The sequence below is a fragment of the Streptomyces sp. CHD11 genome (assembly GCF_018638295.1).
Classification (GTDB): domain Bacteria; phylum Actinomycetota; class Actinomycetes; order Streptomycetales; family Streptomycetaceae; genus Streptomyces.
In genome coordinates this window covers 57,070-113,627 of sequence record NZ_JABTTS010000019.1, presented here as the reverse complement: position 1 = coordinate 113,627, position 56,558 = coordinate 57,070, and the positions used below count along the sequence as shown (strand labels likewise).

Below are 56,558 nucleotides of genomic sequence, written 5' to 3'. Positions count from 1 at the left end.
CGCCGACGGACCCTCCAACCGATGCAGGAACCACAACCGCCGCTGCGCGAACGACAACGGCAACAACTCCGGACGCGCCACCCGCTCCAACCCCACCTGCACCCGACCCAACCGCTCCCCCAACACCAGAGCCAACTCCGCCGGCGAAGGCGCCGCGAAGATCTGCTGCAGGAGTGCCTCGACGCCCAGCACCGAGCGGATCCGGCTGGTCAGCCGGGTGGCGAGCAGCGAGTGCCCGCCCAGATCGAAGAAGCTGTCGTCGACACCGACGCGCTCCAGGCCCAGGATGTCGGCGTACAGCTCGCACAGGATCTGCTCCTGCGGCGTCCGCGGCTGCCGGCCGCCGGAGACCGTCACCTCCGGGTCCGGCAGCGCCCGGCGGTCGATCTTTCCGTTCGGGGTGACCGGGATCCGTTCGATCGGGGTGATCGTCGCCGGAACCATGTAGTCCGGCAGCAGTTCCTTCAGCGTCGAGCGCAGTTCGGAGACCAGTTCGCCGGCCGTACGGGCCACGGCGGGAACGTTGGCCTGCTCGACGGCCACGGCCGGGCGGTACACGTCGGCCAGCGGCTCCGCCTCCGCGGCGTCCGTCAGCACGACGTCGTACGTGCTCCAGTGATGCGACGACCAGGTCGGCACCGCCCGCATGCCGCGCGCCGCCGCCCACTGCCGTACCGCCTCGGGCTCGAGCTCGGGCCCCGCCGACGTCGGCACCGCGTCCGCGCCGTCCAGCGCCCGTGTCGCGGCCACGCCACCGGCCAGCCAGGGATTCGGGATCCGCGTCAGCCGCGCCGGACCGGTCAGCTCGTCCAGATCGGTGATGTCCCGGCCCCACACGAGTACGGGCAGTGCCGCGAGCCTCCGCGCCGGTGCGGTGTGCAGGACGACCTCGTAGCGGTAGCCGGTCAGTTCGTCCGACGTCCGGCCGGCCTTGAGCGACACCTCGACACCGGAGACGGCCGGATGCTCGAAGGAGGTGAAGAACTCCGGAGCCAGCAGCAGCTCCTTCTCCACCGCCATCGCGTGCTCCACCGCCGCTCGCAGCCCCTGGGTGCCGCGGAAGTCGTGCACCGCCGTGTGGAACACGCGGAGCAGGCCGTGGTGCCGGACGTCGCCGATGATCACCCGGCCGCCGTCGGCGAGCAGGTCCATGACCTGTGTCAGCACGTCGCGCAGATAGTCGGCGCTCGGGAAGTACTGCACCACCGAGTTGATGACGACGGTGTCGAAACGACGGCGGGGCAGGCCGGAGACGTCGTGCGCCGGTCTGCAGGACAACCGCACGTGGTTCCAGCCGCGTGCGCGGGCGAAGTTCTCGAGCCGGTCGACCGAGACCTGCGAGAGGTCGGTCCCCCAGTACTCGTCGACCACGTCCGCCAGCGGGGTCATCAGCAGACCGGAACCCGCGCCGATCTCCAGGACCCGGCCGGAACCGAACCGCAGCACCGCGTCCACCGCGGCCCGCTGCCATTCCCGCATCTCCCCGACCGGGATCGGGCCACCGGTGAACGAGCTGTTCCACCCCACGAAGTCATTGCCCGCGTCACCGGAGAAGCCGGTGTAGACCTGGTCGTAGAGGTCGTTCCACTCGGACAGTTGATCCTCGAAGCCCGCGGTCGCCGCCTCCGCAGCCAGCACGGTGTACGCCGCCAGGGAAACGGATCCCGAACGGTCACGGCGCGGCACCACCACGGCCCGCTCGACCGACGGCTGGTTCGCGAGGACGCGCTCGACCTCGGCGGGTTCGACGCGGAAGCCCCGGACCTTCACCTGCTCGTCGGAGCGTCCCAGGTATTCCAGGTCTCCGTCCGTGTTCCACCGGACGACGTCGCCGGTCCGGTACATCCTCGATCCGGGGGCACCGAACGGGTTCGCGACGAACCGCGACGCCGTCAGGCCGCTCCGGCCGAGATAGCCCCTGGCCAGGCCCGCACCGCCGATGTACAGCTCGCCCGGCACGCCGGGAGCGGCCGGCCGGAGCGTCTCGTCCAGGACGTACAGCCCGGAGTCGAACACCGGCCTGCCGATCGGTGCGCGCGCCTCGGCCAGCGGGTACGTGTGCGAGGCGGCGATCGTGCACTCGGTCGGGCCGTACGCGTTCACGACATCCCGGCCCGGCAGCCACAGCCGGACCAGCTCGGGCGGGCAGGCCTCCGCGCCGACGCTGAGCATGCGGAACTCGGGCAGCCGGCCGGCCGTTTCCGGCGCCAGGGTGCTCAGCGCGGACGGCGGGACGTGTGCGTGGGTGATGCGGTGCTCGGTCAGTGCCCGGGCGAGTTCCTCGCCGGCCAGGCGGTGCTGGCCGGCGATGACCAGCCGGGCCCCGGAGCTGAACGCCCACACCATCTCCAGCACCGAGGCGTCCACGCTCGGCGACGACAGTTGCAGCACGCGGCTGTCCTCGTCCGCCGCGCACCGCTGCCGCAGGGTCTCGGCGAAGGCGGCGAGGCCGCGGTGGGTCACCACGACGCCCTTGGGCTGTCCGGTCGAACCGGACGTGTAGATGACGTACGCCGGGTTGTCGACGTTCGCCGGCCGGACGCGGTCACGGTCGGTGGGGTTGTCCTCCCGGCCCGTCGGCCGGCAGGCGGTGCCGTCCTCGTCGACCGTGACCAGCTCGCAGGTCAGGTCGGAGGGCAGGTTCTCGACGCCTTCGCGGGTGGTCAGCACCAGCCGGAGGGCCGAGTCGGTGATCACGTGCCGGTTGCGGCGGGCCGGGAAGACGAGGTCCACCGGCACGTACGCCGCGCCGGCCTTGAGCACCCCGAGCAGCGCCGCCACCAGGCCGGCGGACCGCGGCATCGCGATGCCGACCAGGTCCTCCGGGCCGATGCCCCGGTCGATGAGCCGGCCGGCGACATGGTTGGCGCGGCGGTTCAGCTCACGGTAGGTCCATACGTTTCCGCCGTCGCTCACGGCGACCGCGTCCGGCGTGGCCGCCGCCTGCCGCTCGAACAGATCACCGAAGGTCACCGGCACAACGTCCTGGTCGTACCGGCTCCACCCGGCCAGCCGGGACTCGTCGTCGGGGGTGGTGACGTCCAGGGTGTCGATCCGGCGGCCCGGGTCGGCGACGATCTGGCGGATCAACTGGGTCCAGCGCTCGACGACGGCCTGTACCGTCTGCCGGTCGTACAGGTCGGCGGCGTACTCCGCCGTGCCGCTGATGCCGGCCGGGGTGCCCTCGGGCGTCGCGCTCTCGGTGACGCTCAGCGACAGGTCGAAGCGGGCGGTGCCGGTCGGCACCGTCTCGGCGCGTACCCGGAGTCCGGGCAGGTCGAACGGGACGGAGGTGTTGTTCTGCAGGACCAGCGCGACCTGGAACAGCGACTGGCGCCCGGCGGCCCGGTGCGGGTTGAGGCTCTCGACCAGCTGCTCGAACGGAATGTCCTGATGGCTGTACGCCGCGAGGCTGGTGTCGCGCACCTGGTGCAGCAGATCCGCGAACCGCGGGTCGCCGGACGTGTCGGTGCGCAGCGCCAGCATATTGACGAAGAGCCCGACCAGGTCGTCGAGGGCAGGCTCGGACCGGCCCGCGACGCCGGCGCCGATGGCGATGTCGGTGCCCGCGCCGAGCCGGGTGAGCAGCGCCGCCAGGGCCGCCTGCAGAACCATGTAGACGGTGGCGCCGTTGCCGCGGGCGAGCTCCGAGATGCCGGCGTGCAGCTCGGCGTCCATGGTGATCGGGACGACGCCGCCCTGGTAGGTCGCCACAGCCGGCCGAGGCCGGTCGCCGTGCACGGTGATCTCGTCGGGGAGCTCGGCGAGCTGCTCGCGCCAGTACCGCGACTGCTCGTTCAGCAGGGAGGCCGGGTCGTCCTCGTCGCCGAGCACCGCGCGTTGCCAGAGCGTGTAGTCGGCGTACTGGACCGGGAGCGGCGACCACTGCGGGGCGGCCCCGCCGCGCCGCGCGGAGTAGGCGGTGACCAGGTCCCTGGCCAGCGGCGCCCCTGACCAGCCGTCACCGGCGATGTGGTGGATGACGAGCATCAGCACGGACTCGTCCGGGCCGAGGGTGAGCAGCTCGGCCCGGACCGGGAGCTGCCGTGCCAGGTCGAACGCGTGCCGCGCCGACCGGCGCAGTTCCTCGTCCAGGTCCGCCGCGCCGACCCGGCGGACGGGCAGGTCCGGGCGTACCTCGTCGGGGTTCAGGATCCGCTGGTACGGCTGTCCGTCGATCTCGGGGAAGAGGGTGCGCAGCGGTTCGTGGCGGCGGACGACGTCGGCCAGGGCCGCGGCGAGCGCGCCGGTGTCGACCGCGCCGGTCAGGTGCAGGGCGAGCGGCATGTTGTACGTCGCCGACGGCCCTTGGAGCCGGTGCAGGAACCAGAGCCGCTGCTGTGCGAAGGACAGCGGGGTCCGCTCGGGCCGCGGCTGACGGGTCAGTTCCGGGCGGGCCGGGCCGGCCTCCTGCCGCCGCAGGTGCGCGGCAAGGCCCGCCGGGGTCGAATTCTCGAAGAAGTCCCTCATGTCGACGTCGAGGCCGAGGGTGCCGCGGATCCGGCCGATCAGCCGGCCGGCCAGCAGGGAGTGCCCGCCCAGGTCGAAGAAGTCGTCGTCGAAACCTGTCTGCGGCAGTCCGAGGATCTCGGCGAACAGGACCCGGAGCATGTCCTCCAGTGGGCTGCGCGCGGTCCGGTCCAGCCCGGCCGGGGTGTACTCCGGGTCCGGAAGGGCGTCGCGGTCGACCTTGCCGTTCGGGGTCAGCGGCAGGCTGTCGAGCAGCACGACGCTCGCCGGGACCAGGTATGACGGCAGTGTGGCGCGCAGTTGGTCGCGCAGCCGCGCCGCGCTCGTCCCGGCGGAGGCCGGCACCACGTAGGCGACGAGCTGCCGTTCCCCGCGGGCGTCGGGGCGTACGGTGACGGCCGCCTGCACGACGTCGGCCCGCCGCTGCAGCACCGCTTCGAGCTCGCCGGGCTCCACCCGGGCGCCACGGATCTTGACCTGGTCGTCGGCGCGGCGCAGGAACTCCAGCCGGCCGTCGGGCAGTCGCAGGCCGACGTCACCGGTGCGGTACATCCGCGATCCGGGCGGCCCGTAGGGATCGGCGAGGAAGCGGGTGGCGGTCAGGCTGGACCGGCGCAGATATCCCCGTGCCACGTTGGCGCCCGCGACGTACAGCTCGCCCGGCGTCCCCGGGGCGAGGTGCGACAGCTGGTCGTCCAGCACGTAGACGCGGGTCTGCTCGATGGGCGTGCCGATCGGGGCGTGGGTGCCGGTCAGCGGCGCGGTGAGGGTGGCGGCGACGGTGGTCTCGGTCGCGCCGTACCCGTTGATCAGGCGGCGGCCCGCCGACCAGCGGCGCACCAGCTCGGGCGGGCAGGTCTCGCCGCCGATGTGCACGGTGGTCAGGTCGGGCAGCTGGTTCTCGGCGCCCGGCGGAAGCGATGCCAGCACCGGGACCGGGAGCGTGACGCAGGTGATCCGCTGTTTCCGAAGCACCCGGAGCAGGTCGTCGCCGGAGAGCCGCTCGGTCCGGGGGACGACCAGGGTGCCGCCGGTGGCCACCGCGGTGAGCAGCTCCCAGATCGCGACGTCGAAACCGAGCGACGCCAGTTGCAGCACGCGCGGGGTGTCGCCGGGGGCGTACTGACCGGTGATGGCACGGGCGAGGTTGACCGTGCTGCCGTGGCTGACGCCGACGCCCTTCGGGGTGCCGGTGGAGCCGGACGTGTAGATGACGTACGCGAGGTGGTCCGTGGTGAGCGCGCCGATCCGGTCGGCGTCCCCTGGATCGCTGTCGGGCTGCGCGGCCCATGCGGCGGCGACGGACGGGTCGCCGATCTGAACGGCCCCGGGGAAGCTGTCGTCCGCGCCGCCGGTCAGCACCAGGGTCGGCGCGGCGTCGCCGAGCAGGTAACCGAGGTGCTCGGCCGGCAGGACCGGGTCGAGCGGCAGGTAGACGGCGCCCGCCTTCAGCGTGCCGAGCAGCGCGGCGACCTGGTCGATGCCGCGGGCGAGGGAAACGCCCACCGTCTGTTCCGGCCCGACGCCCCGCCCGATCAGCCACCACGCGATGCGGTTGGCGGCGGAGTTCAGTTCCCGGTACGACCACGAGCGGGTGCCGTCGGTGAGCACCGGCGCGTCGGGGTGCGCCTCGGCCATCGACTCGTACAACCGGACGAACGTGGGCCGCGCGCCGGGCAGTTGAGTCGCGGCCGCTACATCGGTAGAGGTCATGCTCTCTTCCATCGGGTCGTCGGGGCGGCGAGACCGTGATCCGTGATCAAGGGCGTCAGGTGCGGTCGAACGGACCGCGGTCGACCTGGAGCGGCGTGGTGTCACGGCCGACGAGGTGCTCCGGGCGCGGGGCACCGACCGGTCGCGGCGCGGCCGACACCGGGTTGTAGGTGAGGATCAGCAGGCGGCGGGCGAACGGGGAGACGTTGGTCCCGGACCCGTGGACGATCTGCGAGCTGAACAGCAGCAGGCCGCCGCGGGCCCCCTTGGGGCTGACCATCTCGTGCCGCTTGACCAGATCGGCGAGTTCGGCCGGGGTCAGGGAGTACGCGTCCGGGTCGATGTGGCCGGTGCCGTGGTCCTGCGTGGACGCTCCGCGCTCCAGCGTGCCGAGCCGGTGCGAGCCGCGCAGGAAGACCACCGGGCCGTTGAACTCGGTGACGTCGTCGAGGAAGAGCGCGACGTTCACCTGCGAGGCGGCCGGCATGTTGTCGGTGTCGCGCCAGACGATGTAGTCCTGATGCCACGCCCACTGCTCGCCGCCGAACGCCTGCTTCGAGTTGATCTTCATCTGGTGTACGTAGAGGTCCTCACCGGCGATCTGCCGGGCCGGGCCGAGCAGCCGCTCGGTGCGCACCAGCCGCTCGAAGAGGGAGTGGCGGGTGTGCGATGCGTAGATCGACCGTAGGGTGACGCCGTCGTTCTCGGTGATCAGACGCGGGCCCGGCACGCGCTGGTCCTCGGCCAGCGCGATGCACATGGTCTCGATCTCATCGCCGGAGAACGCGTTCTCCAACAGCACGAATCCGTCGTTGTGATAGCTCGCGAGCTGTTCCTCGGTGAGTTTCATGGCTCTCTCCGCGTGGACTTGGTCGGCAGGATGTCGTGACCGACGATCACGTCATGTGCGGCGACCCGAGGTGTCGGATCAGTGGTGGCGGAAGGTGATGCGCAGGGACCGTGGACCGGCGACCCCGGGCGTGTCGTAGTAGACGGGTGTGCCCGTCGCCTCGAACCGGCTGAAGCGGTCGAGCATCGTCTCGAGCGCGATGGCCAGCTCGAGGCGGGCCAGGGGCGCACCCAGGCAGTAGTGGATCCCGTGGCCGAACCCCAGGTGCTTGCGGGCGTCACGGTGGATGTCGAACCGGTCGGCGTCGGCGAAGTGCTGCTCGTCGCGGTTGCCGGAGATGAACGACAGCGACACGAACTGGCCCGCCGGCAGCTGCTCGCCGCCGACCGTGACCGCGCGGGTGGTGACCCGCGTGTTGCCGACGATCACCGGGCGGTACCGGAGGGTCTCCTCGATGGCCCCCGGAATCAGCGCCCGGTCGGCGCGCACCTCGGCCGCCGCGTCGGGGTGCTCGTCGAGCGTCAGGACGATGTTCGCCGGCAGCAGCGTGGTCGTCACATGACCGGCGAGCAGGAGGAGGTCGGCGAAGTTCACCACCTCTTCCTCCGTGAGCCGCTCCCCGCCGACCTCGGCCCGGGTCAGCCGGCTGATCAGATCCTCCTGGGGATCCGCCCGCCGCCGCCGGACGTGGATCCTCAGATGGTCCAGCAGCTCCTTCTGGGTGTCCTCGACGCGCTTGCGGACGGCCCCGTCCATCAGGTCGCCCTTGTCGAACGAGAGCAGGCGCTGTGCCCAGCCGCGCAACAGCCCCCATTCCTCCCTCGGCAGACCGAGCAGATCGCCGATCACCAGGACGGGAAGCGGATCGGAGAGGTCGGCGACGACGTCCATCTCGCCGCGGTCGGCGACCGCGGCGATGAGGTCGGCCGCGATGGCGGTGATCCTGGGCCGCAGTTCCGCGACCGCGCGGGCCGTGAACGAGCGACTGACCAGATCCCGCAGCAGCCGATGCCGGGGCGGATCCATCGCCGTCAGGTTGCCCGCGGTGAGGGCGTCGGTGCCCATCTCCCCGGGCAGGTACCGCCACAGCTCCGACGAGAAGGCGGCCGGGCCGGCGGTGGCCCGCGTGATGTCACGGTGCCGGTAGAGCGTCCACACGCGAGTGAGCGGATCCCGGTGAACCGGGTGGTTCAGCCGCATGTCCCGCAACCACCGGTGCAGCGAGCGCCCCCTGTCGAGGGAGTACGCCGGTGCTGTCGCGATGCCGGTTTGCCGAAGATCCATACACGCTCACGCCGCCCCGCCGTCGTGCAGCCGGAAGATTCCTGGCAATCCTTGCGACGGCGGGGCGGTCACCGCACCAGGGGCACACCCCAGAAACACCCCAGGGTTGAGTTCACGCGGACTCCGCGTAGTCCAGGGTTGTGGCGGCGAGCGCGGGTGCGAGCGCGCTGCGGGACTCGATGCCGAGCTTCCGGTATGCCTGGGTCAGATGCCACTCCACGGTCTTCACCGTGACGAACAGCTTCTGCGCTATCTCCTCGTTCTGCATGCCTTCCGCGGCGAGTTCGGCCACTCGCTGCTGCCTGGGGGTCAGCACCGGCCGGGGCCGGCGGCCCGCGGTGTCGGCGTCGATCGAGCGCAGTTCCTCGGTCAGCCGGCGGTTCAGGACGTGCGCGCCATGGGCGGCCGCCGTCTCGGCGGCGAGCCGCAGCTGCTTCCGCGCCGCCCCGGTCCTGCCGACTCGGCGCAGCACGGTGCCGTACGCCATCATCGTCCTCGCCATCTCCAGCCGGCCCGGGAAGTCCTCCATCAGACCGGCCGCCTCCTCCACCAGGGGCAAGCCGGCCGGCCCCGGGGTCAGCAGCCCCACGGTGCGCAGCGCGGTGGCAAGCGGCCCGGGGGCGTCGCGGGAACGGGCCTCGGCGAGCTCCTCGTGGGCGAGGGAGAGCGCTTCCTCGGTACGTCCGAGACGGTGCAGTGCGGTGACCGCCGACGACCAGCAGGCCCACGCGCCCGGGGTCAGGCCCAGGTCGGCGGTGATCCGGCGGCCCCTGAGCAAGTCGTCGAGGCCCTGTTCGAGCTGCCCCCGGGCGAGCCGCAGGCGGCCGCGGGCGCGCAGCAGGGGAAGGACGGCGATCATGTCCGTGCTGTCGGTGTCGATCAGGCCGGGATCCTCGAGTGCCGCGGCGGCCGCGTCCAGGGCGCCCTGCTCGATCAGGCTCTCGGCCCGCACGGCCGCGGCGAACGCCTGGACCATGCGGGGCGGGCGCTGCCCGCCGGTACCGGAGAGGACCAGCAGGGCGAGATCCCCGGCGCCGGTGATGTCCCCCAGCCGGTAGTCCACCGCGGCCCTCAGGCACAGGTCGAGCCCGGCGAGCGTGGTGTCCGTCCGGTTCGCGGTGTCCCGCAGGGTCAGGACCGCCTGCCGGGCCTCGGGCAGTCGGTCGAAGTGCGCGAGTGTCACGGCGGCCACCAGGCCGACAGTCCACCCGATGCTGTCACCGGCCGGGATCCGGGGCCGGTTCAGCAGATCGCCGACGAGCCGTCCGATGTGTTCCCCCGGCGTTCCCTGCCAGATCTGCTCCAGCAGTGCGTCCTCCGCGAGGTGCGGCCGGGCGGGGCTGCGCTGCGCGGACCGGTTGCGGAGTTCCTCCAGCCGCTCCCGGCCGCGGTCCCGGGTGTGCGGGGAGAGCTGCGCGATCCAGATCGCCGTCGCCTCCAGGCGCGGGGTGAGGTCCGGATCGCGCACCTCGGCGATCGCGGTCTCCAGGATCGCGAGCGCCTGGTCGAACTGGCAGTCGAGGGTGAGGGTCCGGGCGGCCTCCAGCGCCATCCCCGCCCGCTCGGCCGGGTTCATCGCGGATCCCGGCGCCGACGGGCTCTTCGACCGTCCTTGGCGTAAGTGTCCCAAGGTCCGCTGCATCCGGGTACGCGACCACAGGCTCGAGCCCTCGTGCGGCTCGATCAGCTCCTTGGCTGCCGGGGGGCCGTCGGCGGGGGGAACGTTGACCAGCTGCTCGGTGACCGCCTCCGACGGCGCACCGGTCTCCGCCAGCGCACGCGCCGCCCGGGCATGCAGGCGACCGCGTACGAAGGCGGGAATCCCGGCATACACCGCCGTGCGCAGCATGGGCTGCGTGAACCGCAGTGCCGGGCTGTCGGTCATCACCTCGGCGTCCACGAGGGCCGTCACCGCGTCGTCGACGTCGGCCTCGGCGCAGTCCGCCGTCTGCGACACGACCAGCGGATCCTCGGCCACGCCCAGTACCGCGACCGCACGGGCGACGGCGAGCGAGGAACCGGGCAGGCTCTGCAGGCGCCGCACCATCTGGCGCAGCACCCGGGCCGGGGGCCGCCAGGACAACGTTTCCCCGGGCGATCCCGAGCGGCCCGTGGCGGCTTCCGCCAGCACCTCGTGCAACAGCAGCGGGTTGCCGCCGGTGGCGTCGAAGCACGCCTTGGCCAGGTCCTCCGAGCCCGCCGTCCCGAGGATCGCGGACACCAGGCGGCGGGTGGCCCGGTCGCTGAGCGGGGCGAGCCGCAGCAGCGTCGTCTCCAGAGAGGCGCTGACTCCGCCCAGCCAGTCGACCGCCGGGCCCCGGTCGGCCGGGTCGAGGGCGACGGCGAGCAGCATCGGGGAGCGCGCCGCGCGGGCACACAGGTAGCTCAGGAACCGCAACGACGGCACGTCCGCCCAGCGGGCGTCGTCCACCACGACGACCAGGCGGCGGTCGCCCGCGAACCTGAGCAGATCTCTGCGCAGCTGGCCGAGCACGGCGGGCGAGGCCGTTGCCTGGGGGCCCAAGCCCTCCGCGGCCCGGACGGGGACGGCGTCCGCCTCGTCGCCCTGGCCCTGTCCGGCCGACTCCAGCAGCTGGGCGACGGTCCCGAACGGCAGGTCGCCCTCGAACTCGTTCCCGCGGGCGTGGAGCACGCAGAACCCGGCTTCGGACGCCCGCTGGAGAAGCAGTTCGAGGAGGCTGGACCTGCCCAGTCCGGCGGATCCATCGATGGCCAGCACACCGCCGTGACCAGCATGGAGCTGCCGAATTCTTCGTTCGATCTGCCGGATCTCCACACCCCTTTCGAGAAGGGGAAAAGGTAGTTTTTCAGACGGAGTAAACGCCATATCGAGAATCCCCCGTAACGCTGTCACGCGACACCCGGAGCGCTCCTTCCGGGCCTCCGATCATACATTCGGGTATAGTGCTCGTCCAGTGATATCCGCCTCCTGGGCGCCGTCGAGGCCGTACGCCGCCCACAGAAATGGACCGGACCTTCATTGAATTCCTCTGCGGATATTGCACAGGTTCGGATTTAGCACAAGGGCGCAAATCGGACAGCGAATGGAAATTCAAGGATGCCCATGAAAAGGGACACTGAGGAAATGGCCGGGAATCGCTCGGCGCAGAATATCCCGCTGATAGCCACCGATCCCCATGCCGCGTACGAGCATCTGCGTGAACAGGCTCCGGCCTGCCCGATCCGGTCGGTCGAGGGCTCACTGATGTGGATCGTCGCGCAGTACGGCGGCGTCCGTTCCGTGCTCGGCGACGCGCGTTTCGCGAACAACCCCGCTTCGGTGCCCGATGGCAAGGCGCCCCTCCTGCAGATCAACGCCATGCGCCGGCTGGGCCTCGACGAAGAGCTGATCCCCTACCTGGCCGACACGCTTCTGGACAGCGACGGCAAGGAGCACAGCCGGCTGCGCCGCCTGGTGACGCCCGCGTTCTCGGCGCGCAAGGTCAAGGCGCTGAGCCCTCGGATCGAACGCCTCACCGACGACCTGCTCGACGCCCTGCCGCGGGTCGCCGACGCCGGTGTGGCCGACCTGCTCGAGCACTTCGCCTATCCGCTGCCGATCACCGTCATCGGCGAGCTGGTCGGGGTGCCGGCCACCGATCTGCCCGCCTGGCTGCGCTGGACCCACGACCTCTCCTTCAACCAGCAGGCCCTGGGCGAGACGCTGCGGCCGCTCATCGACCACACCCACGACCTTGTCCGCCTGCGCCGCGCCGAACCCGGCGAGGACGTGATCAGCGATCTCATCCGGGCCCGGGACGCCGACGGCGACCGGCTCTCCGACCGTGAGCTGGTCACCATGGTGCTCAGCCTGGTCATCGCGGGGCACGACACCACCGCCAACTTCATCGCCAACAGTGTCTGGGCGTTGCTGACCCACCCGGATCAGCTCGCCCTGTTGCGCGACGACCCGGGCCTCATGCCGCAGGCCGTACAGGAGCTGCTGCGCTGGTGCGGGCCGGTTCTGGTGTCCCGGATGCGGTACGCCACAGAAGATGTGGACCTCGGCTGGACCAGTTTCGAGACCGGTGACGCCGTCACGGCGGCGCTCAGCGGCGCCAACCACGATCCGCGCGAGTTCGAGGACCCCGGGAGGCTGGACATCACCCGGCAGCACAGCAGCCGGGGCGAGGTGCACGTGTCCTTCGGCTCCGGCCCGCACTACTGCCTCGGCGCGGCGCTGGCCCGTCAGGAGGCCGAGACGGCACTGAGCCGCCTGCTGGCCCGCCACCCCGACCTGGCTCTGGCCGTGCCCGCGGAGGAACTGCAGTGGCACGCCGTCTCCGGCATGCGCAAGCTGGCCCGGCTTCCGGTGCGGCTCTAGCATCCAGGACCTGTCCGACGGACCGGGCCGGAGGAGGAGCGGCGCCTCTCGGCGCACGCGAGCGGGCGTGGCGCGCCTGGCGGCAAGAGGCGGAGGTGACGCCGACGTCATCCGCTGCGCGGCAGCGGCTGACGTCAGTGTCACCCCACGTCCCGGCTGGTCCGCCGGACGGGCTCCGACTAAGCGCCCTCGTCGTTCCCTGTCTCGGGTGGCTCGGGCTCCAGGCCGCCCGAGACGGGGCGCTGGAGGTCCTTGCCCAGCTGTCGCCACCGTTCGTGCTCGACCTCGTCCACGTGCCGCAGCGCCCAGCCGTCGAGGTCCCGGGCGTAGACCTCCGGGGCGTACGCCGCCTGCGGCACCGCGAGCTGCGGCAGTTCCTCGCCGGGTTCCTGTCTCATCGGCTGCGCGAGCCCGGCGTGCCAGCGCTGCTCGTCGGGCAGCCATCGCTCGGTGACCGATCTCGTCCGGATGCCGACCAGGACGGCGATCTCCGACCAGTCGGCACCCTGCTCGCGGGCGTTCAGCACCGCGGCGGTCACGAGCTTGTCGACCTGCGCACGCACCCGGAGCGCTTCGAGCAGCAGGTCGCCGGGCGGGCGCTGCCCGTCGTCCAGGGTCGGGACGAGCCTCAGGGCGTCGTCGACCACGTCGCGTGCCCGGTCGGAAAGGACGAGCCGGGCCAGGGCGGCCGGGGTGTTCGGGGCATTCGGGCCGGCTTCGTTGGACACGTCGCGATGCTACCGGCCGAGCCGGTCCTGGCCGGTCCGCGCGCAGTCGGCGGCGACCTCCCGGCAGACGTCGGCCGGGCTGTCGTGCAGGAAGAAGTGGTTTCCGGGAAAGACGCGTACCCGGGACTGGGGAGCGAAGGCCCGCCAGCCGTCCAGCACCTCGACCGGCACCGACCCGTCCGACGCCCCGCCGTAGACCGAGACCGGCGACGACAGCGGTCGCGGGAAGGCGGGTTCGTAGCGCTCGATCAGGTCCAGGTCGTTGCGCAGCCGGGTCAGCAGCTGCGGGCCGAACTCCGGATCGCTCAGGATCTCCTCCGGCGTGCCACCGAGCCGCCGTACGTACTGGGTCATGCCTGTGTCGGAGGCGGTGAGCACGCCCGGAGGAAAGCCGCGTGGGTAGCCGGGCGGAGCCGCGGCGCAGAGTACGACCCGCTCCGGGGCCGAGCCGCTGACCTGCTCCTCGATCCGCCGGGCCGTCTCCGCGGCGATCAGCGCGCCGAGGCTGTGTCCCAGCAGCACCCAGGGTTCCGGAAGGTCCCGCAGCTCCGCGGCGAGCGCGTCGGCCCGGGACTCGATGCTGGGCCGCCGGCCGTTCGCGCCGGCCGCGTCCGCCCAGTGCACGGCCCGGACCGCCAGGCCGGCCGCGGCGGCTGCCCGGACCCACCCCCGGAAGGCCACCACGCTGCCGCCGGCGTGCGGTATGCAGATCAGCGTGCGGGTCGTCGTGCCCGGACCGACGGCCCCCAGTGTCACCAGCGACGCCGTCACGAGCGGTCTCCGTACACCTCGTAGAGCTCCGTTCCGCTCAGGCTCGGATCCTGCCGGGTCTCGGGCGACAGGCCCGCCGCGCGGAGCAGGTCGCAGAACTCGGCAAGGCGTTGCTCCTCGTCGTGCACCTCGGCGACGACGGCGTCGATCCGGGACCAGTCGGCCGGGGCGACTCCGCGCAGGACGTCCAGTTCCGCGCGCTCCACGTCGACCTTCAGCAACGCCACCCGCGCGATGCCGTGCTCACGGAGCAGGCCGGAGACCGTCGTGACCGGGACCTCGAGGCTGTGGCCGTCGTGCAGCCCTTCGATGAGCAGGTCGATGGATTCGTCGTCGATTCCGCCGTTGCGCATGAAGGTCCTGGTGAGGGCGTCGTCCGCCTGCCGGTCCGCATACAGGCCGGAGTTGCCCGGCGCGTCCGGATAGTAGGTGAGCCGCTGAGTGCCCGCCGTGGCCGCCACCGCGGTGCGCACGGCCACGCCGCCGGGAACGTACCGGTCGAGATTCGCCCGGAGACAGTCGAACGTGTCGGGCACGGGTTCGGCCGCGATCACCCGTAGGCCCGGGTTCTCGGCGGCGAAGGCGATCGACACGAGTCCGACGTTCGCTCCGATGTCGAGCACCGCGTCGCCCGGCCGCAGCCCGCGCGACGCGCGCCGGTAGAAGCCGTCGCCGCTGATCTCGCGCCACATCAGCGACGCCTCGGCCGGACGGGTGCACCACACGAGACGGCCGTCCGGCAGCCGCAGCCGGCGGCGCTCGGTGGTGGGCAGGCCTGTCATGGTCATCGCTCCGTTCAGGCCGCGGCGAGCCGTACGGGAACCGAGTCGTAACCCCGGATCAGGATCGATCGCGTACGGCGTGGCAGTCCGGTCAGCTCCGCCCCGCTCACGCGCCGGAGCAGTTCCTCGAAGACGACCGTGAGTTCGGACGTGGCCAGCGCGGAGCCGAGGCAGTAGTGCGGGCCGGCCGCGAAGGCGACATGCGGGTTCGGGTGCCGGGTGATGTCGAAACGATCGGGATCGGCGAACACCTCGGGGTCGCGGTTGCCGGCCGCCAGCCACAGGGCGACCGGATCCCCCGGCCTCAGTGCGTACTCCCCGATCTCGGTCGCCACGACCGCCGTCCGCAGCACGTGCATCGCCGGGCTGGTGAACCGCAGGACCTCCTGAACGGCGCCGGGCAGCAGCCCGGGGTCGTCGCGCAGCATCGCCCACTGCCCGGGATTCTGGATCAGGGCCAGCAGACCCCCGATCGTGGCGTGCCGGGTCGTCTCGTTGCCGCCGGAGATGAGGCCGTCGCAGTTGAGGTAGATCTCCTCGTCGGTCAGCCCGGTGCCGTCGATGACGCCGTTCACCAGCGCGGTGACCACGTCCTCCCCCGGCTCGCGGCGACGGCGGCGGACCAGGTCCTCGTAGTACGACAGGATGTCGGCGTGCGCCTCGGCCATCGCGAACTCGTCGGCCTGGTCCGACCCGAACGCCACCATGGTCCGGTCCAGCATGAAGTCCCAGTCCTCCGGCGGAACGCCCAGCATGTCGCAGATGACCGAGAGCGGCAGGCGCGCGGCAACGGTGGTGAAGTCGCACTCTCCCTCCTCGATCGCCCGGTCGACGGCGGCGGCGGCCGTGGCGCGCATGTTCTGCTCGAGGCGGCTCACCATGCGCGGCGTAAACACCGAGTTGACGATGCGCCGGATCCTGCCGTGCCGCGGCGGGTCCGTGATGATCAGCATCTTTCCGGCCGCGGCCGAGGTGGCGGCCGGGTTCTGATCCAGCCGCATCCCCCGCTCGGAGGAGTATTCCCTGGTGTTCTTCAGCACCTGGGAGATCAGCGGATGCGAGAGCACGGCGTGGAACCGCCGTCCCTCGTACGTGCCTTCGTGAACGAGCGCCGCGGAGTGCATCCGCCGCCACAGGTCTTCCGGGTTCCCCTGCTGGTAGAGCTCCGGATCGCAGAGTTCGTTGGCGTAGGTCGTGGAAGCGTGCTGGCCGTGAGGCATACGAATTGATCTCCCGGACCGAAGAGGGTCATCCGATGATGTCTCCGGTACGGCTCCGGCACACCCCCAGGATTCCGCTCCGCGGACGCCCCGAATCCTGGGGTGGGCCCGGGACGACCCCGGGGTCGCGGCAGCCGCCCCTCACGGTCGTACGGCCGCCCGGAATCCGGTCCAGCGCAGGTCGCCCGGCAGGTGGCTCATGTCGTTGAACATCACCAGGGTGGGCGACAGACCGGCCCGGTACTCGATCACCGTGAGCCCCGTGTTCGCGCTGTCCAGGCCGAGCCATCGGGTCGGCGGGGCCTCCAGCGCGTCCCGTACCAGCCAGGCGATCGGGTACGCGTGCGTGACCAGCACCTCGTGCGAGTCAGGCTCGGTGCGCTCGGGGGCCCTGGTGAACCGCGCCACCAGGGCTTCGGCGGCCCGCTTGCCGGACGCGGCCTCGGCCTCCTCGAAGCCGTCGAAGAATCCGGCCCAGGCCTGGGGCATCTCGGCCGCGTTCGGTACGTAGGGCACATGGTCGATGAGTTCGCCGGCCTCGGCCACGGGCACGCCCGGCAGGTGTCTGCCGATCTCACGCGCGCTCGCGGCGGCACGGGGCAGAACCGAGTGCCACACCGCGTTGATCGGCAGCCCTGATAACCGCTCGCCGAGCAGGTCCGCCTGCTTGTATCCCGTGTCGGTGAGCTCGCCGAAAGCGTCCGCCGAGCCATGACGTGCCAGATAGAGATATCGAGTAGCCACGGAACGAACCTACCGGGTCCCCGGTTCCGCGCCGCGGGGAATTCCGAGGGTCGACAGCAGATCCTCGTGAAGCTCCATCCAGACCGCATGGCACGAGGGGACACCGACCCCGGCCACCCACTGCCCCTCTCCCGCACGGGCGCGGGCCAGGGCGGCGGAGAACCGCTCGCCGTAGCCGCCGAACCGGGCGAGCACGTCGGCCAGCCCGCCGACCAGTTGGGTCAACTCGCCGCCGAGCACTTCCAGTTCGTTCAGCACCCGGGCGTCCCACGCCGGGTCGCTGTGGTCGTTGGACGCCAGCCGATCGCTCTCGGTGGGCCGCAACTGCCAGTCGGTGCACGCCCGCACCAACCGTCCGTTCAGGATCTCGAACGCCTTGTGCGCCTGCTCGACGGCGGCCCGGGCGCCGGCTTCCTTCAGTTCCTCCGCCAGTTTCCGGGTGTCCTCGTCACGTCCGCGCTCGGTGAGCGTCCAGCCGCTGGTGCCGCCGAACGCGACGTGTGTCACCCACCCGTAGGCTTCGAAGTCCGGCAGCAGTTCACAGACCGTGTCATGGTCGACGCCGGTGCGCCGGGCAACCGCCGTGTCGTTGGCGACCCCGGTCACCCGTACGGCGTGCAGGACAAGTAGATCCGGTGAGGAAGCGTGCGTCATGGCAGTGAGCATTCAGGCTCGTGCTCGCGACGTCAACGCGGTACTCGCACTCCACGCGGGTTGTCGGAGCGTGTCGTCACGCAACATGTACAGTGCACTGGCTAAGGGGTAGGTCCTTGATTGTCAACCTGGTTGACGCCGAACTCGGGACGTCGGGCGGAAAGGCCGCAGCGCTTGCCCGGCTCCTCGAGGCAGGTCTGCCGGTACCACCGGGGTTCGTGGTGCCGACCGCCGTGTATGAGCGGGCGGCCCACGGCCTCGACTTCTCGGACGCCGGTGCCGTGCGTGATCTGGCCGGCCTCTCCCCGGCGCTGGTCGACGAGATCGCCCGAGCACTCACACGAACCACCGGGGACGGGTACGTCGCCGTGCGCTCGTCGGCGACCAGCGAGGACACCGCCGCCGCCACCGCCGCAGGACAGCACGACACCTTCCTGGGCGTCCGCGGTCCCGATCAGGTCGCCGAGGCGGTACACCGCTGCTGGGCCTCGTTGTGGTCCGGACGTGCCGTGGAATACCGGCGCCGGCAGGAGGGCGCGGAACCGCCCGCGATCGCGGTGCTGGTGCAGAGTTTGGTGGACGCCGACGTCGCGGGGGTGATGTTCACCGGCGCCGACATCCGCCTGGAGGCGTCCTGGGGGCTGGGCGAGAGCGTCGTCAGCGGTCAGGTCACGCCGGACTCCTGGACGTTGTCCGGCGGCGCTGTCACCCGTCGAACGCTCGGCACGAAGAGGACGCGGATCGATCGGGATCACGACCGGGTTGTCACCCGTGAGGTGGAGCCTGCCGACCGGAAGAGGTTCTGTCTGACCGACGAGGAAGTGACCCGGCTCGCGGAGATCGGCCGGAGGACGGCCGATCTGCTGGGCGGGCCGCAGGACATCGAGTGGGCGATCACCGGCTCCCGGATCTGGGTCCTCCAGGCTCGCCCGGTGACCAGCGCCCTCCCAGCCGGGCCGGCGGCCTCGCCGGACACCACCGGGGAGAGCAACGTCCGCACGGGTACGCCCGGAAGTTCCGGCTCCGCCGCTGGACCGGCCCGCGTGGTACGCGGCCCCAGCGATTTCGCCCGCGTGCGGCCCGGCGACGTACTTGTGTGCCGGACCACGGACCCGGCGTGGACCCCGCTGTTCGGTGTCGTCGCCGCGGTCGTCACCGAGACCGGTGGCCTGCTCTCCCACGCCGCGATCGTGGCACGGGAGCAGGGGCTCCCGGCCGTCCTGGCGATTCCGGACGCGACGACGGTCCTGCCCGACGGTGCGATGGTCGAGGTGGACGGAAGCACCGGCCGGGTCGCGTTGCTCGGTCCCCGGTGAGCCGGCCCGGAGAGCCTGCCGCAGACGACGTCCGACTGCCAGGCCGGGCTCGGTCCGGCAGTCGACTCGGCCGGGAAGTCCCGGAAGCCCCTGGCCCGGTGCTGTGCGGACAGGCGGCTGATCACCTCTCCGGTTGCCGTGTTCAGCTATCCGGTTGCCGTGTTCAGCGCGGCGGACAGGTCGAGGGTGCCGTGCCGCACGTGGTCGAAGCCGCGGCGCGCGGGCACTGGGGGCGGGTCTCGGAGCGATCGCCGGGCCCGGCCGGTGCGGCGCGGACCGACTGACGGAACCGGACAACCAGTCGATCACGCACGCCTCGTTCACACCTCGTCCGTGGCTCTCCCCGCATTCGCGCTGTCACGCTGCCCGCAGCCTTCGAAACCGCCGCGGTCGGCCACGGCGTGGCCGGCGCCGCTTCCCTCCGCGCGTGCCGTGATCAGCCCGTCGCGCACCCGGATCGCGACCTCGGTGTGGTCGTCGACCGACTCCCGGCCGATGGCCGCGGAAACCATGCCGGCGTCATCGAACACGATGCGCAGCCGCGGTAGTTCCCCGGCCGCGAACACCCGTCGCAGGCAGCCGACGAGATCGGCGATCCGAAGCCGGGCCAGTCGGCCGATCTCGGCGGGATCGTCCGTCACAACGACGAGTGTCACCTTGTCGCGCATCCGCGCCGAGCGCACGGCCTCCTCAGCGGCGGACAGACGTCTCACGCCCAGTACGACCACGACGCCGTCGTCGTCCAGGTCGACCTGACGGCCAGTGATCTCGTCGCGCAGTCCGCGGGGCGCTGCCCACTGGTCTTCCGCCGACTGTGCCGGGGCGACGAAGGACAGGTGCGGCGGTTCCGAATCGTCGATCGGGGCCATGCCGGCCAGGTGCTCGGCGGCGCGGGCCAGGTCGAACGGATCGCCGACCCCGGGGGCGTTCTCCGCGAGACCGGCCGCGCCGTGGAGCAGGGTCAGCGCCAGCTCGGCCAGTCGCACCGTCCGGGTGCGCACGGCGGTACGCGGCTCGACTGCCGTAGCGAGCAGCAGGGCTTCGAACCGGACGAGTTCGGCCAACGCGGTCCGGGCCGGCTCGGTGTCGAGCACTCCGGACAGCGAGCGCAGCTGAAGATGACCGCTGCCCGGTGTGTCGCCGGCGAAGGGCAGCCGTTCGAGCCACACCCGGGCGAACGCGCCGAGTGCCCTTCCGACGGAGTCGGGCGATGCCAGCGGCGGTTCGGCGCAGGCTCGGGCATGCTCGGCGGCGTCGGCGAGCACGGCGAGGTAGAGCCCGCGCTTGCCGGTGAAGTTGGAGTAGACCGCGCCCCTGGTCAGTTCGGCCCGCTCGGCGATCCGGTCGATCTTGGCCTCGCCATAACCGTGTTCGGCGAACTCCTGCCGGGCCGCGACCAGCACCACCGCACGGGTCCGTTCCTGCTGTTGTGCGCGGGTCAATCTCGCCATCATCTCCCCCTCTGTGCCCCTTCCGCTTCCGCTGTGCCATGATACAGACAGCATCCAGATGATGACGTCATCGGAAAACTGTGAGCATCGGAGATGATCGTGGGTGACCTGGGGTTCGAGGTCGACGGGCTGATCAAGAGGTTCGGCCGGACGACCGCGGTCGACGGAGTGAGCCTCGCGGCTCCGCGCGGACAGGTGCTGGGACTGCTGGGACCCAACGGCGCCGGCAAGACGACCGTCATCCGGGTACTGGCCACCCTGCTGCACCCGGATGAGGGCCGGGTGCGCGTGGCGGGGATCGACGTCCGGCAGGATCCGGCCCGGGTTCGCCGGCGCATCGCGCTGTCGGGGCAGCACACGAGCGTCGACGACGAGTTGTCCGGGCGGTCCAACCTGGTCATGATCGGCCGACTCCTGGACCTCGGGCGGCCTGACGCCCGTCGGCGGGCCGGCGAGTTGCTGTCCCGCTTCGGCCTCGACGATGCGGCCGACCGGCCCGTCGCCACCTATTCAGGCGGGATGCGACGCCGGCTCGACCTCGCCGCCAGCCTGGTGGGACGGCCCGAGGTCGTGTTCCTCGACGAGCCCTCGGTCGGGCTGGACCCCGGAAAACGCGACGAGTTGTGGCAGATGATCCGCGGGCTCGCCCAGGACGGCGTCACGGTCCTGCTCACCACGCAGTACCTCGAAGAGGCCGACGCCCTGGCCGACGCGATCACCGTCATCGACCGTGGACGGGTCATCGCGTCCGGCACACCCGCCGACCTCAAGCGCGAGGTCGGCGGGCACACGATCGTTCTGCGACCGTCCGATCTCGGCGATCTCGACCCCGCCGCCGCGATCGTCGCCCGGGTCGCGGGACGGGAGCCTGACAGGTCACGCCGCCAAGAACTCATCGTGCCGGTCGCCGGCGACGCGGAGTTCTTCGAGATCACCGCCCAGCTCCGGGATCACGGCATCGACGTCAGTGAACTCGCGTTCCGCCTTCCCAGCCTCGACGAGGTCTTCCTGTCCCTGACCGGGGCTCCCACCGCCGACGCCAAGGACGCAGCATGACCACATCCCTCTCCGAGACCGCCCGGCCCTCGCGCTTCGGCATCCTCCGGCACAGTGTGGTCCTCGCCCAGCGCAGCCTCGCCAAGACCAGCCGGAACCCCGGCCCGATCATGAACGGCATCATCACCCCCGCGCTGTTCATGGTCCTGTTCCTCTACCTGTTCGGCCGTCCGGTCGCCGGTACCACCGCCGAGTACCTCCAGTACCTGTTCCCCGGAATCCTCGTCATGGGCGCCGGGCTCGCGGGCATGATCTCCACCGGGTCGGCCATCAATCTCGACCTGAAGAACGGCGTCACCGACCGGTTCCGCAGCCTTCCGATCAGCCGTACGGCGCCGCTGCTCGGCTCGGTGCTGGCCGACATCCTCCGTTATCTGATCGCCGTGGCGGTCCTGTTCGGCATCGGCGCACTGCTCGGGTTCCGCGTCCAGGGCAGCGCCCCCGCCGCACTGGGGGCGGCCGGACTCGCCATCATGTTCGGGTTCTGCCTGAGCTGGCTCACGGTGTTCATCGGTGTCCTCGTCAAGAGCGCCGACGCCGTACTGTCGTTCAGCTTCATCGCCTTCCTGCCGCTCCAGTTGGGCAGCAGCCTGGCCGCCCCGATCGACACCCTGCCCGGATGGCTGCACGCCTGGGCGTCCGTCAACCCCGTCACCCACGTCATGAACGCCTGCCGGGCTCTGCTGAACGGGACACCGGACGACGGAAGCATCGGCCTCACCCTGCTGTGGTCGGCCATCCTGTTCGTCGTTTTCTGCCCACTCGCGGTCCGCGCCTACGGCCGCCAGGAGTGACGACGCCGACCGGCGGCAGCCTCCGTCGGCTTGGATTCCAAGGTCAACGGAAACAAGAAACCCCAGGTCAAGTATCTGACCTGGGGTTCACCATGGAGCCGCCTTCGGGATTCGAACCCGAGACCTACGCATTACGAGGGCCTGCACGATCGTCCCGGGAGGTGCTGGAGTGTGCCACGGGCTCTCGTTTTCGCTGGTCAGAAGCGTGCAGCCGAGACCTGCGTGCCGCCCGATCCATCCTCAGCCACCCCATCCGCTCACGCAGCGCTCACGCAAATCTTTGCGGCGCGCTGCAAGCTGAGGTGCCTGTGGTGGGACGCGTCCGCCCCACCACAGGCACCTCTCATGCGGTGAACGTCACGTGGCTCCAGACATCCGTCTGCTCGAAGGTGACATTGGTACCCAGGGCCTCGAAGTGTTTGCGCCCACATTTGATCTTTCCCAGCTCTTCTGGTCGGAGAAGGCTCTCTTGCTGGGTGCCCTTGGTCTCTATCACCAGGTAAAGGCGCTGCTCGCCGTCGGGAAGGCGTCGCACGATAGCCCAGTCCGGATTGTATGTGCCGAGCGGGGTGGGGACCTTGAACCAAGACGGGAGCTTGGCGTACACCTCGACGTCGCTCGCCGACTCCAGATCCTCGACGAACTTCCTCTCGGTCTCGGAGTCGTAACGAACTTCCTCGTAGACACTCTTCGCAGCAGGGGTCAGGTTCTTGCCGAGATAGCCGTGCAGCTCCTCGGTAAGGAAGAGCTCCTGGGCGTAGACGTCGCTCTCCCCGAGCTTGACGTACTTGATCCCATCGACAAGCGCCGCACGCCGAGCCTCCGTGATCTTCTCAGCGGCGAGGGACACAAACTCCTGCGGGTTGCGCTGGAAATCCCGGAAGCGGCCGCTCTCAGAGAGGATTCGGTGGATGGTGCGTCGGGTCAGCTTGGTCTGCTCAGCCAACTCGCCGAGGATATCCGGTAGCGGGATGTCTCCCTGCTCGACCAGCTGCGGGGCCGAGGTCGACTCAGCACCGGTTTCGATGCCACGCTCGCTTATGGCCAACGTCGTTGACGTCCACACCATGCGGGCAGGAAGAATCTGGCGGGCCTCCTTTAGAGCCCGCGCTGCGTCCGCGATCAGCTTCTCCGCGTCGAAGTCCACCCGGTAGGTGGTCCTTTGCTTGATGCGGTTCCACAGTTCGTGGAACCGCGGGTTCTCGAAGACCTGCTTACGGACCTTGACCGTGCGACGTTCATCCCGGTCGTTAATTGTGATGCCCTTAGCGCGCTGCTGAAGCCGTTCCACCACTGCAGTCTCCAGGCCGACGAACTCTTCAGGCAGCGTGAACGTGTCTTCTGCGAGAGCCTGATGGAGCAGCTGCGCGTCGATCTTGCCGCTGCTCTGGATGTAGCCGGCCTCCTGCAAAGCAGCGAAGAGCCGCTGCGAGCCCTCGCTGCCCAGGCGCTTTCCGTCACCGTCGGGAAGGAGGAGGCTGGAGAACTGGTGCGGCTCAATTCGACCGAAGCTGACCTTGGCGTCCTGCTCGTACTCGGTCTGTAGAGAGGTGGCGAACTGCTCCAGGCTCTCAGTCGCAACGACTGTAAGGGTGTTTACGTCGAAGCCGTGGAGCCGCTGACCCTCCTGATTCACAGCCAGACGTAGACCACGACCGATGGTCTGCCGACGCTGCCGCTCGGTGCCCATCTCACGCAGGCTGCAAATCTGGAAGACGTTCGGGTTGTCCCAGCCCTCGCGAAGTGCCGAGTGGGAAAAGATGAACTTCACCGGCTCGTCAAGGCTGAGCAGGCGCTCCTTGTCCCGCATGATCAGGTCATACGCGCGCTCGGCGTCCGCGCCGTCCTGGGCCGCTCCCTCCTTGATGTCCTTGGGCTTGCCCTTGGCATCGCGAGCGAAATAGCCCTCGTGGACTGCGCTCGGCTCGGAGTCGAGATCCACCCCACCGAAGAGAGTCGAGTAGCGGGGGTTGCGCTGGAGCCGCGCATACTCCTCTTCGAAGATCTTCGCGTACTCGCCCGGGACCGGAGCGCCATCCAAATCCTCGGCGCGGTAGCGATCCACCCGATCGATGAAGAACAGACTCAGCACCTTGATGCCCCGGGAGCAGAGCTCTAGCTCGCGATCAAGGTGTACCCGGATGGTCTTGTTAATTAGATGCCGGGCTCGCTCAAGCACCGGGATATCACCGTAAGCCTCGCCTTCCTTAAGGTACTCATCGATCCCCCCACCATGGATCTGAATGCAACCCGGCTCACTCCTTCCACGGCCCTTGGAGACGTCGCCGATCAACAGTCCCTCGTACGCGCGGTTGCCGGTGATCGACTCAAGGCTGCTCCCGGGGTCAACTTTCTCGGTCTGGCGCACAACACGCCCGGACCTCATCGCGTCGACTTCCACGGTCGCGGTGTAGTCATTCTTCCGCGTGCTGATCTTTTCAAGGCGGATATAGGGCCGGCCGTGTGCGTGCTCCACGGTGCCGCCAGCCACCTCGATCTGTTTCACCAAGCCCGCCTGGTAGGCATCAATGGCATCCAGCTTGTAGACCATGTTGAACACGTCCACGTGCGTCGCCGAGTAGCGCAGGCTAAACAGCGGAGCCATCTCACGCAGAGCCGCGCGGCCCCGGCCTTGAGGTCCGCCGTCAACACTCTGCGGCTCGTCCACGATCAGAATCGGCTGAACCTGTCTGATCAGATCAATCGGGGCTACACCGCCAGTCTGTTCGCTGGGCTGGTAGATCCTCGCGGTCGCTGGCTTGTTGATCGCCGCAGCAGTAACGATCATCAGCTCGATGCCCGAGCTATGGGCGAAGTTCCTTACCTGACCGAGCTGCGCCGAGTCGTAGGTGAAGTAGTGCAGCGGCACACCGTCATAGAGGGCCTTGAAGTGACCCTCCATAATCTGCAGCGACTTATGGACGCCTTCCCTGATCGCGACGGACGGTACGACGACGACGAACTTCGTGAAGCCATATAGTTTGTTGAGTTCATAGACGGTGCGCAAGTACACGTACGTCTTGCCAGTACCGGTCTCCATCTCGATGGTGAAGTTCAGATCGTGCTCGTCCGCCAAGTCGGACAGCGAGGAGAGCGGCAGCCCGTTGCCCTCCTGAATCCTGTTCAGGTTCGCGAGCAACTGCTCCGGCAGGATTCGCAAGCGGTTTCCGATGCCCTCTGCCGTGAATAGGTCGGCGTTGTTACCGCTGACAGTGAACAGGCCCTGCCCACTCTCCTGCCCATGGAAAAGTCCGCACACTGCGTCGACGGCTGCCTCCTGGTGTGGCAACTCAGAATCGAAGTGCAGCTTAAGCTTTGTCACGGCAGCCCCTCCCGATCAAATGCTCTTGACAACGAAGGACGGCACGTGTTGGTCCAGGATCGCGATAAGGTTCGCCTTGGCGACGTCATCGGCGAAAGCCACGTCCTTGAAGAACGCGGTCACGTCTCCGTCGGGCTCCAACTCGTCTCGCCAGTCGACAATCCCCTTAGCAATTTCCTCGGCGTTTCCTTTCGTGATCGAGCCAGCGGAAGGAAGGCAAGCGAACAACAGACCAGCACCCGTAGAATACACACGCTTTCCCGCGAAATCCCGCGCCTCCACCTTCGAGGCCAGATCAAGTCCCTGATTCAGCAAGAGTTCAAAAAGGATATCTTCCTCCTCTCGCCCTTCGCGGACGTTATCGATGAGATCCAGCGCTTGCTGCTCGACGTCTTGTCGCGAAGTATCCCATCGGAGCATACCGCTGTCCGCCAGAGAAAAGATTCGCGTCCCAGAATCACCGAGACCGCCAGAGTCCTTTATTGCACCCCGGCGAATCCGCTCCACCGTTACCGATGAAATGACTTCACGCCGGCCCGACTGACGACAAACCTTCAGGGCTTCCCGCCCTTCAGCGACCTTCGAATCCAGCTTCTCGGGCAGCTGGACAAGAATGAAGCGGCGCCGAACGGCATCGCGAGAATTCAACTCTTGAATTGCCCTGGCAGATGAACCCGATCCCGCAAAGAAATCAAGGAGAATATCGCCATCCTCCTTGAGAATGTGTGGAAAGAAATTCAGGAGAAGGCGCACCGGCTTAGGGTTGCTGAAAACTTTACCGAAGTCCGAGAAGTCGTCTTTCAATTCGTACGCACCCAGACGGCCATCCAGCTCTAGGACGCTACTCAACTTCTCCTGGTACTCGGAGGCGTATACCTTCAGCTCGATGATCTTATCCTCATCCTCACCGAAGAGGATCCGCCCGTCCTCAAGCAGGCGCTGCATCGTTGCCTCCGGGAACCGGTAACCCATAAGTGGCTGCTTGCACGGCTTGCCGGTCTGAGGGTGGAGAACATCGTACCGATACCCCTCCTTGCCTGGGTTGTGGACACTCTGACTTCCGGTATAGACACCCCCCTCATCAATATACTTGTAGCGATCGAGCGGCCACATTTCACCTTTGTTTTCACGGAACCAGCGAGAATACCTCTCACGCATTTCCGTAAGATCGGAAGATTCTTCAATGATTCGCTCTCCGGCCTTCACTACCGCATCGCGGACGTCGGAGATCGAAGACTTCCAGACTTTCTCAAGAGATCCCGAATCACGCGCCACGAACAAAAGATACTCATGCTCAGTTGCGATCCGAGAGGGGTTATTGTCGGTAGCATTTTTCCAGACTACAGTGCCGACCAAATTCTCTTCACCGTAGATCTCTGCGCACATTGCCCGCAGATTTGCGTACTCTCGTTCATCGATCGAAATCACGAGCACGCCATCTTTGTTGAGGAGGTTTCGAGCCAGCATAAGGCGTGGATACATCATGTCCAGCCATGCACTGTGGTAGCGGCCGGAGGTCTCGGAGTTACTACTCAGCCGTCCGCCGTCGCTGCCAGCCTGGCCAGTCTGTTGGAGATAGTTCTGAATGGTGTCTTGGAATTTGTCCGGGTAAATGAAATCCTTACCCGTGTTGTACGGGGGATCGATGTAAATGAGCTTGACCTTGTTGGCATAGCTCTTCTGCATGAGCTTCAGGACTTCGAGATTGTCACCCTCGATCATGACGTTCTGCGTGGTGTCCCAGTCCACCGACTCCTCGGGGCGGGGCATGAGCGTCGCCGTGCTCGGCTTGAGAGCGATACGGCGGGCGTCACGCTTGCCGAACCAAGTCAGCCCGAACTTCTCATCGCTGTCATCGACGGCATCACCAAGCAGCTCGCGTAGCGCGTCGAAGTCGACCTTGCCCTCTGTGAAGGCAGACGGGAAGATCTTCCGGAGCTGTTCGAGGTTCTCCGACACGAGGTCCTTGGAGTGGGTCTCCGGGTCCCCCGGCTCAACCGTGTGCATCGTCACCCTGATCGTCCCCTGCTTCACTACGGCACCGTCCGGCTCACCTGGTGCCCTCTTCTTGACCGTGCTCTTCGTACCTGCTGCGTTACTACGCCAGACGCAACTTATCGTGCGCCGCTGACAAAGCGATCCTCTTCACCTTGATCTGATCCTGTAGCTCGATCCTGCGTGGGATCTGCTTCTCTTTCTTGATCTGGGCGACCAGCTTGTTGATCTCTGCCTCGAGTTGGCTGCTCTCCGTCAGGGCAGTCAGCTGGGTCTGTGACGCCTCCAAGGTGCCCGCGAGCGCAAACTCTCCGATCGCCGCAGCGACACGCAAGGCAACCGTGGAGGCCAGCCAACCCTCGTAGACCGTGCTGAGGTCGCTGCGCGGTTGTCGGTCGAGCGGCAGCGCGCTCAGGAAAGCAACGTCCACCGGCGCGGGGACGTCTCCGACGGAAGCGGTCACAGGCGGACTGTCCAATGTGACCTCACCGTTCCGCGCGTGTGACATGCGCTTGAGGGCAACCGATACACGGGGTCCGGACTCCTGTTCGCTAACGAGCAGGATCGGGTATGGCACAGCTCGATGGAGGAGTTCTTCCAGGCGAGTGAGCTTGATCCCGGTCCGGGTCCGCAGAGTCATGACGTGGAGCTCGGGAATGCGCCGACTGCCATCCGGGGCCGTGTAGGCAGGGATTCCCACGGCATCAGGGCGTATCGCGGCGGCCCAGCGCAGGGTATCGATGCCCTCCTGCAGCAACCGCCGATCAGCGGCGCTGAAGTCGGAGTGCGCCTGCAACTGGGTCTTGGGTACCCGGACGCCCACTGCGCAGTCGGCAGGCAGCCGAAGCGCGTCGACTACGTCGTCCGGAGTCATCGCTGGGCTTCTTGGTCGTCGTGTGTAGCGGATCCGGCAGGATCGACGTCGGCAAGGGGCAAAACGGCAAGGAAGGCAAGTACTTCGAAGTCATTGGTCCCGGCGAAGCCTCCTGCCGCGGCGGCCTGGGTGCCATCCAGGCTGAACAGACTGGCAACCGCGCGCTCTTCCTCCTTGCCAGTGATGGAGCGTACAGCGGCGGCAAGAGCCTTGCGGGCTGCCCCCATGTCGGCGCCGCGCCGGGTGCGGGCGTCGAAGAGTGCGGTGAGCCCTGGGTCAACCTGGCTCTGCTCGGCACTCACCCTGCGCACCCGGTCGAGGATGCGCTTGGTCTGGGTATGGCTGAGCTGCACCACACCCTCCTCGCCGACGTGGATGAGGTAGTGAGGGGCAAGTGGGTCGCCGGCCTGCACTGCCCGATCGGCTGCCTGGCCTTCGGCACGAAGGCAGAAGATCAGTCCGGGTGGGACATCGCCATCGGCGTCCGCGACCGCGTGAACCCCGAGCGGCTCCGCCTCCAGCTCACCGGGGTATCGCTTGGCATAGTCGGCGAGGTCGATGCGCAGATCGGTGAGGGTGAGGTCGGCGATGGACACGCCGGTCGACAGGTCCTCAAGGTCGAGGACAGAGTCCTGGAGCTTGAGGAGTTGTGCGCGCCGGTACTCGAGATCATTCATCGGGTCGCCTGCGCTGGTCTCGATGACATTTTCTTCACCGGTGGCTGAGATGTCGAGGAGCACCATGCGGCCCGTGACTCTCTGCTCGAGGCCGATGTATTCCTCCAGGTCCATCTGCGGCCAGAAGTTGACGAGCTGGATCCGAGCGCTGCGAGAACCGAGACGGTCGATACGGCCGAAGCGCTGGATGATACGCACCGGGTTCCAGTGGATGTCGTAGTTCGCGAGCCAGTCGCAGTCCTGCAGGTTTTGGCCCTCGGAGATGCAGTCCGTGGCAATGAGCAGGTCGAGCTCGCCTTCTCCAGCCAGGTCATCCGGGCGTTGCTTCGAGTGCGGGGAGAATGCAGAGAGGATGCCGGGGAGATCGCGGCGCAGCTTGAGCGTGGTGCGGTTGTTCCCGGATCCCGTCACCAAGCCAACCTCGACGCCGAGTTCGACCTGCGCCCATTCGGCGAGCTCGTCATACAGATATGCGGCGGTGTCCGCGAAAGCAGTGAAGACGATGGCCTTGCGATTGCCGAGATTGATGGGGTTGCGGACCTTTTCCGCGATCAGCTGCTTAAGGTGGCCCAGTTTCGCGTCACGCTCCGGTATCACCTGCTCGGCCCGGTACAGCATCGCGGAGAGGCGCTCATGGTCCTCCAGGAGGTCCTGGCGCCAGCGGATCAGATCCATGTCCGCGATGAGCACCCTGATCTTGCCACCACCGATCGCCAGCTCGTCGGAACGCAGGTCGTCGCGCTCCTCCTCGTCGAGAGAGTCGGGGCGGTAGTAGGTCTCATGGCGGTCGATCGCACCCAGGTGCGCGTCGATGCGCTCCAGCTGCCGGCTCACCGTCAACCGGAAGGAGTGGACGGAACTCTCCAGCCGCTTGAGGATGTTCACCCTCATCAGGTTGACCAGGCTTTGCTCTCGGTCGACCTGCTGGAAGCTACCCTTGCCGCTCTTCAGCCGGGTGGCGTACTTGTCGGCGTACTCGGCCCGCTTGTCCGCTCTCAGGTAGTGCATGGGCGAGTAAGCGGCCAGATTGAGCTTGCGGATCTGGTCGTTGAGTTCTCCGATGGCGCCGAAGTCGCCCTGTGTGTCGATATCCGACTTCACGTTGAGCGGTGCGAGGCGCTCGGGGAAGGATCCAGTCTCGGCAGTGCCGTAGTACTTCTCGATGTGCTTGCGCGAGCGGGCGATGGTCAGCATGTCGAGCAGCGTGAAATAGTCGAAGCCCAGCATGTCCACGAGTAGAGCTGGGGTACGCCCCTCCGGGCCAAGTTCCTGCCACCGATTGAACTGGCGCTGCGCGACGCGGACGGTCTCGGCGATGCTGGCGATACCGTACGGCGCCAAGGCCGTGTCGTCGTTCTCGGTAGCGAAGGCGATCTGGTTGCGCAAGTCAGCAAGCCGGTTATTGACCGGGGTTGCCGAGAGCATCAGGATGCGGGTCTTCACGCCCTCCTGAATGATCTGGCGCATCAGGCGGTCATAGCGAGTCTCGCCGTTCTGCTTCGGAGAGTTGGCGTTGCGGAAGTTGTGCGACTCATCGATGACCACCAGGTCGTAGTTACCCCAGTTGACGTGCGCAAGGTCGATGTCGCCAGATCTGCCGGATTCACGGGACAGATCAGTGTGGTTGAGCACGTCGTAGTTGAAGCGGTCTGCAGCAAGGAGGTTTCGGCGGTCATTCGCCGTGTACATCGTCCAGTTGTCTCGCAGCCGCTTCGGGCAGAGTACGAGCACCCGGTCGTTGCGCAGCTCGTGGTACTTGATCACGGCGAGCGCCTCGAAGGTTTTCCCCAGGCCGACGCTGTCCGCAATGATGCAGCCGCCGTAGCGATTCAGCTTGTCGATCGCACCGATGACGCCGTCCCGCTGGAACTTGTACAGCTTTCCCCACACCACGGTGTCGTGGATGCCGGTCTTCGCATCGATGACCGCGTCCTCGTCCAGCTCCCCGCCAGCAGCGCTAAACAAATGGTGGAGCATGAGGTGGTAAATGCGCTCCGGGTCACGATAGCGTCCGAGAGCACGCATCTGCTCTAGCAGCGGGCCCGCTTCAAGAGAGGCGGGCGTGCTCGCCCACATCGCCTCGAAGAGTGGAGGAGCAAGAGCGGCCGCCTCGCTCTCGTTGTCGGAGCGCAGGATCGACGTGTACGGATTACCAGGAGCCAGGCCGAGGCCGGAACGATCGAAACCGAAAGAGCCCTGGGCCAGCGAAATCACTTCACCCGAGGCCGCTCGGGCAACCAGAACACCCTGGGGAATAGCGTGAAACGCTGCATGTCGCACCTCGGCACGTCGAGCAAGCCACTCGGCGCAGGACGCAGCAAGGTAGCGGCTCGACAGGCGGTTGCGGGCAGCGCGATCATGCTCGCCGCCCAGCAGGTGCAGCTCGGCGCCTACGCCCGGCAGCAGGAGCCGAGCCCGTTCCAGCTTGGCCAGCTCCTCACGGAGCTCTTCGAACGCGTACACGGAGAAGGTCGACGAGGCGAGGTCCATTGCACCGCCCGGTTGCAGACTCGGCCTCACTACATCGATCAACCGGTCGCCGCCGCGGTTGCTCACGACCTTCAATGAACTCCCCCTCCGGGCCATCAGCTCCGACAGACGATTCCGATGACGCAGAGCCTAGTGCAGGCAGCGGACACGGTACCTGCATACGCCGGGTATCAACCTGCGCTGCCGCTGCCTCCGTTATCGACGTAGTCGTTCGGATCTGCAAATGCCGGCGATTGCGCATCTGACTCCCCAATGAGACTCTCAGCCTGGTCCCGTCAGCGACCTGCGCACTGCGTCGACCAGCGCCCCCGCGCGCATGTCATCGGAACCGCTGACGATGTGGTTCATTACATAGCTGAGGGCGATGCCGTGTTCCGGATCGGCGAAGGCGAGGGAGCCACCTCGGCCGTTGTGGCCGAAGGCGCTCGGTCCGCTCATGGGGTTGTCTTCGGTGGGCAGCTGGTAGCCGGACCCGAACCGGCTCGGTGCCACCAGCACCTGATCCATCCCGGCCGCCTGCTCCTTAGCTGCAGACGCGACGGTCTCCGGGTTGAGCAGGCGGACGCCGTCCACCTCGCCGATCAACGCCGCGTACATCCGAGCCAGGGCGCGCGCCGTGCCGATGCCGTTCGAGGCTGGCAGTTCCGCGGCCTGCACCTCGGGTGAGTCGAAGTCGATCGCGGCGGGGTCCGTGACCGCGTACGCCCTGTTGCTGAAGGAGTTCGGGTCGCGCCAGGCGGCGACCTGCTCGCGGAGTTCTTCGGGGACAGACTCCGGGGGCAGGGTGGTGAGGTCTACGTTCGGCTTTCCGTACGCCATGCGGCTCACGCGGTGGCGTTCGTTCGCCGGCAGGCCGATGAAGAAGTCCAGGCCGAGGGGCGCGGCGATCTCGTCGGCGAAGAAGCCGCCGGGAGTGCGGCCGGACACGCGGCGGATCACCTCGCCGACCAGCCAGCCCCAGGTTCGGCCGTGGTAGCCGTGCGCGGTCCCGGGCGCCCACACGGGGCGTTGCGCGGCCAGTGCGGCCGTCATGGGGTGCCAGGACAGGGCCTCGGACAGTGGGACCGGGCTGTCCAACGTGACGAGGCCGGCCTGGTGGGACAGCAGCCAGCGCACCGGGATGTCCCCCTTGCCGTTCGCGGCGAACTCCGGCCAGTACTCGGCCACTGGCGCGTCCAGGTCCAGCAGGCCGCGCTGGGCCAACATGTGCGCGGCGGTCGCGGTCGCCCCCTTGGTGGCCGAGTAGACGAGCTGAAGGGTGTCCCGCTCCCACGGGCGACCCGTGTCACGGTCGGCGATCCCACCCCACAGATCCACCACTGGCCGACCGTCCTTGTACACGCAGACCGCCGCGCCGATGTCTCCGTGCTGGGCGAAGTTTTCCGCGAACGCCTCGCCTACGGGCTCGAACCCGGCCGCGATGTCACCGCCGAATGTCGTCATGCCGCCTATCGTGGCACTCCACTCGCCCATCTCCAGAAACCGGGCTGCTTCCCGTACCCGAGCGCAGGGTGTGTGGATCAGGACGCGGCGGACAGAGCCTGGAGGCGATCGCGGAACTCGCAGACTGCTGGGACGGCCTTGTGCGATTCGAGCCGTTCGGCGAACTCCTTCAGGCGATCCAGTGCCCGTACGGAGCTGACCTTGTCTTCGAGGAGTGAGGCGCCGTGGTTCGCCGCGTCGAGTGCCCCGTCCAGGTCGTGGCCGGCCAGTCGGGCTTCGGCGAGGCGGCTGGACCGGACGGCCCTGTCTCGGGGTGTTGCCTTCTGAACCGAGATCTCCAACAGGCTTGTCGCCGCCTCCACTTGGCCTGCGCGGAGCAGCACTTTGCCCTCGGTCGATTTGAGTTGGGCCTCGCCGAACCAGTCGAGCCAGTCCGGGTCTTCGCCCTCCGTGTGACGGTCCCAGTAGGAGACGGCGCGGTTCAGTGCTGTGCCGGCGCGCTGGTGGTCGCCGTCGCGGGAGAGCGCTTCGGCCTTGTGCAGGTGGAGGAAGGACTGGGTGTAGGGCGACAGGGTACGAGGGGCGTTGTCGATGGCGGTGGAGATGAGGTCGACGCGTTCGGCGGTCCGGCCGGCTTCGGATACGTGGACGCCCATCTCTGCCAGGACGAAGGCGCCGAAGGCGTCGTCGCCGGCGGTGCGGGCACTGCGCAGTGCCCCTACGTAGTACTGCTGTCCTGCGGACCGGAGCCCGGCGTCATAGGCCATCCAGCCGGTCAGATGCGAGACCTGTGCCGCCAGCCCGTAGAGGCGAAGACAGATCTCGTCCGTGTACCGGCCCGCGCTCAGGAGGCCGGTGATCAGGGCGAAGTCGCCGCGTGACTGTTCCAGGAGCCGGGCGCCGCCGAGCTGGTCGTCGAGCGTGCGGAGTGTGGTGATGCGCTGCTCGATCGTCGAGACCATCGTGTCGGTGACGCGATCGCCGTTGAGTGCCGAGGCGAAGGCGGACGGTGCCTCGGCCCAGCTTGCCGCGAGCCCGGTCAGGGCGGCGCCGGTGATGGTGAGGAACCCCCGGCGGTCCAGGCGGCCACTACCCACCAGGTCATCGAGAGTCTCGACAGTGCCGGCCTCGTTCCAGGGAGCGGTGAGCCCGGTCACCTCCCATACGGGCAGCCAGCGCGGCCACTGCTCGGCCTCTACATGCTCGCTCGGGACGCGCAGAAGGTCTGCGAGGACGCGCTGCGCGTCTGCGTCAGGCTCTTGGCCCTGCTCCCATTTCCATACGGTGGTGCGGTTGGTCGCGAGCGGGATTCCGAGCAACTTTCCGTGGGCTTGCATAAGGCGGGCGAACTCCGCCTTGCCCCAGCCGCGGGATTGGCGGACGAAGGTCAGCGGGTGGACGGCTAACGGCTCACCGGGCACGTCATCACTCCCGTCATCGCTCGCGGCGTTGCTCCGAGGCTACTGGTCCTGTGCGCGCAGGGAAGGGCGTCCCCAAGAGGAACCCCCTGGAAACGTTCCGGGCTTGTAGGTCAGGACGTTGACTTGGTGTCAGCCGACAGGGGCAGTGCGCAGGGCGTCACTGCTCGGGCGGTTTCCCAGATCGGCGGCTCCATGTCTGCGCCCCCTATCGGGCATGGAGCCGCTCTCCAGTCCTTCGGAGGCGTTCACCATGCCCACCCTCGTCACTCGATTCGTTCTCTCGGGTATCAAGGAGGAGGTCTCTCCCGCCCGGCGCATGGTCGTGGACAAGGTTCGGGCGTGGGGCGTTCGCCTGGATGACGAGACGACGGACGCGATCCGCCTTGTGGTCTCCGAGCTGGTCACCAACGCCGTGCTCCATGGGGTGGGCCCCGTCACCGTGGAGTTGTGCCATCAGCCGGGCAGCCTGGTCATCGGCGTGCTCGACAGCAGCGAAGCGATGCCGGAGGTCGAACAACCGGCTTTGGGTGCTGAAGGCGGACGCGGACTCGGGCTGGTTGGCTTCTTTGCGGTCCGGTCAGGGTGGGAGCCCGGAGAACACAGCAAGCGAGTCTGGGCGGAATTGGCTCTCCCCAGGGCAGCTCCTGCCGTTCGCGCCGCTGTTCTGCGCCGGTTCTTCCTGGCCAGGCCGGGTCCTCGTGCCCGATCCGGGTCCGAGGCGCACAACTCGACGACGGCCTGATGGGCCGCCACGCGGGAGGGCCAGCTCGTCTGCCGGAGTCCGGTGTGGTGTTCAGGCCGACTCGTAGAGACATCGATCCGTCCACGGGTGAGCCCACAGCTCATGCGCTCTGGGACCGCCACGCGTGGGAGCCGAGCGGTCGGTGCTGGCTCTGGTGCGGACGGCCGGACGTCGAGGTGACGTGGATCGGGCCTGTGTGCTCCAGCGGGATGCACGCGGACCTCTACTCCTGCCGGTCCTGCCTGTACGAGCTGGACCAGCGGGTCCTGGAATCCAACATCCGCCGCGACATAGCTGCTCTGCCCGTCACGCCCTCCACGCCCGGTCCTCCGCGGCGCTGAGGGCGTGGCGTGACCGAACCACCGAAAGCTCCCCGATCACAGACTTCCCGCCGGAACCCCGGCCGGGAGAACCCGAAAAGGAAGGAGCACGAGGTGGTACAGAGCACGACGACAACGCCGCCGGCCCCGAGTGGCCTCCTGGTGGCGGTGGAGGAACTGACCGCCGTCCATGACCGGTACGACAGCCTCCGGTCCGACAACCAGGGCAACTCCGGCGACGCGCCCTGGCCGGGAGGGGACGGAAACCTGACCGACATCGAGTAGCACCAGCGCGGCGGGGACCGACCCGGCCCGCTGTGTCGGTCCCCGCCACGTACGCGTCATCGCACGACTGAAGCCGTACTACTCAAGGAGACTGTGATGGAACACCAGTTGGTCGGCGCCATGGAGCGTGCGCTGGGTTGGACCGGGGTGGAGGAGCTGGGCAAGGGCTTCACTCGCGGCAACCTGGGCGATCCCGCGCTCGTCTCCCGCATCCTGACCCCGAACCGCCTGCTCGACATCGCGATGCGCCGGAGCCTGAACCGTCCGCAGTTCCGGTGCTTCCAGCAGGGTGAGGAAGTCCACCCGGCGATCTACTACACAGACAGCGTCAGCCCGCGGGGACAGAGCATCCCCATGGTCAACATGCGCAGTCTCGGCCGACTGCTCGACGAGGGCGCCACGCTCATCCTCGACCAGCTCAACACCTTCGACCCGACGATGGAGGTCGCCTGCCGCGCACTCCAGTGGTGGTCGCACGAGCGAGTTCAGGTCAACGCGTACCTGACTACGAACGACGCCTCGGGATTCCCGCTGCACTGGGACGACCACGACGTGGTGATCGTCCAGCTCGCCGGCGAGAAGGAGTGGGAAGTTCGCGGCACCTCCCGAACGGCACCCATGTACCGGGACGCCGACCCCAACACCACCCCGACCGACGAGATCGTCTGGTCCGGCGTGATGAGGCCCGGCGACGTCATGCACATCCCCCGCGGCCACTGGCACCAGGCGACCCGGGCGGGCAGCGGCGCCGGCAAGAGCCTCCACGTCACATTCGGCATCACCAAGCGCACCGGCGCGAGCTGGCTGGCATGGCTGGCCGACTGGTGCCGCGAGGAGGAGATCTTCCGCCACGACCTAGATCGCCACGGACTTGGCCTCCCGGACGGAGCCCGCAGCGAGGCCCTGGCCGAAGCCGCCACCCGCCTGGTCGGAGAACGTTCTCCGGCCGACTTCCTGGCAGCGTACGAGCAGGCGGCGGCGCTGCCCCGACACGTGCCGTTCCTCGACGTCCTGGGCTCGCTCGACGCCGTGGTGTGCACCACGCACTTCCCGCCCCGACTCCAGGAGAACGGCGAGACAGTCGACGTCGTGGCCTCGGGCAAAAAGCTCACCCTCGCCACCAAGGCCGTTCCGGCGCTGCGCCTGCTGCTGAGCGGCCGTCCCGTCCCCCTGGACCCGGCGGCGGCCCTCGTAGGAACCGAAGTGGTGGAGGTGGCCGAGATCCTGGTGAAGGAGGAGATGTGCGCGACTCTGACCCCCGAGTTGTCCTCGGGCTACACAGGTCTCGTCACGAACGCTGTCTCCTAACCGGGGCGTTGGACCTCGGCGTCACCGCGATCGACACCAGCGCCAACTACCTCGGCTTCCGCTCCCACGAGGTCCTGGCACGCACTGCCGGTGACCTGCTGCCGAAGTTCACACTCTCCACGAAGGTGGGCTACTTTCCTGGCGCCGGAGGGGTCGAGCACTCGCTTGACCCCGTACGGCTGTACGTCGCTGTGGAACATGCGGTACGGGGTCTCGAGAGGGAACCGGACCTGGTGTTCCTGCACAATCCCGAGCACTCCCTACCGGCGGACAGCACGCGGTCACGGGATCGTCTGGCCAAGGCGTGCGCAGCCCTCTCCCGTGCTGCAAGAAGGGGACTGTGCGGTACCTGGGGCATCGCGACCTGGGACCCAACGTCACTGCCACTCCTGGTCGAGGCGACCATGCCGAAGCCTTCCGTACTCATGGTCCGCGCCGGCCTGCTGGTCGGCTCCAGGACGCTGGATGCCACCGGCGCCCTGACGACGGCCTGGGGCCTGGATCGGGCATCGGTGCGGGGAATGAGCCCCTTCGGCGGCAGCGTCAGGGCCCCGGTCTGGAGCCGGATCGACCCTCGGGTCTTCCTCCGGAACGGCGTCGGGCTCTCCCGCACACAGGCCGCGTTCCGTGTCGCCTACCGGCTGCCCGAAGTCAGCAGTATGGCCGTCGGTACGGACGAACCAGCGCACCTGGGGGAGCTGCTGGGCGCTCTGGCCGCGGAGCCCGACGAGCGGGTGATCGGTGAATACCGGCGCCTTCTCCGCGACCACACCACCACTCAGCCAGTCTGAAGAAGCTCCTGAACGATCTCCTCAGCCATCCGGCGGGCCGGCTCCCGTCGCGGATCCTGTGGGTGCGCGTCCGGTCCGAGGATCTTCGAACACGCGAACAGCGTCATCAGCTTGCCATCCCGGCTCGCGAAGTCCGCGTGCCGCTCCCGCCGCACGCGATCGGCCAGGGCCGGGATGACGAGCGAACTCGCCCACAGCGATGCTGAGTCCAGCCCTCGCGGGGCGTTTCCCCAGTCCTCCCAGTCGAAGAGGCAGAAGACCGGCCCGGTCATGTTGGCCCAGTTCAGGTCCGCGTGCGCCGGCACCCACTGCTCAATGGTGGTGTCGAAGTCTCCGGGTACGGCACCACAAATGGACTCGGTGACGAGGTCTTGGGTGATGGTGTCGGTGTCCGGAGTGGCGACCCGGTTCGTCATCTGTGCTGCTAGCGAGTCCAGTGATGTGTTGAACGCCTGCCACCAGTCGTCGGGCAGCTCGGGGTCCTCCCCCAGTACGGCGGTCCCGATCGGCCTTCCGGGCAGCAGGTCCGTCTCGTCCGCCCGCCACATCACGGAGTCGTCGGGGTCGCGCCAGACGACGCACCCTCGCCACTCAGGCTGAGCGATTCCCTGCAGGCGGGCGGCGCACTCGGTGCCGTTCCATCCCTGATCGCCGATCTTGTCGAGCCGACGCCGCTCGACCCGAACCCAGGTGTCACGGTCCGTCCGAGCCCCCACGGATCTGCGCTTACGCACCACGGGGCTCGGATCGAGGCGTGTCTGCAGCGATCGCTCAACGTACGCAAGCACCTCGTCGACCGACTCGACTCGTAGATCAACAGCGCGACCGGCGGGGACCGAGAGAGTCATGCGAGCGACCGTAGCAGCGAGCCGCCCGGCACACCGGCGTCCTGAGCGGGCCGCGCTGCCCCCGTTGTCAGCCGCCGACGACAACCTGGAGGTGCTGCTTGAGCTCGTCCGCGACCCGCTCGTGGTCTCCGCCGGCCGGGATGCGCCAGTCGGTGTCGATGTCCCGCTCATAGGCGAGCTCGGAGATGAAGCGGATGAGGTCGGGGGCCGGCAGGTACGTACGCATCGCGAAGCCACAGGATGAATGAGGCGGTTTCGTCGACCGTGGTCGAGCTTAGGGCGATCGTGTCGCGAGACTCATTGTCGGCGAATCCGTCGAACTCCTCTCCCTCCGCCGTCATCGCCCAGAAGGACAGGCGAACCGGGTGCCCGTCCTCCTGTCGGTAGCGGACCTCGGGGAAGGCGTCGTCGAGCGCCTGGCCGAAGTCGGCCAGATCCAGATTCCACCCTTGCGGGTTCTTCGCCGGCGCGTAGAGCAGATACGCGGTGTTGTACTCGTCGAAATCCATGGGCGTCTCCCTCTCGGCCACTGGACGTACTGCGATGCTCACTGACAGGCGGCCTGCAGTCCTCGCCGCCCCGCTACCGACGAGGGGACTTGCCTCGGTCCGGAGCCTCAGCACGAGTGCTCGTCTCTATCGGCGACTGTGGTGCCCCCGCCCGGCTCCAGGCGACCGTGGTGCGTCGGCGGGCGGCTTCGGCGACACGATTCGGAGCGGCGTTTCGGCCCGTGTGCTGGATGCGGGCGATGAGGACCCGAGCCGGCTGACGTGCCGTATCCAGTTCTCGCTGTGCAGCAGCTTCCTTAATGAGTTGGTGCGGCTTGTGGCCGAGGGCTTCGGCATCGGCTAGGAGAGCGGCGAGGGCGGGCCAGGTATCGTCCCCGAGAATGCGGTCCGCATGGTCAGGGACGGCCGCTCGAACATCGTGGGCAAGAACCCGACGGTTCTCCTCTCGCGGGCTACGAGCTCCGAGGTTGGCGAGCACCGGAGCAGCCGCCGTGTCCGCCGCAGCTTGGAGGTGGCTCTGAGCCTGGTAGGCGGCCTCCGCCTGCTGGGCGTGTCCCATGGCCTCGTGCCAGCGCTTCGCGATGATCGTGGCCCATACGAGGGCTGCTAGCAGAGCAGCCAATGCGCTGCCGTCTGGGCCTGTGGCCGTGTGCACGATGTCGCGTGCCGCAGAACGCACGGCGTGGGCGACGCGGTCTTCGGCACGGATTTTGGAGCGCTGAGCACGGGCGAACTCTCTGGCACCGGCGCGTAGGTCAGCCCTCAGCGGCATGGGAGCCATTTGCACTGTGGCTTCGAGCAATTCTCCGAGGGCGGCAATGTGCCCCTGGGCTTGCGATTCCGTATCGCCGTCGCCGTCGGTTCGGACGAGACCGACGTGGAGGGTGTCGAGCGCCTCGACGGCCTGCTGCCAGGGGGTGTCAGGGCGGGCGCGTCGGGCGGTGGGGTGTTCTTCCGGGGCGGTGCCCTCCAGGCGGGCCGCCAGCTTGGGCAGTGAGAGATCGGGGGCAATCCGTCCGCCTGGGTGGAAGATCTGCTCTCCGGCCTTGTTCAGGTCACCGGGTCGACCGACCGCGTAGCCGAGCAGATCACCGGTCGGCCCTCGCCTAAGCTTCACGGCCACGCCCTGAGCTTCGAGGTAAGCGAGGAGCTCTTCCGCATCTCGGGCGTGCGGGATGGCGGCCCGGACCGAGTCTTCGAGCCACTGCCGGCTGGTCTGCTCCCAGCCCATGCGCTCGCTCTTGTGCATCTCGCCTTGGCTGGGTCGGCGGCCGGCGGTGCGATCCCCCTTTTTCAGCTGCCGAAGTCCGTAGTCCTTCTCGATCTCTCGGCAGACATCGCCGACACGGACCCCGCTGTCGTGCAGCTTGGGTCGGCGGCCGTCCTCGCGGACGGTGGTGGCGAGGATATGGATGTGGTCGTCAGCGTGGCGTACGGCGACCCAGCGGCAGGCCAGGTCGTCGCCGGGTGGGGCGATGCCGGCGGCTTCGACGACGCGCCGGGCTATCTCGCCCCACTCGACGTCGGAGAGGTAGCGGTCTTCAGGGGCCGCCCGCACGGGGCAGTGCCACACGTGATCGGTAACCTTGCGCCCGAACTCACCGTTCCGCAGGCACACGGGCTCATCGAGGTAGCGGGCGAGTTCGATCAGAGTGGCACTCTCGTCGCGACCGGGGTCGGGCATGCCGAGCATCGCGAAGCCCGCGACGATGTGCGGGTCCAAGTGCTCGTCCTGGCGGCCAGGGCCGTAGAGGTAGGCGAGCAGTCCCCGGGTGTTGGAACCGGCCGGCTTTATAGCGGCGATCATGCGGCTGCTTCCTCCCCTTCCACCGGGCCGGCGGGGTCGCGCAGGGTCTCGGCGATCAGCTCCAGCAGCATCTGGAGTTCAACGAGGTGCTGGCGGATGTCGGGTGGGGTGAGGTCGCTGTTCAAGGCACGAGCGATCTGGTTGATGTTCACGCCGATGCGGTTGAGCTGGCGCAGCACCTGGGCGCGGAAGTGCTGGGTGCGGCGACGGTCCTCGGAGAGGGGCAAGTTTGCGGTGAACCGTCCGCTGATGAAGGCGACGACCACGTCGGCAGCGAAGCCGCCCTCGCCCTTGTAGCCGTGCTCGGCGGTAGCTACCTCAAGTGCGGAGAGCTCGTCGACGGTGAAGCGCAGAGGGCCGATGCGCTGGTCACGTTTGTCACCGGTGAAGCGGCGGATCGTAGGCTGCACGCTCTTCACGACGGGCTCGCCGGCAGCGGTCGTGGCATCGCGAATGGGGCGGAGGATCTCGCGCTGTGCGGTGTGAAGCGTGTCCAGGTCGCGGCCGCCCTCGGCCTCGACCTCACGGTTCGGCGCCCCCTGGTGCCGGGCCGTCTCCGCCGCCCCCGGGGCGGAGACCCCCGAAGACCGACCTTGAGTCGGACTCGGGGTACTACTGGCTCCGCCAGGGGCCGTCCGTCCGAACGCCCGCCGCAGACGTCCCAGCAGCGTTGGGGAGTGCGACGACCCAGGTGTCTCAGCGTCCGTGTCTTCAGGCGGGTGCTCGTCGTGCGTCAAGAAAGCTGCTCCAGGTACGGCCGGCAGGCTGAGCGGGGATGCCTGCCCGGCAAGGTCGTCGTGCTGTCCACAGGGTGTGGAGATTGGCTGGGCGGTTGGCCGTCTGCTCGGGTGACCGGAAGGGTTCCGGTCACCCGAGCAGGCGGCGGTCAGCGCTTGGAGACCTCGATCCCGGCGGCTTCTAGTTCCGGCCGAAGCAGTTCCATCACCTCGGTCTGCCGCTCACTGCCGATCGTCAGGTCCCGGTCCTTCACTGCCGCTCGGAGCAGGCCGCGGGTGAGTTTGCCGTGCTGGTGACCGGCGGCCCGGCCGATATCCGCCAGCTCCGCGATGGTCGCCTTCGCCGGACGGCCACCGCTCGGTTTGCCCTCCGGAACCTGTGCCGCGGGTTCCGTCCGCTCACCGCCGGCGGCTCGTGAACCGGCAGAAGCGGCGTCTGGCAGGTGGCTGTGACTGAAGTCGCCGACCGCTTGCTCCGGCGTCTGTACGGAACCGGTGTTCGGAGAGTCGTCGGACGGTGCGACGAGCTGGTGGATCTGTCGCATGAGGACGCCGAAGGCGACCATCGCGGCGGCCGGAGGGACGGCGGCGACCACGTAGTCGAGGAACGGGACAGTGTGGGCGGTGCCCGTGCCGCTGACCCCGGCGACGTTCAGCGCTATGGAGCCGACCGATCCGACGGCGGTCACGGCGATCGCCCACGGGTCCGTGACGCGGCGCAGTGCCGCGCGCAGCATGAGCAGTTCGCCCGCGACGATGAACGCGTCCAGGGTGGCGGGCCAGGCCCAGCGGCGAATGGGCGACGCCCCGAGCCCGTGCTGGCCGGCGACGTCAGCCAGGTGCGCGTAGGAGAGCCAGAACGCTCCGGCGGTCAGGGCGACGATGACGATGCCGGCCGCGCCGAGCGCGAACTGCTCGGCGTCAGCCTTCCTGTTCGGTCGCCCTTCGCTGGGGACTTCATCGTGCGGCTGTGGGGCTTGCGTGAGGGGCGGAGTGGTCAAGCGGAGGGCTCCTGGGGGTAGTGGTGTGCGGCGTCTTTGCCGTCTCGGCCGTTGCACGTGCAGGTCAGGGCGGGACGGCAGCTCTCCTGATGTGCCGTCCCGGCGGGTGCTGGCGTCCCGAGTCGGGACAAGAACGCGGTGCCTTCGGGACGGGCCTTGCTTGGATCGGTGTGTCCCCTGAAGGGACGGCTGCGCAGCACTGTCCGTCCCGGTAGGCAGGGCTGTGAGCTGCGGCGATACGGCATGGACGCCTGGGACGTGGCAAGACGGATTTCGGCAACGTCTCCGGCGGGCATCACGCCTGGAAACGCCTGCGTTGCCGTCTTGCCCCTGGCTGACGTCTTGCCGGTGCGCTGTCTGACCTGCGAGATCACGGCAGGGACGGTAAGTACGGCAACCAGGAGCCGCGGATCAGCTCTCGCTGCGACGGGCGTCGACTGGGTGGACGGCCGGACAGTACCGCCGCCACGCGTCGAGGAACTTGTGGCGCATGTAGCCCTTGCGCTGAGACCGGTCGGCCATGCGTACATTGCCGGGCCGGATGTCGTAATCGCGCAGCATCGCGCCGAGTTCGCGGGCGGTCAGGCCGTAGCGCCCTCGCTCTCCCCACGGGGCTTCGGCGTCCGCGTTCAGGTAGTGCAGAAGATCCTCGGTGGAGAGGCTGTCCGCCTCCCTCTGGGCGAAGAAGACCCGACGGATGTCGGCGAGGATGCGCGCCCCACTGGGGTGGTCCTCTTCTGCCGCCACCTCGGCAGCGACCATCCGCGCGCAGGCGATCCGCGCCAGCCGGGGCCAGCGACCACCCGCCAGGTCAGCGACGATCACCAAGGGCTCCCATGTGTCGGCGGCGCGGTCTTCGACCGGCATGTTCGGCTCCAGGTTCGCGGCGTCTTCCAGCAGCGGCCTGGCCAGTGCGTGGATGCGGTCGCGCAGCTCGTGCAGGGCCGGGATGTCCCGGCGGGAGCGGAAGGGCTTGACCTTCTCACCCTCGGCCCGGCGCCGCATTCGGATGACCACCGACCGGTCCATGACCGTGTCCGGCAAGTCCCCGATTCCCGCGATGGCCGCCATCGCGAAGGTGGCGAACTTGTGCGGGGTGTGATCATTGCCGACGACCCGGGTGACGTACCGCCCCCGCTGATGGCCGGCGTTGAGCAGGCCGCGCGTCTCCTCGTTCTTCTCCGCGACCTTGGGGCCGAAGATGGTGTCGGCCTCGTCCACCAGCAACGTCGGCGGCTCGTCCTCGTGGATCGAGCGGAAGATGGCCGCCGGTGTGGTGTTGATGGTGAGCATGGGCTCGTGGACCGTCTCGGTCAGCACGTCCAGCAACCGCGACTTGCCGCAGCGCTTCGCTGGCCCCACCACTGCCAACCGAGGGGCGTGCTGCCACGCCGGCTGGAGATGTGTCGCTGCCACCCACAGAGTGATCGCGTCCAGTGCCTCAGAGGAGGGCGGGATCACGAACCGGGCTATCTGCGAGCGCAGCTCGTCCAGAGCCTTCGAGCCGACCGTCGGCTCAGCGTCGGGCATGGCCTCCAGGCCGATCGCCGGGTCCGCCTCGTTGGCGCTGTCATCGGCCGTACCGTCGCTCGGGTCCACCCTGCCGTCGGCCTGCGCGGGACTCAGGTGGGCGCCGGGCCGGCCGGGGATGGCTGTGGCGGGCCAGGCCGCTCGTGCGGGGGCGGAATAGGACTCGGGGTTCTCGGGTTGCACTGGGCGGCTCCTCGTCTGACGGTTTCGGGTTTGCACACCCCTGCCGCCGGGTCGGTTCTCACGGGATTGCTGGGGAGTCTCGGGGCCTCCGGCGTTGCACCGCCGGAGGCTCCCCCTCTTCTCGCGGGTCTCTCGGCACCGCGAGCGACCACGGACAGTACGTCCACGCCGTGCCACAGTCCAGCATTTCTGTGTCAGCTCAGCGCAGAACCATCTGCTACGCGTCAGGCGCTTCACGCTGCCAGCCCCAGCAGGGCCAACAAGTCTGCGGTCACCACCCGGTAGGCGTTTCCGAGACGGAGCACCTTGCACGGGTACTGGCCACGCTTGGCGAGCTCGTACCCCTTGCTCCTCCCCAGCCCCAGCGCCCGATTGCCCGTCTCCAGGTCAACGGCTGCGGGAAGCTCAAGGAGCTCCTCGCGGCTCATCCCCTTCGCTCGGCCGGCCTCTTCCTTCTCGCGCATGCGTGCTCCATCCATGACTGAGCCCACGGCGAACGCGCCCATCGCGTCCGTCTCCAGGTCTTGGAATCAACGCTAAGCGAGCTACTGTGTCTAAATGACACAACGCCGTAGCGATCCTGGATCCAAGAAGGTCGACGACGAGGACGACGTCCCGGAGTGGGTGGATCAGGTCATGGCCACCGTGGCCGCCGAAGTCCGCAGACGACGGAAGGAACTGGGTTGGAGTGCACAGGACTTGGCCGACAAGTGCGAGGAGATCGGCCACCCGATCCCCCGCAACGTCATCGCCAACATGGAGTCCGGACGCCGCTCCAACCTGCCCTTGGTCGACGTCATCGTCCTGGCCGAAGCGCTCAACACCCCGCCCATCTGCCTCGTCTACCCGGTCGGCTACGTCGACGACGTGCAGCGACTCCCGCTTCAGCACCCCACCACTTCGCTGGACGCGCTGCGCCGCTTCACCGGGGAGGAGACCGACCTCGGCACGGACGACGACATGCTCCGCTACTTCCGCGCCCACCACGCTGCCGAGGAGCAACTACGGAAGGCGCGCCGCGACGAGGACCACGCGCGCTACCACGCCGAGACCGCCCCGAACGCCGACCGTAAAGCCGAGGCCCTCCGCTCTCAGGCCCGTGCCGCCGAGACAGCCGACGACGCCGCCAGCAGCTTGCGCAGAATCCGCGCCTTCATCCGGCAAGAGGGCGTCACGCCCCCGTCCTTGTGGCCCGATGTGGCCACCGCGATCGACTCATCCGGGGGCGATCCCGATACCACCGAGGAGAATGATCTTTGAAGGGTTCCACCTACCGCCGCTGCTCCTGCCGCGACCCGAAGACCGGCAAGGAACTCGGCACCTCCTGCCCCAAGCGCAACAGCAGAAACCACTGCACCTACTCCGTACGCCAGGAGCTCTCGCCCCGCGAGGACGGCAGTCGGCGCTCCTTCGCCCGAGGCGGGTACAGCAGCCTGAAGGCGGCCCAGGCCGACCTCGACCACGTGCGCGCCCTCCTCGGGCTGGCCGAGTCGGACGACCCCGAGGGCACCGAACTCATCGCCGAGATGCTGGCCGAGGTCAGCCGCGAGCGGTCACCTCTGCCCGAGGTCGAGGAGACGAGGCGGCGTCTCAACTCCGGCCAGGACCTCCTCGGCAGCCTGACCGTGGCCGAGTGGCTCGACCGGTGGCTGGCCGGCAAGCGCATACGCAAGTCCGGTCTCAACCGCTACGAGACCGACATCCGCGTGCACCTGAAGCCTCGCATCGGAAGCCGCCGACTGGACCGGCTCCGCGTGAGCCACCTCAGCGAGATGTTCACCGACATCCGCGACGCCAACGCCCAGATCCTGGAGGACAACGCTCAACGGCGCGCCGCACTCGACGAGTTGGCGACCATACCGTGGAAGGGCGGGGAGAATCGCGCCCGCCGGAAGACGATGAAGACCGCGATCGATGAGATGCCGCCCTTCCGCCGCGTCACCGGTCCCGCCACGCGCCAGCACGTCAAGGCCACCCTCCGTGCGGCCCTGAACGACGCGATCGGGCAGCAGATCATCACCTTCAACCCCGCCGCCCACGTCGAGATCGATCCCGTGCGCAAGCCGAAGGCGCTCGTGTGGACGGACGAGCGGGTCGCCAAGTGGGAGCAGACGGGCGAGAAGCCGTCGCCGGTGATGGTCTGGACGCCGCAGCAGACAGGCGCGTTCCTCGACTTCGTCGCCGAAGACCGGCTGTACGCGATGTGGCACCTGATCGCCTTCCGCGGCCTGCGCCGTGGCGAGGCGTGCGGGCAGCCGTGGTCGGAGACGAACTTCGACACGCACGCCCTGACCGTCTCCTCCCAACTCGTGCAGGACGGCTGGGGGGTCGAGGCGTCCGGTCCCAAGACGGACAGCGGGTATCGCGTGGTCGCGCTCGACGACGACACCGTGGACGTCCTGAAGCGGCACCGTGCGCGGCAGGAGGCCGACCGCCAGGAGTGGGGCGCCGCCTGGGTCGAGACGGGGCACGTCTTCACCCAGGAGGACGGGTCCTGGCTCCACCCGGGCAAGGTGACCGATCTCTTCGAGCGTCTCGTCGCCGCATCCGGACTTCCGCCGATCCGTCTGCACGACCTCCGCCACGGCGCCGCCACCCTGATGCTCGCCGCTGACATCGACATCAAGATCGTGTCGGACACCCTCGGTCACAGTGATACCCGGATCACTCGGGACATCTACCAGAGCGTCCTGCCCCAGGTCGGGAGGAGCGCCGCCGAGGCGACCGCGAAGCTGGTCCCCCTTCAGCGGAAGGCCGAGGCCGAGAAGGCGGCACGCAAGGCCGCGAAGAAGGAGAAGGCCAAGAAGGCTGCGGCCAAGAACGCCGGCAAGGCGAAGGGCGGCAAGCCGAAGACCAAGGCGAACGCCCCGGGCAAGGGCGCCAAGAAGCCCAAGCGCGGCAAGTCCCAGAAGTAGGTTCCCGGGCGGCTCCGCTCACGCATCGCTCACGCAGGCAAAGTCACGGCAACCCGGCCGTGAGACCCGTCATGCCCCGAGCAACAGAAAACCCCAGGTCACGGGCTATGTGACCTGGGGTTTGATGGAGCCGCCTTCGGGATTCGAACCCGAGACCTACGCATTACGAGTGCGTTGCTCTGGCCATCTGAGCTAAGGCGGCATGCCGACTGCACCATGGTGCGATCAGCGACGTCGGTAAGTCTACACAGTTTCCAAGGGTGGTTCGTACCGGCCCCGGGGGCGGGCCGGAGGGGCCGTCTCCGGCCCGCCCCCGGGGTGGCCGCACCGGCTATGAGCAGCGCTTTCCGTCCTTGGGCGGGGTGCCGTCGAGCAGGTAGGTGTTGATCGCGGAGTCGATGCAGGCGCTGCCGCGGCCGTAGGCGGTGTGGCCGTCGCCGTCGTAGGTGAGGAGACGGGCCGAGGAGAGCTGGCCGGCCAGTCCCTCGGCCCAGCGGTACGGGGTCGCCGGGTCCCGGGTGGTGCCGACGACGACGATCGGGGCGGCGCCCCTCGCCTCGATGCGCTGCGCCTCGCCAGTGGCCTTCACCGGCCAGTACGCGCAGTTCAGCGAGGCCCACGCGAGGCCCTCGCCGAAGACCGGTGAGGCCTTCTCGAAGTCGGGGAGCGCCCGTCGCACGTCGTCGGGGGACTCGAAGGCGGGTGGGAGGTCGAGGCAGTTCACCGCCGCGTTGGCGAACATCAGGTTGCTGTACTCGCCGTCGGCGTCACGTTCGTAGTAGCTGTCGGAGAGGAAGAGGAGTCCGGCGCCGTCGTTCTCCTTCATCGCCGACGTCAGCGCCTCGCGCAGCTGCGGCCAGGCGCCCTCGTCGTACATGGCGGCGATCACGCCGATCGTCGCGAGCGACTCGGTGAGCCGGCGGCCGTCGGCGTCCCCGGTGGGGGCGGGACGGGTGTCGAGCTCGTCGAAGAACGCCTTCAGGTTCTTGCCCGCCTGCCCGGAGCTGGTGCCCGCGCCGCCGAGGGGGCAGTCGCTCTGCCGGACGCAGTCCTCGGCGAAGGCGGTGAACGCCGTGTCGAAGCCCTGCGTCTGTTCGAGGTTGAGCCGCCGCGCGGGCAGTGAGGGGTCCATCGCGCCGTCCAGGACGAGGCGGCCCGCACGGTCCGGGAAGAGTCCGGCGTACGTCGCGCCGAGGAAGGTGCCGTAGGAGGCGCCGACGTAGTTCAGCTTCTCGTCGCCCAGCGCGGCCCGCACGATGTCCATGTCCCGGGCCGCCTCGACGGTGGACACATGGCGCAGCAGCTTCGGCGCGTCCGCCCCGCAGCCCTCGGCGAACTTCTTGTACGAGGCGACCAGCGTGCCGGTCTCCTTCTCGTCGTCCGGCGTGATGTCCGTCCGGGTGTACGCGTCCATCTCCGGCCCGTCCAGGCACTCGACGGGTTCGCTGCGGGCGACGCCGCGCGGGTCGACGGCCACCATGTCGTAGCGGGCCCGCACATTCTCCGGGTAGCCGATCGCCGCGTACGCCTGGAGGTAGCCGATCGCCGAGCCGCCGGGGCCGCCGGGGTTGACCAGCAGTGAGCCCAGCCGCTTCCCCGGGCCGGTGGCCTTCTTGCGGGCGACGGCGAGGCGGACGTCACCCGCGGCCGGTTCGGCGTAGTCGAGCGGAGCCTTCAGCGTGGCGCACTGGAAGCCGGCGACGCCGCAGTCGCGCCAGGCCGGTTTCTGCTCGTGGTATCGCGTGAGGGCCGCGGGCGTGGAGCCGGGCAGAGGAGCGAGGGCCGCCCTCTCCTCCTTCGCCGCTGCCGAGCCGGCCGTACTGCTCGCGGTGCTCTCGGAGGAACAGCCCGGGATCAGCAGTGCGGCGGCGGCGAGCAGGGCGGCTCCGGTACGGGTCCTGCGGTGGGGGCGCCTTGTGTGCATGCAGCGAGGGTAACTGTGAGCGACGCGATGAGTGCTCTGCGCGCACGCGGTGCCTCGTACGAGTGACCGTGCCGGCACGGCCGGGCGGTGGGCCGTGGTGGCGTCAGCCGGCTCTGAGGGCCATCGTCATCGCCTCCACCGCGAGCAGCGGAGCCACGTTGCGGTCCAGGGCCTCGCCGCATGCCGCGATCGCCTCGATGCGGCGCAGGGTGGACTCCGGGGTACTGCCGCGGGCCAGGCGGTCCAGCGCTTCCCCGGCCTCCGCGTTGGCGATGGCGACGCGGGAGCCGAGCTGGAGGGCGAGGACATCGCGGTAGAAACCGGTGAGGTCGCTCAGGGCGACGTCGAGGCTGTCGCGCTGGGTGCGCGTTCTGCGCCGCTTCTGCGTGTCCTCGAGTTCCTTGACGACGCCCGCCGTACCCCGCGGCAGGCGTCCGCCCTGGGCCGCGCCCAGCGCCGCCTTCAGCTCCTCGGTCTCCTTGCCGTCCATCTCCTCGGCGAGCTGCTTGGCGTCCTCGGCGGCCGCGTCGACGAGTTCCTGGGCGGCCTTGAGCGCACCGCCGATGTCCTCGACGCGCAGGGGCAGTTTCAGCACGGAGGCCCGGCGGGCACGGGCGGCGGGATCGGTGGCCAGGCGGCGGGCCCGGTCGACATGGCCCTGGGTGGCGCGGGCGACGGCGTCGGCCATCTCGGGCTCGATGCCCTCACGTCGTACCAGCATGTCGGCGACGGCGGCCACCGAGGGCGTACTCAGATTGAGGTGGCGGCAGCGGGAGCGGATCGTCGGCAGGACGTCCTCGGTGGAGGGCGCGCACAGCAGCCACACGGTGCGGGGGGCCGGTTCCTCCACGGCCTTGAGCACGGCGTTCGCCGACTTCTCGTTCAGCCGCTCGGCGTCCTCGACCAGGATCACCTGCCAACGGCCGTTCGCCGGGGCGGTGAAGGACTTGCGGACGGTGTCGCGCATGGCCTCGACGAGGATCTGGGCGCCGACGGCGGCGATCGAGCTGACGTCGGCGTGGGTGCCGACCAGCGCCGTGTGGCAGCCGTCGCAGAATCCGCAGCCGGGGATCCCGCCGAGGGCGCGGTCGGGGCTGACGCACTGGAGCGCGGCGGCGAAGGCACGCGCCGTCTGGTTGCGTCCCGCGCCGGGCGGGCCGGTGAACAGCCAGGCGTGCGTCATCGTCGACGCCTCGGGCGGGGGCGCGCCGGTCGCCGCGGCGGTGACGAGCGCGTCGGCGTCCCGGGCGGCCGCGGCGAGCTGCTCGCTCACCCGCCGCTGCCCGACGAGGTCGTCCCATACGGTCATGGGTCAGCCCGCCCTTCCGTCGTCTCCGTCACGTCGTCTCCGTCACGTCCTGTCCCGCGTCCTGTCCGCGGACGGGCCCGCGGAGCGCCCTTGGGTGTCCCGCGGCTTCCATTGTGCGGGCGGGCACTGACACAGCCGTGCCCGCCCGGATCCGCGGCCCGGCCGGGTCAGCGCCCTCGGCCACCCTTGCCACCGTCGTCGCCCTGCTCCTCGTCGTGCGGGCCCAGCAGTTCGTCGGCCAGGGTCGGCAGGTCGTCCAGCGGGGTCTCCTCGGCCCAGTCCGACCGCTTGCGGCGGCGCGGGTCACGTGCGGGGTCGACCTGCGGCAGCTCGCGGGTGCGGTCCACCGGGCCGTCGGACCCATCGGACCCGTCGGCCGCGCCGGAGCGGTCCGCGGGCCCCTGCTCGTCGTCACGCACCGGCGGCAACACGGCCGTCTCGTCCGCCGCGCCCGGGGGCACGGCGGGCAGTACCGCCGTCTCGTCGGTCGCGCCCGGCGGGACCTGCGGCTGGGGAAGCTCGGTCGTCACCTCCGCCTCGGACATCCCGGGCCGCCCGGACCGCCGCCCGGCGGCCTCGTCCGGCACCCTCGGCAGCACGGCCGTCTCGTCCACCGGGCCGCCCGACGCGTTCCCCGGCGCGACCACCGGCGTCGGCACGGTCAGCGCTTCGTCGGCCTGCGGCCGGCCGGCCTCGGGGCCGGAGGGCCGTGCGGCCCCGGGGCCGCCGGTCGCCGTGGGCTTCGGCTTCGGCCCCGCCTCCGCCGCGGCAGCGGCCTGCTCGGCCACCCGCCGGGCCTCCTCCGCGCGCAGCAGCGCCTCCTCGGCCTTGCGCTGCTTCTCCAGTCGCTGCGCCTCGGCCTCCGCGCGCAGCCGCGCCTCCTCCTCGGCCTGCTTGCGGCGGCGCTCCTCCTCGGCCTTGCGGCGGGCCTCCTCCTCCGCGCGCGCCTTCTCCTCGGCGAGCAGCCGCAGCCGCTCCTCCTCGGCACGCCGGCGCGCTTCCTCGGCACGCTGCCGGGCCTCCTCGGCCTGCCGCTCGGCCTCGCGTCGCTGTGCTTCCTCCAGCTCGCGCTGCTTGCGCTCCTCCTCCTCGGCGCGCAGCCGCGCCAGCTGCTCCTGGCGCTCGCGCTCGAGGCGCTCCTCCTCGGCCTTGCGGGCCGCTTCCTCCTCGGCCTTGCGGCGGGCCTCCTCCTCGGCCTTGCGGCGGGCCTCCTCGCGGGCCCGGATCTCGGCCTCGGACAGCGGCAGCACCTGGTCGAGCCGGTGCCGGATCACCGTGGTGACCGACTCCGGCTCCTGGCCGGCGTCGACGACGAGATAGCGGCCGGGGTCGGCGGCGGCGAGCGTGAGGAAACCGGCCCGCACGCGGGCGTGGAACTCGGCGGGCTCCGACTCCAGCCGGTCCGGTGCCTCGGTGAAGCGCTCCCGCGCGGTCTCCGGCGCCACGTCCAGCAGCACGGTCAGGTTCGGGACCAGGCCGTCGGTCGCCCAGCGGTTGATGCGGGCGATCTCGGTCGGCGACAGATCACGTCCGGCACCCTGGTAGGCGACGGAGGAGTCGATGTACCGGTCGGAGAGGACGACCGCGCCGCGCTCCAGGGCGGGCCGTACGACGGTGTCGATGTGCTCCGCACGGTCCGCGGCGTACAGCAGCGCCTCCGCGCGGTGCGAGAGTCCGGCGCTGGAGACGTCCAGCAGGATGGACCGCAGCCGCTTGCCGACCGGGGTCGCTCCGGGCTCGCGGGTGAGGACGACCTCGTGCCCCTTGGCCCGGATCCACTCGGCGAGGGCCTCGGCCTGGGTGGACTTCCCGGCGCCGTCGCCGCCCTCCAGGGCGATGAAGAAGCCGGCGCCGGCCGGTGCCTGGCCGGGGTCGTCGCCGCCGAGGAGCGCGTCGCGCAGATCCTGACGGAGCGGCACCCCGGAACGGTCGTCGACCTTGGCCAGTACCAGCGCGGCCAGCGGCAGCAGCAGTGCGCCGACCAGCATCAGCGTGAAGGCGGCACCGCCGTGTGCGAAGACGAACCGGCCGTTCTCCAGCCGGTGCGGTCCGATGCCCGCGGCGACCAGCGGGGCGATCACCGCGCCGAGCGCCACCAGGACCCGTACCACCGCGTGCAGGTGCTCGGTCGTACGGACCCGGCGCTGGTCCTCGGTCTCCTGGTCGAGCAGGGTGTGCCCGGTGTTGGCGGCGACGCCCGCACCGATACCGGCCAGCCCCGTGATCAGCAGCACGCTGGTGACGTCCGGTACGAGTCCGGCGGCCAGCAGCGCGACGCCGGTGAAGGCGAGGGCGAGGGCGAGCAGCCGGCGCCTGGACAGGGCGGGCAGCAGGGCCGGCGCCGTCCGGATGCCGACGACGACACCGCCGGTCAGCGCGCCCACCAGCAGGCCGAAGAGCACGGGGCCGCCGCCCAGGTCCTTGGCGTGCAGCACCGACACGGCGACGGCGGCCGACACCGCGGCGCCGACGGCCGCGGACGCGAGCACCAGCAGCGGCATCGCACCGGTGCGGCCCTTGTCGGCGCCGGCGGCGCTCCTGGGGCGCCGCAGACCCTCCAGCGGGGACCGCGGGCGCGGGGTGCGTGTGCCCGGCAGTTGCAGGAAGGTGACCACGGACAGCGAGGCGGCGAAGAGTCCGGCCGCGACGTACGAGGCGAGGGCGGCCTGGTGTTCGTCGAACCAGTCGATGCCCGTGCCCAGCAGATTGTTGAGGAGGGCCGCGACGACGAGCGCGACAGCCGCGAGCGGTATCGCCACGAAGCTCGTACGCAGCGACAGACGGCGCAGCGCGTCCATGTGGTCGGGCAGCGGCCGGACGGTCGCGCCCTCCGGCGGAGGTGCGGGCAGCAGGGCGGGTGCGGCACTCTCCCGGCACACCGTCCAGAACCGCTCGGCCACTCCGGTCACGAAGGCGGTGACGAGCAGGAGGGCCAGTGCGTTGTCGGGTGTCCAGTCGATCCACAGGGGCGCCACGATGAGCAGCGCGGCGCGCACTCCATCGGCGCCGACCATGGTCCAGCGGCGGTCCAGCGGCCCGTCCTGCGAGGTGAGCGAGGTGAGCGGGCCGAGCAGGACGGCACCGAACAGCAGCGTCGCGAGGACCCGCACCCCGAAAACGGTCGCCACTGCGAACGCCACACCCCGGTAGCCGCCGCCGAACGACTGTTCGGCGACGGCCGATTGCAGGGTGAGGAGGACCAGCACCAGGAGGGCGAGGACGTCACCGACCCCGCCCACCAGTTGCGCGCTCCACAGCCGTTTCAGCTGCGGTCGGCGCAGCAGTGCGCGGACCGCGCGCTCGCGGGAGTCCGCGACCAGGGCGTCGTCGGGGGCCGGTTGAGGGGCCGTTGGCTGGTCGGCTCGCGTCATGCGTTCAGCCTATCGGCCCGCGCCGACAGCCCGGCGCGACGCGCCTGACATGCCCACGCCCCGACACCGAAGTGTTGCCGGAGCGTTCGCATTCCGAACGCGGGCGAAGGCCCGGCCGCCCGGCCCGAAGACGGGCCGCACCACCTCAGGAGAGACGGCGGCACCGGAAGAGGCACCGCCGTCACCCGGGGAAGGCGTCAGTCCTCCGCGCCGTTCGAGGCGGTCGCCTTCTTGGCGGCGGTCTTCTTCGCCGTCGTCTTCTTCGCGGTCGTGGTCTTCTTCGCCGCGGTCTTCTTGGCGGCCGTCGCCTTCTTGGCCGGTGCCTTCTTGGCCGCGGTCTTCTTGACGGCCTTCTTCGCCGTCTTCTTGGCGGGGCTCTTCGCCCGCTTCTCGGCGAGCAGCTCGAACCCGCGCTCCGGGGTGATCTCCTCGACGCTGTCGCCGGAGCGCAGCGTCGCGTTGGTCTCCCCGTCGGTGACGTACGGGCCGAAGCGGCCGTCCTTCACCACGACCGGCTTCTCGCTGACCGGGTCGGTGCCCAGCTCCTTCAACGGCGGCTTGGCCGCCGCCCGGCCACGCTGCTTGGGCTGGGCGTAGATCGCCAGCGCCTCCTCCAGCGTGATCGTGAAGAGCTGCTCCTCGGCCTGCAGCGACCGCGAGTCGGTGCCCTTCTTCAGATACGGCCCGTAGCGGCCGTTCTGGGCGGTGATCTCCTGACCCTCGGCGTCCACGCCGACCACCCGGGGCAGCGACATCAGCTTCAGCGCGTCGTCCAGGGTCACCGTGTCCAGGGACATCGACTTGAAGAGGGAGGCCGTGCGCGGCTTGACCGCGTTCTTGCCGGTCTTCGGGGTGCCCTCGGGGAGGATCTCCGTGACGTACGGGCCGTAGCGGCCGTCTTTGGCGACGATCGCGTGCCCGGTCGCCGGGTCGGTACCCAGCTCGAAGTCGCCGCTCGGCTTGGCGAGCAGTTCCTCGGCGAGTTCGACGGTCAGCTCGTCGGGCGCCAGGTCCTCGGGGACGTCGGCGCGCTGATGCTGCTCGCTGTCCTTCTCGCCGCGCTCCACGTAGGGGCCGTAGCGGCCGACCCGCAGCACGATGCCGTCGCCGACCGGGAACGACGACACCTCGCGCGCGTCGATCGCGCCCAGGTCCGTCACCAGTTCCTTCAGGCCGCCCAGGTGGTCGCCGTCGCCGTTGCCCGCGTCGGCCGCGTCGCCGTTGGCGCCGCCCACGCCGAAGTAGAACCGCTTCAGCCACGGCACGGCGCGCGCCTCACCCCGCGCGATGCGGTCGAGGTCGTCCTCCATCCGGGCCGTGAAGTCGTAGTCGACCAGCCTGCCGAAGTGCTTCTCCAGCAGGTTGACCACGGCGAACGAGAGGAAGGACGGCACCAGGGCCGTGCCCTTCTTGAAGACGTAGCCGCGGTCGAGAATCGTGCCGATGATCGACGCGTACGTCGACGGGCGGCCGATCTCGCGCTCCTCCAGCTCCTTGACCAGCGATGCCTCGGTGTAGCGGGCCGGGGGCTTGGTGGCATGCCCGTCGACCGTGATCTCCTCGGCGGTCATGGCGTCGCCCTCGGCGACCTGCGGCAGCCGGCGCTCACGGTCGTCGAGCTCGGCGTTCGGGTCGTCGGCGCCCTCGACGTACGCCTTCAGGAAGCCGTGGAAGGTGATCGTCTTGCCGGACGCGCTGAACTCGGCGTCCCGGCCGTCGGCCGCCGCGCCGCCGATCTTCACGGTGACGGAGTTGCCGCTGGCGTCCTTCATCTGCGAGGCGACGGTCCGCTTCCAGATCAGTTCGTACAGCTTGAACTGGTCACCCGTCAGCCCGGTCTCCGCCGGTGTGCGGAAACGGTCCCCCGAGGGGCGGATCGCCTCGTGCGCCTCCTGCGCGTTCTTGACCTTGCCCGCGTAGGTGCGCGGCTGCGGGGGCAGGTAGTCGGCGCCGTACAGCTGCGTGACCTGGGCGCGGGCGGCGGCGACCGCCGTCTCGCTCAGGGTCGTCGAGTCCGTACGCATATAAGTGATGTAGCCGTTCTCGTACAGCTTCTGCGCGACCTGCATGGTGGCCTTCGCGCCGAAGCCGAGCTTGCGGCTCGCCTCCTGCTGCAGGGTCGTCGTGCGGAACGGGGCGTACGGCGAGCGGCGGTACGGCTTGGACTCGACGGAACGCACGGCGAACCGCGTGTTCTCCAGCGCGGCGGCGAGCGCACGGGCGTTCGCCTCGTCGAGGTGGAGGGTGTTCGCGCTCTTCAGCTGTCCCAGGGAGTCGAAGTCGCGGCCCTGCGCGACCCGCCGCCCGTCGACGCTCTGCAGGCGGGCGACCAGCGACGAGGGGTCCGAGGCGTCACCGGGTCGGCCGGTCGCGAAGGTGCCCGTCAGGTCCCAGTACTCGGCGGAACGGAAAGCCCTGCGCTCGCGTTCCCGCTCCACCACGAGCCGGGTCGCGACGGACTGCACGCGGCCGGCGGACAGCCGGGGCATGACCTTCTTCCACAGGACCGGCGAGACCTCGTAGCCGTAGAGACGGTCGAGGATGCGGCGGGTCTCCTGGGCGTCGACCAGCTTCTGGT

40 protein-coding genes and 1 tRNA gene (1 of these 41 running past the window's edge) are annotated in these 56,558 nt (G+C 69.2%); 11 read left to right on the top strand and 30 right to left on the bottom strand.

The genetic code is table 11. The features are described from left to right. The 4 genes from HTV45_RS20055 to HTV45_RS20040 form a co-directional block, all read right to left on the bottom strand. On the bottom strand, positions 1 to 6,183 hold a 6,183-nt coding region (locus HTV45_RS20055), incomplete at its 3' end, for a non-ribosomal peptide synthetase (protein WP_215207192.1). Between the two features lie 55 nt (positions 6,184 to 6,238). After that, entirely contained in the window at positions 6,239 to 7,033 is a 795-nt protein-coding gene (locus HTV45_RS20050; protein ID WP_215207191.1) for a phytanoyl-CoA dioxygenase family protein, read from the bottom strand. Between the two features lie 78 nt (positions 7,034 to 7,111). Beyond that, positions 7,112 to 8,317, bottom strand: a complete 1,206-nt coding sequence (locus HTV45_RS20045) for a cytochrome P450 (protein WP_215207190.1) — start codon at positions 8,315 to 8,317, stop codon at positions 7,112 to 7,114. A 112-nt stretch (positions 8,318 to 8,429) separates the two neighbouring features. After that, entirely contained in the window at positions 8,430 to 11,165 is a 2,736-nt protein-coding gene (locus HTV45_RS20040; protein WP_251692432.1) for a LuxR family transcriptional regulator, read from the bottom strand. A 237-nt stretch (positions 11,166 to 11,402) separates the two neighbouring features. On the opposite strand from HTV45_RS20040, the gene HTV45_RS20035 reads away from it, so the two are divergent. After that, positions 11,403 to 12,662 carry a cytochrome P450 gene (locus tag HTV45_RS20035; protein ID WP_251692431.1) on the top strand — a complete coding sequence of 420 codons (1,260 nt, stop codon included), beginning with the start codon at positions 11,403 to 11,405 and terminating at the stop codon, positions 12,660 to 12,662. Between the two features lie 179 nt (positions 12,663 to 12,841). Here the strand turns inward: HTV45_RS20035 and HTV45_RS20030 are convergent, their stop codons facing one another. The 6 genes from HTV45_RS20030 to HTV45_RS20005 all read right to left on the bottom strand — a co-directional run bounded on the left by HTV45_RS20030 (position 12,842) and on the right by HTV45_RS20005 (position 17,561). Next, on the bottom strand, positions 12,842 to 13,390 hold the full coding sequence (locus HTV45_RS20030; RefSeq protein ID WP_215207187.1) for a hypothetical protein: 549 nt from the start codon (positions 13,388 to 13,390) through the stop codon (positions 12,842 to 12,844). Between the two features lie 9 nt (positions 13,391 to 13,399). Then, on the bottom strand, positions 13,400 to 14,161 hold the full coding sequence (locus tag HTV45_RS20025; RefSeq protein WP_215207186.1) for a thioesterase II family protein: 762 nt from the start codon (positions 14,159 to 14,161) through the stop codon (positions 13,400 to 13,402). Beyond that, positions 14,158 to 14,949, bottom strand: a complete 792-nt coding sequence (locus tag HTV45_RS20020) for an FkbM family methyltransferase (RefSeq protein WP_215207185.1) — start codon at positions 14,947 to 14,949, stop codon at positions 14,158 to 14,160. Before HTV45_RS20020 ends, HTV45_RS20025 begins: the two co-directional genes overlap by 4 nt. An 8-nt stretch (positions 14,950 to 14,957) precedes the next feature. Continuing rightward, a complete protein-coding gene (locus HTV45_RS20015) occupies positions 14,958 to 16,163 on the bottom strand; it encodes a cytochrome P450 (protein ID WP_215207184.1) in 1,206 nt (401 codons plus the stop codon). Between the two features lie 141 nt (positions 16,164 to 16,304). Then, a complete protein-coding gene (locus HTV45_RS20010; RefSeq protein WP_215207183.1) occupies positions 16,305 to 16,907 on the bottom strand; it encodes a histidine phosphatase family protein in 603 nt (200 codons plus the stop codon). 9 nt (positions 16,908 to 16,916) lie between these two features. After that, on the bottom strand, positions 16,917 to 17,561 hold the full coding sequence (locus HTV45_RS20005) for a transcriptional regulator (RefSeq protein ID WP_251692430.1): 645 nt from the start codon (positions 17,559 to 17,561) through the stop codon (positions 16,917 to 16,919). A gap of 116 nt (positions 17,562 to 17,677) precedes the next feature. On the opposite strand from HTV45_RS20005, the gene HTV45_RS20000 reads away from it, so the two are divergent. Beyond that, a complete protein-coding gene (locus tag HTV45_RS20000; RefSeq protein ID WP_215207181.1) occupies positions 17,678 to 18,877 on the top strand; it encodes a PEP/pyruvate-binding domain-containing protein in 1,200 nt (399 codons plus the stop codon). A gap of 320 nt (positions 18,878 to 19,197) precedes the next feature. Here HTV45_RS20000 and HTV45_RS19995 read toward each other — a convergent pair whose 3' ends face one another. After that, complete coding sequence (locus HTV45_RS19995) at positions 19,198 to 20,328, bottom strand: TetR/AcrR family transcriptional regulator (protein ID WP_215207195.1); 1,131 nt, start codon at positions 20,326 to 20,328, stop codon at positions 19,198 to 19,200. Positions 20,329 to 20,427: 99 nt separating this feature from the next. Here HTV45_RS19995 and HTV45_RS19990 point away from each other — a divergent pair, with 99 nt between their 5' ends. Beyond that, positions 20,428 to 21,384 (top strand): ATP-binding cassette domain-containing protein, encoded by a 957-nt coding sequence (locus HTV45_RS19990; protein WP_308309715.1) that lies wholly within the window; start codon positions 20,428 to 20,430, stop codon positions 21,382 to 21,384. Further along, positions 21,381 to 22,178, top strand: coding sequence for an ABC transporter permease (locus tag HTV45_RS19985; RefSeq protein WP_215207179.1), 798 nt, complete (start codon positions 21,381 to 21,383; stop codon positions 22,176 to 22,178). The genes HTV45_RS19990 and HTV45_RS19985 overlap by 4 nt, the downstream gene beginning before the upstream one ends. Before the next feature lie 343 nt (positions 22,179 to 22,521). Here HTV45_RS19985 and HTV45_RS19980 read toward each other — a convergent pair whose 3' ends face one another. The 6 genes from HTV45_RS19980 to HTV45_RS19955 form a co-directional block, all read right to left on the bottom strand. Beyond that, complete coding sequence (locus tag HTV45_RS19980) at positions 22,522 to 25,500, bottom strand: DEAD/DEAH box helicase family protein (protein WP_161380537.1); 2,979 nt, start codon at positions 25,498 to 25,500, stop codon at positions 22,522 to 22,524. Positions 25,501 to 25,515: 15 nt separating this feature from the next. Continuing rightward, a complete protein-coding gene (locus HTV45_RS19975; protein ID WP_215207178.1) occupies positions 25,516 to 27,534 on the bottom strand; it encodes a site-specific DNA-methyltransferase in 2,019 nt (672 codons plus the stop codon). Between the two features lie 64 nt (positions 27,535 to 27,598). Further along, a complete protein-coding gene (locus HTV45_RS19970) occupies positions 27,599 to 28,369 on the bottom strand; it encodes a DUF4391 domain-containing protein (protein ID WP_161380539.1) in 771 nt (256 codons plus the stop codon). Further along, positions 28,366 to 31,602, bottom strand: a complete 3,237-nt coding sequence (locus HTV45_RS19965; protein ID WP_202559987.1) for a helicase-related protein — start codon at positions 31,600 to 31,602, stop codon at positions 28,366 to 28,368. Before HTV45_RS19965 ends, HTV45_RS19970 begins: the two co-directional genes overlap by 4 nt. 195 nt (positions 31,603 to 31,797) lie before the next feature. Next, complete coding sequence (locus HTV45_RS19960) at positions 31,798 to 32,979, bottom strand: serine hydrolase domain-containing protein (protein ID WP_215207177.1); 1,182 nt, start codon at positions 32,977 to 32,979, stop codon at positions 31,798 to 31,800. A 77-nt stretch (positions 32,980 to 33,056) separates the two neighbouring features. Continuing rightward, positions 33,057 to 34,400: a transcriptional regulator gene (locus tag HTV45_RS19955; RefSeq protein WP_215207176.1), complete on the bottom strand. Its 1,344-nt coding sequence runs from the start codon at positions 34,398 to 34,400 to the stop codon at positions 33,057 to 33,059. A gap of 214 nt (positions 34,401 to 34,614) precedes the next feature. Between HTV45_RS19955 and HTV45_RS19950 the strand changes: the two genes are divergently transcribed. The 5 genes from HTV45_RS19950 (at position 34,615) to HTV45_RS19930 (ending at position 37,846) form a co-directional block, all read left to right on the top strand. After that, positions 34,615 to 35,142, top strand: coding sequence for an ATP-binding protein (locus HTV45_RS19950; protein WP_215207175.1), 528 nt, complete (start codon positions 34,615 to 34,617; stop codon positions 35,140 to 35,142). 209 nt (positions 35,143 to 35,351) lie between these two features. Next, positions 35,352 to 35,483, top strand: coding sequence for a hypothetical protein (locus HTV45_RS34855; protein WP_285899662.1), 132 nt, complete (start codon positions 35,352 to 35,354; stop codon positions 35,481 to 35,483). 93 nt (positions 35,484 to 35,576) lie between these two features. Further along, positions 35,577 to 35,747 carry a hypothetical protein gene (locus HTV45_RS19940; protein WP_177153847.1) on the top strand — a complete coding sequence of 57 codons (171 nt, stop codon included), beginning with the start codon at positions 35,577 to 35,579 and terminating at the stop codon, positions 35,745 to 35,747. A 96-nt stretch (positions 35,748 to 35,843) separates the two neighbouring features. Then, positions 35,844 to 37,055 carry a cupin domain-containing protein gene (locus HTV45_RS19935; RefSeq protein WP_215207173.1) on the top strand — a complete coding sequence of 404 codons (1,212 nt, stop codon included), beginning with the start codon at positions 35,844 to 35,846 and terminating at the stop codon, positions 37,053 to 37,055. Next, positions 36,989 to 37,846 (top strand): aldo/keto reductase, encoded by an 858-nt coding sequence (locus tag HTV45_RS19930; protein WP_215207172.1) that lies wholly within the window; start codon positions 36,989 to 36,991, stop codon positions 37,844 to 37,846. Before HTV45_RS19935 ends, HTV45_RS19930 begins: the two co-directional genes overlap by 67 nt. On the opposite strand, the gene HTV45_RS19925 is transcribed toward HTV45_RS19930, so the two are convergent. The 8 genes from HTV45_RS19925 to HTV45_RS19890 form a co-directional block, all read right to left on the bottom strand. Further along, positions 37,834 to 38,694: a hypothetical protein gene (locus tag HTV45_RS19925; protein WP_215207171.1), complete on the bottom strand. Its 861-nt coding sequence runs from the start codon at positions 38,692 to 38,694 to the stop codon at positions 37,834 to 37,836. The genes HTV45_RS19930 and HTV45_RS19925 overlap by 13 nt on opposite strands. A 67-nt stretch (positions 38,695 to 38,761) precedes the next feature. Further along, complete coding sequence (locus tag HTV45_RS19920) at positions 38,762 to 38,920, bottom strand: hypothetical protein (RefSeq protein ID WP_215207170.1); 159 nt, start codon at positions 38,918 to 38,920, stop codon at positions 38,762 to 38,764. After that, positions 38,862 to 39,203, bottom strand: coding sequence for a hypothetical protein (locus HTV45_RS19915; RefSeq protein ID WP_215207169.1), 342 nt, complete (start codon positions 39,201 to 39,203; stop codon positions 38,862 to 38,864). Before HTV45_RS19915 ends, HTV45_RS19920 begins: the two co-directional genes overlap by 59 nt. A 73-nt stretch (positions 39,204 to 39,276) precedes the next feature. After that, positions 39,277 to 41,010: a relaxase/mobilization nuclease domain-containing protein gene (locus HTV45_RS19910; protein ID WP_215207168.1), complete on the bottom strand. Its 1,734-nt coding sequence runs from the start codon at positions 41,008 to 41,010 to the stop codon at positions 39,277 to 39,279. Beyond that, on the bottom strand, positions 41,007 to 41,420 hold the full coding sequence (locus HTV45_RS35050) for a MobC family plasmid mobilization relaxosome protein (protein ID WP_308309714.1): 414 nt from the start codon (positions 41,418 to 41,420) through the stop codon (positions 41,007 to 41,009). The genes HTV45_RS19910 and HTV45_RS35050 overlap by 4 nt, the downstream gene beginning before the upstream one ends. A gap of 476 nt (positions 41,421 to 41,896) precedes the next feature. Further along, positions 41,897 to 42,748: a DUF2637 domain-containing protein gene (locus tag HTV45_RS19900; protein WP_215207166.1), complete on the bottom strand. Its 852-nt coding sequence runs from the start codon at positions 42,746 to 42,748 to the stop codon at positions 41,897 to 41,899. Positions 42,749 to 43,159: 411 nt separating this feature from the next. Continuing rightward, complete coding sequence (locus HTV45_RS19895; protein ID WP_215207165.1) at positions 43,160 to 44,461, bottom strand: DUF3631 domain-containing protein; 1,302 nt, start codon at positions 44,459 to 44,461, stop codon at positions 43,160 to 43,162. Positions 44,462 to 44,694: 233 nt separating this feature from the next. Then, on the bottom strand, positions 44,695 to 44,925 hold the full coding sequence (locus tag HTV45_RS19890) for a hypothetical protein (RefSeq protein WP_215207164.1): 231 nt from the start codon (positions 44,923 to 44,925) through the stop codon (positions 44,695 to 44,697). A gap of 94 nt (positions 44,926 to 45,019) precedes the next feature. On the opposite strand from HTV45_RS19890, the gene HTV45_RS19885 reads away from it, so the two are divergent. Continuing rightward, positions 45,020 to 45,721 (top strand): helix-turn-helix domain-containing protein, encoded by a 702-nt coding sequence (locus tag HTV45_RS19885; RefSeq protein ID WP_215207163.1) that lies wholly within the window; start codon positions 45,020 to 45,022, stop codon positions 45,719 to 45,721. Further along, the gene (locus HTV45_RS19880) at positions 45,718 to 47,376 is read left to right on the top strand and encodes a site-specific integrase (RefSeq protein WP_215207162.1); all 1,659 of its coding nucleotides are present in this window, start codon (positions 45,718 to 45,720) and stop codon (positions 47,374 to 47,376) included. Before HTV45_RS19885 ends, HTV45_RS19880 begins: the two co-directional genes overlap by 4 nt. Before the next feature lie 125 nt (positions 47,377 to 47,501). Here HTV45_RS19880 and HTV45_RS19875 read toward each other — a convergent pair. The 5 genes from HTV45_RS19875 to topA all read right to left on the bottom strand — a co-directional run. Further along, positions 47,502 to 47,578 (bottom strand) — tRNA-Thr (locus HTV45_RS19875). 129 nt (positions 47,579 to 47,707) lie between these two features. Next, complete coding sequence (locus HTV45_RS19870) at positions 47,708 to 49,300, bottom strand: alpha/beta hydrolase (protein WP_215207161.1); 1,593 nt, start codon at positions 49,298 to 49,300, stop codon at positions 47,708 to 47,710. A 103-nt stretch (positions 49,301 to 49,403) separates the two neighbouring features. Beyond that, the gene (locus HTV45_RS19865; protein ID WP_215207160.1) at positions 49,404 to 50,609 is read right to left on the bottom strand and encodes a DNA polymerase III subunit delta'; all 1,206 of its coding nucleotides are present in this window, start codon (positions 50,607 to 50,609) and stop codon (positions 49,404 to 49,406) included. Positions 50,610 to 50,776: 167 nt separating this feature from the next. Further along, positions 50,777 to 53,980, bottom strand: coding sequence for a dTMP kinase (gene tmk / locus HTV45_RS19860; RefSeq protein ID WP_215207159.1), 3,204 nt, complete (start codon positions 53,978 to 53,980; stop codon positions 50,777 to 50,779). 197 nt (positions 53,981 to 54,177) lie between these two features. Next, positions 54,178 to 56,558, bottom strand: partial view of a type I DNA topoisomerase gene (gene topA, locus HTV45_RS19855; protein WP_215207158.1) — the 3' portion only. Its footprint extends 448 nt past the window's final position; the window shows 2,381 of its 2,829 coding nt (coding positions 449–2,829); the start codon falls outside the window, past its right edge; it ends in the stop codon at positions 54,178 to 54,180.

Coding starts and splice junctions, on each gene's coding strand:
- HTV45_RS19950 (WP_215207175.1), top strand. CDS start 34,615: ATGGAGCCGCTCTCCAGTCCTTCGGAGGCGTTCACCATGCCCACCCTC.
- HTV45_RS19995 (WP_215207195.1), bottom strand. CDS start 20,328: ATGGCGAGATTGACCCGCGCACAACAGCAGGAACGGACCCGTGCGGTG.
- HTV45_RS19935 (WP_215207173.1), top strand. CDS start 35,844: ATGGAACACCAGTTGGTCGGCGCCATGGAGCGTGCGCTGGGTTGGACC.
- HTV45_RS20050 (WP_215207191.1), bottom strand. CDS start 7,033: ATGAAACTCACCGAGGAACAGCTCGCGAGCTATCACAACGACGGATTC.
- HTV45_RS20035 (WP_251692431.1), top strand. CDS start 11,403: ATGAAAAGGGACACTGAGGAAATGGCCGGGAATCGCTCGGCGCAGAAT.
- HTV45_RS19960 (WP_215207177.1), bottom strand. CDS start 32,979: ATGACGACATTCGGCGGTGACATCGCGGCCGGGTTCGAGCCCGTAGGC.
- HTV45_RS20005 (WP_251692430.1), bottom strand. CDS start 17,561: ATGACGCACGCTTCCTCACCGGATCTACTTGTCCTGCACGCCGTACGG.
- HTV45_RS19890 (WP_215207164.1), bottom strand. CDS start 44,925: ATGCGCGAGAAGGAAGAGGCCGGCCGAGCGAAGGGGATGAGCCGCGAG.
- HTV45_RS19885 (WP_215207163.1), top strand. CDS start 45,020: ATGACACAACGCCGTAGCGATCCTGGATCCAAGAAGGTCGACGACGAG.
- HTV45_RS19915 (WP_215207169.1), bottom strand. CDS start 39,203: ATGGATTTCGACGAGTACAACACCGCGTATCTGCTCTACGCGCCGGCG.
- HTV45_RS19920 (WP_215207170.1), bottom strand. CDS start 38,920: ATGCGTACGTACCTGCCGGCCCCCGACCTCATCCGCTTCATCTCCGAG.
- HTV45_RS20045 (WP_215207190.1), bottom strand. CDS start 8,317: ATGGATCTTCGGCAAACCGGCATCGCGACAGCACCGGCGTACTCCCTC.
- HTV45_RS19970 (WP_161380539.1), bottom strand. CDS start 28,369: ATGACTCCGGACGACGTAGTCGACGCGCTTCGGCTGCCTGCCGACTGC.
- HTV45_RS19985 (WP_215207179.1), top strand. CDS start 21,381: ATGACCACATCCCTCTCCGAGACCGCCCGGCCCTCGCGCTTCGGCATC.
- HTV45_RS20020 (WP_215207185.1), bottom strand. CDS start 14,949: ATGACCATGACAGGCCTGCCCACCACCGAGCGCCGCCGGCTGCGGCTG.
- HTV45_RS19910 (WP_215207168.1), bottom strand. CDS start 41,010: ATGATCGCCGCTATAAAGCCGGCCGGTTCCAACACCCGGGGACTGCTC.
- HTV45_RS20040 (WP_251692432.1), bottom strand. CDS start 11,165: ATGGCGTTTACTCCGTCTGAAAAACTACCTTTTCCCCTTCTCGAAAGG.
- tmk (WP_215207159.1), bottom strand. CDS start 53,980: ATGACGCGAGCCGACCAGCCAACGGCCCCTCAACCGGCCCCCGACGAC.
- HTV45_RS34855 (WP_285899662.1), top strand. CDS start 35,352: ATGCACGCGGACCTCTACTCCTGCCGGTCCTGCCTGTACGAGCTGGAC.
- HTV45_RS19870 (WP_215207161.1), bottom strand. CDS start 49,300: ATGCACACAAGGCGCCCCCACCGCAGGACCCGTACCGGAGCCGCCCTG.
- HTV45_RS20015 (WP_215207184.1), bottom strand. CDS start 16,163: ATGCCTCACGGCCAGCACGCTTCCACGACCTACGCCAACGAACTCTGC.
- HTV45_RS19925 (WP_215207171.1), bottom strand. CDS start 38,694: ATGACTCTCTCGGTCCCCGCCGGTCGCGCTGTTGATCTACGAGTCGAG.
- HTV45_RS19865 (WP_215207160.1), bottom strand. CDS start 50,609: ATGACCGTATGGGACGACCTCGTCGGGCAGCGGCGGGTGAGCGAGCAG.